Below are 57,671 nucleotides of genomic sequence, written 5' to 3'. Positions count from 1 at the left end.
TGCCTAAAGAAGTTGTGAAAGAAGCGGATGGCACGCTGACTCTACACCTAGAGAACGGCAACACTCAAAACGTTGACCACCTAATCTGGGCTATCGGTCGCCACCCAGCGACTGACGCGATCAACCTAGCATCAACTGGTGTTGAGACTAACGATCGTGGCTACATCAAGGTAGACGAGTTCCAAGCAACTAATGTTCCTGGTATCTACTGTGTTGGTGACATCATGGAAGGCGGTATCGAGCTAACTCCTGTAGCGGTTAAAGCAGGTCGTCAGCTTTCTGAGCGTCTATTCAACGGTCAAACCAACGCGAAGATGAACTACAACCTAGTTCCTACTGTTGTATTCAGCCACCCACCTATCGGCACGATCGGTCTAACGACTCAAGAAGCTGAAGAGAAGTACGGCAAAGACAACATCAAGGTTTACACATCTGGCTTCACTGCGATGTACACAGCGGTAACCAAGCACCGTCAACCTTGTAAGATGAAGCTAGTATGTGCTGGCGAAGAAGAGACAGTAGTCGGCCTACACGGCATAGGCTTCACTGTTGATGAAATGATTCAAGGCTTCGGCGTTGCAATGAAAATGGGCGCAACTAAAGCAGACTTCGACTCTGTTGTGGCGATTCACCCTACGGGCTCAGAAGAGTTTGTTACGATGCGTTAATCGCAGGTCATAAGATCAAAGATAGAAGCAGGCTTAGGCCTGCTTTTTATTAACCAGCTTGAACAAAAAAAGAACGCACAAAGCACTGATATATAAAAAATTATAAAAGATTGTCAAATCTCAGCAAAATCTATAGCTCATACTTATAGAATCCCGTTCATAATAATTCTTGAACAAGCGACAATGTCAGTAGCCAACACCCGTATAACCGATCTTTTTTATCAATTATTGGATCTATCAGAGGCAGAAAAAACAAAATACCTAAAAGAATTAAAATCACACCAAGTCGAACTGTATAACAAAATTTATCCCCTTCTCTACACATCAGATCTAGAGCCTCTTACACACATATTTGGTGTAAGCGCTCTTCAAGCTACCGACAAAAAAGTTAACTTCTCTGATACATACATAGATAAATACCACCTATCTTACGAAATAGGTCGTGGCGGCATTGGTATTGTCTATGCTGCTACTCGAGTGGATAAGACATTCCATCAAGATCTTGCAATAAAACTCATTCAACCAGCTTTATCCCACATCATAGACAAAAAGTATCTGTTTCAAGAGGCACAAGCACTTGCGACGTTGAATCACCCGTATATAACCAAGGTGATCGATGGAGGGACACATGAAGGGTCTGTCTACATCGTTATGGAACATATTAAAGGTTGCACGTTGAACGAGTACCTTACGACCTGCCCCCTGAGTTACGCCAAAAAGCTTAATCTATTTTTAAAGATATGCGCGGCTATATCACACGCACACAAACACCAAGTGCTGCATACCGACTTAAAGCCAGAGAATATCTTAATCGATTGTGAGGGAAACCCAAAGATACTCGACTTTAATTTAATGAGAGGAATCAGTGACCAGTTGTCAGCTCACCCACTCACTATCAATGCCTACAGTCATGATTACGCGAGTCCAGAGCAAATCAGCGGAAATCCCCCCGCTGTTCAATGCGATATTTACGCTCTAGGAAAGATCTTAAACTTCATGTTTCCTAAACTACCGATAAGCCAGGGGGATCTAAACTGCATCATTCAAAAAGCGACACGAAGCCACGCCTTATTGCGCTATTCGAGTACCACTGAACTCTATAACGACATTACGCAGCTGATCGCTTGTCGTCCAATCTCCGCATATCAAGACCAACCATTTTATTCCGCTCTGAAGTTATGCCAACGCCGTCCAATTCAATGTGCTTTATCTACTGTGCTCATTTGGTGTGGTGTAGGTTTCTACACGCCTTTGATCAAAAAAAACCAACAACTTCAAATAGAAAAGCGCGCTTCAGAAAGAGTCACAAGGCAATTTGTCCGAACGCTTTCTCAAATAAAAGAGAGCCCTAAGTCGAAAGCATCGATCAATACAGTACTAAAACATACCCATAAAGCAGTTTTAGGCGATCCTGGTATACCAACAAAAACAAAGATGAAACTGTTACGAATAATTGCCCCACAAACAACTAAGACAGAATCAACAAAAGGAAACTGCTAACCATGAATAACCAACTTACTGATATAGAGTCGATCATAAGGGGTTGGAAAGCGGGGCATAAATGGGCAGAACAGAAACTCTATCGTTTCGCTTACGCCCACCTCTACGCTCTCGCTCAAAAAGAGAGAAAAAGGAGCACGACCAAGCATGAGCAAAGCTGTTGGGTATCTTGGAATAGTATCCACAACACAACGGCGTTAGTTCACGATGCTTACCTAAAGCTCTCTTCGGCCGAGGCTCAATCAATAGAAGACACTCGTGATTTCCTGTTGATGGCAGCAAAAATCATGCGACAAATACTCATCGATAACGCTCGACGTCAACAAGCACAGAAACGCCAACTGCCCACAAAAGTCCCCCCTCAAGAAGAAAGGCATTTCGAGCAACTGATCATTATGGATAAGGCTGTTGACCGCTTTACTTTGAATTACCCAAGGCAATCACAAGCATTCAAACTGAAATATCTTATGGGGCTTCAAACTCAAGAAATCAGCCAGCTACTAACCTGTAGCGACAGCCTAATTGAAAAGGATTTAAAGTTTTCTCGCTCTTGGTTAACGAGGAAAATAAACATGCAGCATAACCCCATTTATTGAAAAATAATTTACGGTATTTCACTCAAATTTCGTGTCTTGTGAAATCCACTCTAGAAAGGTAAAAACGCCGCAGATCTTAATTAACCTAAAAATAATTACTCTTCAGAGTAAGGACAAAAAATGAAAAAGGTAACGTTATTAGCGGCTGCGGTGGCACTAGGCTTAACAGGTTGTGGGAGCGATATCTCCCATACAAGTAATAGCCCTGACAATGATAGAACTCCCCCTAGCGGCGGTTCTGGTGATAAATCAAGTAGCATTGTCGTAAAAGGTTTTGATGGCTACTTCCATAACGCCGTAGTGTTCGCTGATGTGGACGACAACGGGAAACTGAATCTAGATATCGATACTGTGTTCGGTCTAACAAATGAAACCGGTGAATTAACACTACCCAAAAATACAGAGGTCAAACACAGCCTAGGTTTACAAACACTCCGTCCTGGCGATGTAACCCCAGAGCTAGCTCAGAAGCTGAGTACTCTTCCTGACAATACAAAATCACTGGATAAACTGTTAGATCTATATACAACAGATATGGATCTTCCAGAGCAACCTATGTCTAACGCTGTCGTGCTACGCACACCAAAAGTTGATGACAGTGAAGGTGTCGTTATATCTCCAATTACCGATCTAGTCGCTATCGAGATGCGCAAAAATAACAGCACACTTGAAGCTGCCATATCAGCAGTAAATAGCAACCTTGGTGGCACAGAAGAAACACCTCTTGATCTTTTCTCTGACTTTGTAGAAGACTCTAAGAGCAATCTACAAAGTGCTCGACTTCATAAAACTGCACAGATCCTTACGGAGTCAAAAGCGAAAAACCCTTCAGAATACGAAAAACAAATTGAGATAATCACGGACACGGCTACTGAAAAGTCAGAAGAAATCGTTACAGAAGACAATATGGGCGATGATAACTTGGTCAACGACAGGCCAGTCATTGATCCAACCGAGCCTGAGACCGCTATTCGCAACTTCAAGCTGTTAGTTAACCCATCAGCAAAATCAGCGATACAGCAACAGGTCCACACTCTCAAAATTAGCGAAACTGATACTGTTTTAGAAACGATTGAGGTACCAAACAGTCTTTTTGAAGATAAATATTCAGTAGACGGTGCTCTAACTCCGGTAAGGCCTAGCGTTAAGATTGATGGAAAAGGAGAGATCAGTGCTGAGCTTGATGAAAGTGGTACTACGTTAACATTATCAAGCTCAGGCTCGTTGGAGAACCCGCAACGCAGCTACACAATTACGTTTGAAGCAGAAGACAAAGATACACAAGATGAAGATGCGAAAGTAACCAGCACACTGCGTACTACTTTTTCATTCGATGTAGATCTACTCAACACACCTCCAAGTGTTGTGGATACGGAAGAAACACGAATCCAGACTGAAATTGTATCTACATGGAACTTAATCCAAGGTGCCCTGTTTACCGGAGAGATCCCAGTAGATACGTTGTTTGAAGATCGTGAAGATTCTCACCTAACGTACACAACAAATATCGACAGTGCGGCTCCTGGCCTTCAATCTAAGTACGATTCAGTGTCTAGCGTGATTCGCATAACGGGTTACCCACAAAAGGTTAATAGCAACAAGGTAAACTTCACCATTCATGCTGATGATGGTCACACTTCAACCTTCTTAGCGTCTGCACCAGCGAACTTTACAGTGCCTCCCGTGCAAGCTGGCAGCATCAGTATTGACGAAGAATTAAAAGCAGATTTGCAAGCACAAATTACGACACAATGGTCACTGACCGTTGGTAAAGACTTTGAAGAAGCTTTCAGTGTTGCAAACCTGTTTAGTTCAAAGGTTTCGGGCGATATTGAATACTACGCTCACTATGCGCCACATGATAATGAAGCGCCAAGCAACCCTATCCCGGGAGTATCGGTAAGTGTTGATAGTTCGGGCTTCGTAACATTAAATGGACGCCCAACTTCAGAGACCAATAATGTTGTTCTGTATATCGCACAGGGGATCAACTTTTCGGGTGGTGAGGAAAATGATATTGAATCAGAAATGGTAACGTTTAGGTTACCTAACGTTCAGCCAGGAGAAGTTACACCTCCAGCAATAACTATCGAAGACCAATATTTATATCAGTCAGAAGTAGAAAGCTATAACGATCAAGGTACAGGTCTAGCTTGTGAAGTTCGTTATTTCGATTCAGCAACACAAACACTCTACGCATACAATCGAACTAAAGATAGTTTTGCTTCTTGTCCTGAAATTAATGCTTCGTCTTCTCCGGTTGATAACAATAATTTCGAGGCACTTGGTTCATACACTATCGATGCGAACGGAGGATATGTGCTTAATGTCGACGATGATGATGAGTCATTCACCATTCGCTACAGCGCTCAAAAATACCAAGACTACTTCGTATTCCAAAATACTGAGACCTTCCATAATTCAGTAGACTACAAAGCACAAAGTATGACTTTTGAAGACATTTACCCTGCTTACACTGATCCAAAACAAGTGAGCGCTTTAATCTCTCAACGAATCACAGATGGCGTTGTTGATGATCTTTGGGTTGAAGGCACTCTTCATTATATTGACCAGAATGGCAACATTAATGGTATGGATGTTGACGCTGCTATGAATGATGTAGATGGTAATTGCACTGATGCTAACATGTGTGAGAGTGGTGTTTCGGATGCAGACATTTACCTTAAAATGAGCTGTGAAGAAGTAAAAGAAAATTACACATTCGACGTGTACTCAATGTCGGGAACACCGTTTTCCTGGGAAGTGCAGTACTTTGATTCTGCGGAAAATAACACTTGTAGCGTCGATTTTACTTCTACCACACCAATCACTAGCGGCATTAGAACTCTATATGGTGAAGTAAAAGAAGAGCAACGTGGTAAGTTCACTGACATTCTGTTTAGTTTTACAAGATAAATAGAATACGTTGGAAACACAACCTAGCTAATACGAAAGCCTTGTCGTTCTCGACAGGGCTTTTTTATATGTAACATATGAACCTTCATCCGAAGCCCTGCGTAGAAAGGTCAAACTAACATAGACAGCGCGGAGCTCATTATGAATCTACTAATTGAATCATTTGAAGGCGGGATTTACTTAGCTTACCAAGTAGTTGGCGAGCAAAAGCAGTTAATTAAGGACGACCACCAGCACCCAATGAAGTTTTTGAGTGTCAATCAAGCACGCGACCACTTCAGTGACCAAGGTGTAGCCTCAGCAACCCTCATTCATAACAGTGCTTATGACGAAATGTGTGGTGAACACTGTGGTAGCACACAACCGTTCGAGATTGATTTGAAGTGGAGTTAAATCAACTGCAAATCAATCGTGATAAAAATGGAAAGGCTTGCACTAACGCAAGCCTTTTTCATTTGGGTCATATTTCTTATCGTGCTGTGCGTTTTTGTCTGCGTTTGATGTTTTGCTCTTTCACGACAAAGTCGAACAATGGGGCGAACAGGTTAGCAAACAAGATAGCGAGCATAATACCCTCTGGATAAGCAGGGTTGAGCACTCGAATACCGACCGTCATGACACCAATCAAGATCCCGTAAGCCCACTTGCTCTGATTAGTGAACGCCGCGGAAACCGGGTCCGTTGCCATAAAGAAAGTACCAAATGCCACACCACCCAACACGAAGTGCCAGTAGAACGGCATCGAAAACATTGAGTTAGTCTCTGACCCAATCCAGTTCATCAAGCTCGACGTCACCACCAGACCAACAATCACACCCGCGACAATGCGCCAAGAGGCAATCTTCATCACAATCAAAATTACACCGGTCAACATAATCAGCAGTGAAGACACTTCGCCCATTGAGCCCGGGATATTACCGATGAAGGCATCCATCCAAGTGATCGCCTCACCTGTCATGTTATTGATGAGTGACGAGCTACCGCCTTCATACCATTGACTCAGCGGAGTCGCTCCTGAATAGCCGTCAGCGGCAACCCATACTAAGCCGCCCGACATGTTGGCGGGATAAGCGAAGTAAAGGAATGCCCGACCTGCCAGTGCAGGGTTCAGGAAGTTTCGTCCCGTACCACCAAACAACTCCTTGGCAACCACAATACCAAAGGTGATACCTAGAGCTGCCTGCCATAGCGGAATGGTTGGTGGAAGAATTAAGGCAAAGAGAACCGAGCTAACAAAGAAACCCTCGTTAACTTCATGTTTTCGAACAACCGCAAATAATACTTCCCAAAAACCACCAACCACAAACACTGTGGCATAAACAGGAAGAAAGTAGAGAGCACCAAGAAACATCTGGCTTCCCCAGCCACTAGAGACTAAAGCTTCAGCACTACCAAACGCCCATGATAAGCGCCAACTGCTGTCGATGATGGAGACTAGCTCAGCACCAGAATAGGTAGCAGTCAAACCCATCACGGCTTGCTGACCGACGTTGTACATACCCCAGAACATTGCGGGAAAAGTGGCTAGCCACACCAGAATCATGATCCGTTTAAGGTCTATGCTGTCTCGAACATGGGTTATGCCGCGGTTTACGTTGCCGGGCGTATAAAAGATGGTCGCAAAAGCCTCATACACAGGGTAGAGCTTTTCGTACTTACCACCCGCTTCGAAGCGTGGAGCCACGTCTTCTAATCGTTTTTTCAAACTCATAATCTCAATCACCTTATTGCTTGAGTTATGGTTTTCTACGCATCAACGGCGCTATTTGAACAATTTCTAACGATATTTAATCAAATTCGTTTTGAAGAATTGAACATCAATAACTTAGACCAACATTGAAAAAGAAAGATGTAAAAACAACAAAGCCCCAGCGATGGCTGAGGCTTGTTTGGTATTACTGCATGTCGGAGTTACTTCACACACATTACGTTAAGCAGTGAAGACCCTTTTAGTTGATTCACGTTACCGTTGGTAAACAGACCTTTCTTGTCTGCACCCCAATAAGGTAGGTGCATTGGCCAGTTCTGTTTCTCCATCACCTTTGAACCTAAGATGCTCTGCCATTGCTTTTCAGTCATCAGTTTCATGTTGACCTGCTTACACACTAACTCAGCGCTAGCGTAATCTAGGCGACTCCAAGGCTTGCCTTGTTCCATATAAAACTGCTGTTGGTGATCAAGAAGGTAAGGTATCGCATATTGAGAGCCCGCAACATTGGCCGTCACACGAATTTCGATATCAAGGTCGTTGTTTGAACTTGTACCACTACTTGGGAAAGCTTGAATTGCAGCAGCGCTAGTTGCCGCTTGAGCTGCAACAACAGGCTTCGGTGCTGGCTTAGCGACTGGTTTTGGCTTTGCCGGAGCTTTAGGAGGCTTAACCGCTTTGGATTCGACGGCTTTAGGTGCTGCTGCTTTTGCAACGATAGGTTGTGACGAAGTCTTCGACTTATCCACCATACGAATAAAGGCTTCACCATAACCCGGAACTTTACGTACTTGAGCTAGGTCTTTTCTTGCATCAGAGAAGGTCGAGTAAGGGCCGATTAAGCAACGGTAATCACCACCTTCAGGCTTCATCCAAACGTTAGTCGAGATCTTTTCATATAGAGGTTTTGCACGGCTCAGTGACAAAGGCTTGTTCAGCAGGCCACATTGAACCCAGAACAGTTCGTTATCTGAATGACGTTTAGGAGCCTTACTGCCCCAAACACCTTTACCAATCGGACATGATTGCTCTAGCTGTGGTAATTGATTGGTGCTTGCCTGAGTGGCATCACATAGAACCGATTCTGCACTAACTTGGCTCGATACCAAAAGGGATGCAGCGATAAGCCCCATACGATAATTTCTCATCACAGCACGACATACAGCATTCATTGTCAATTTCATAACCACCACTTAAACCCTTGCGGGTTAATTATTACCGAATCAATGTCGATAAAACATGAATTCCATTTTAAGTATTATTGACAGTATCAATGATACTAAGTTCCAGATCCATTAAGCAAAAAAAGAGCCGTAATTGCTTACGGCTCTTAGTTTAATGACTTTTTTTTCTAAAAATCAAACCGCGCTATCACCCTTTATAAATTTTAGGGTTAAACACGTCACGTAACCAGTCGCCTAGTAGGTTAATAACTAGAACTAATGTTACCAAAAGCACACCTGGGAATGCTGTGATCCACCATGCTCCTGAGAAAATGTAGTTAAAGCCAGTACTGATCAGGGCACCCAGTGACGGTTGGTCTACCGGAAGACCTAATCCTAGGAAAGAAAGTGCCGCCTCTGACATGATGGCATTTGCCACCTGTACTGTAGAGATAACCAAAATCGGTGATAAACAGTTAGGCAGAATATGACGGAACATGATGCGAGGTGCTCTGAAACCCATCACACGTGCCGCTTCTACGTACTCTTTCTTCTTCTCTGCCAATACCGATGCACGAATAGTACGAGCATACTGCGGCCATTCGGCAATACCGATGATCACCACCAGCATAACAACGGCATATTGCGCGTAGAAGTCACTGCCGAAACTTGCCTTAAAGATAGCCGAGACAATGATCGCAACCATCATGGTTGAGAACGAAAGCTGAACATCGGCAAAACGCATCAAGAAGCTATCGATACGGCCACCGAAGTAACCCGCAGACAGACCAATGATGATACCTAGAGTCAGCTGAAGACCAACCGCTAAGAAACCAATCGTCAATGAAAGACGAGAGCCGTAAAGCATGGTCGATAGGATGTCACGACCTTGCTCATCAGTACCCAGTAAGAAACGCTCTTCGCCGTCTTCCATCCAAGATGGTGGCAGCTCTGAATCCATGATGTCGATAGACGTCACGTCATACGGGTCTGTTGGCGCTAAAATCGGTGCCGCGAGTGCCATCACTAGGAAGGCCGCAAAGATGGCAAAGCTGACCATTGCCACTTTGTCGCGTAAGAAGTAGTACAGAATGTCTGACTGCTTGAATCGCTCCCAACGAGATGGAGCTGTTGTTGTTTGTTCCATGATTATGCTCCTTTCCCTGTAATGTTCACTGTTGGGTTAATGATGCCGTATAGCAGGTCAACAATGGTGTTCGTTACTACGAAGATAAGACCTACGAAGATAACGTATGCGGTAATCAGTGGTGTATCCACTCGGTTAATCGCTTCAAGGAATAGGAAGCCGGTACCCGGCCACTGGAACACTGTTTCGGTAAGAATGGTGTAAGCCACCATAGTACCGATTTGAACACCACCTACCGTTAGTACAGGTAGCATTGTGTTCTTCAAGGCGTGTTGGTAGTAAATCTTGTTCAGGGCTAAGCCTTTTGCTTTACCAAACTTGATGTACTCAGAGCTAAGAACCTCTAGCATTTCAGAGCGAACTAGACGAATGAACAGAGGCAGCATGATAGATGCTAGAGCAATACTCGGCAGCACTAAGTGCGCAAGGCCATCTATCGTTAAGAAGCCAGATTCCCAACCAAACCAGTTTGCGGTCTCACCACGTCCAAACGACGGTAGCCAACCTAACTCAATAGAGAATACATACATCAACATGATTGCGGTTAAGAAAACAGGCACAGAAATGCCAATACTACTGCCCGCCATCACCAGTTTAGTGAAGAAGCTTTTTGGGTGTATTGCAGAATAAACGCCAAGTGGAATCGACAGACAAACAATGATCAGAGAAGCGCCGAACACAAGTTCAAGCGTTGCTACGAGTTTATCTAAGATTACGTCCACAGCTGGGCGTTTAAAGAAATATGAAGTACCAAGATCACCTTGTAGAGCTGCGCCCACAAAGCGAGTGTATTTTGTAATGAAGGGATCATTTAAGCCGAGTTCATCACGCAGCGCTTGACGCTCCGATTCTGAAACAGATTGACCGACTAACTCACGCAACGGGTCGCCCAGGTTATCCTGAATGGCAAACGCCACCAAACTGATCACAAACATCACTATCAGTGCCTGAAACAGGCGCTTGACCAGAAACGTAACCATTCCTTGCCCCTTATCTATCCATGACTACCTAGTCGAAATCCGCGACTAGATAACAAAATTCAGTCTTAAAAAAGGTATTTAGCCAGACTGAAGGAAGACCAAATACCGAAACTTAAATCTATTTCTTAATAATTTGAGAGCCTGAAAAGCTTCAGGCTCTCGATTCTAGCAAGCTAGATTATTTTACAACTAGGTCGCCGAAGTAAGGCATAACCATTGGGTTTACTACGTCTGCTGCACCTACGTTAGACTTCGCGCCCCACGCTTCACTTTGCCAGTGTAGCGGTACGAATGCTGCGTCATTGTAAAGTGTTGCTTCAACGCCTTTCAGCATTTCAGAACGCTTAACTGGGTCCGTTTCAGTGTTAGAAGCTTCTACAATCGCATCCATTTCTGGGTTTGAGTAACCAGAACAGTTGTATTGACCACGGCCAGTCTCTTCGTTACGAGTCATAGTTAGGAACTCGTTGAAGTTAGCTGAATCTTCTGTATCTGAGTGCCAGCCGATCATCATCATGTCTGCTGAACATAGGTCAAACTCAGGCCAGTACTGTGCTTTAGGCATAGTCTTAAGATCAACTTTGATACCAATCTTAGACAGCATTGCCGCAGACGCTTGCGCTACTTTCGCATCGTTCACGTAACGGTTGTTTGGAGCCATCATAGTTAGCGTAAAGCCATCTTCGTAGCCCGCTTCTTTCATCAGCTCTTTCGCTTTTTTCAGATCGTAACGAGGAACTAGGTCTTCGTTGTGACCCGCGTAGCCTGTTGGGCTTTGCTGACCAGCAGCTGTTGCGAAGCCTTTCATGATCTTCTTAACGATACCTTCGTTGTTGATTGCGTGAACAATCGCCTGACGAACGCGAACATCTTTAAGAGCTTCGTTGCTGTTTTGGTTCATTTGGAACGTGATGATACGAGTACCAGGTAGCGTTACTAGATCGATGTTCTTAGCGTTTTTAACACGCTTGTGATCGTTTGGTGCTACTGGGTGAATCATATCAACGTCGCCAGAAAGAAGTGCTGCAACACGTGTCGCGTCTTCTTTGATTGGCACAAGTGTTAGCTTGTCTACGTTCCCTTCAGTTTCTGTATCCCAGTAATCGTTGAAACGTTCGAACGTTACTTTAACGCCTTGCTCACGCTGCGTTACGATGAAAGGACCAGTACCTGAAACGTTAGTCGAAGCAAACGAGTTACCGTGCTTAACTAGCTCAGACTTGTCTTTACCTTCCGCTGTTTGGCCAGAGTAGAACTTGCTGTCCATAGGGAAGATGTAAGTTGCTGTTTGTAGCACTAGTGGGTAAGCCGCTTTTGATACTAGCTCAACTGTGTAGTCATCCACTTTTACCATTTTTTCGTATGGCGTGAAGATAGACTTAAAGTCTGGAGAAGCTTGTAGACGTTCGAAAGTCCACACAACATCATCAGCAGTCAGTTCGTTACCAGAGTGGAATTTCACACCTTTACGTAGGTTGAAGCGGAAAGTCGTTTCATCAACACGCTCCCAGCTAGATGCTAGGCGGCCTTCAAAATCCATCTCTTGAGTGAAACGTACTAGAGGGTCAAACACCATGTGAGACATTTGCAGTGTGCCACCAGACAGCTGCTCGTGCGGGTCAAGTGATACTGGGTCAGCTGCGTAGCCAACGGTAATATCTGCTGCTGCTGCACTAAAGCTTAGGCCAGCTGCCATTAAAGCTACTGCTAATTTGCTTTTCATGGTTTTCATTGCATAACTCCTTCATGCGGGAATCCAGATCCCTAGTTGTTGTATTTGCGTCTGTTTATTGTTGTTAGCAAGCTAAACTCCAGCCTGCTGATTTTTATACCGCGGCTTGTGCCACTGCTTTTTCTTCTCTTAAACCTGTAAATTCAGGCATTAAAGAAATCAGATGTTTGCTGTATTCATGCTGAGGCGATTGGAACAGCTGCTCAGTTGGCGCTACTTCCAATAGTTCTCCCATTTGCATCACACCAACACGGTCACACATTTGGCGAATAACCGGTAAATCGTGACTGATGAACAGCATGGTTAGGTTTAGCTCGTCTTGTAAGTCTTTTAGTAGGTTAAGGATCTGAGCCTGTACCGACACATCCAGTGCCGATGTTGGTTCATCACAAATCAAAAGACGCGGGCGAGTTGCCAAAGCGCGAGCGATAGAAATACGCTGACGTTGACCACCTGAGAATTCGTGCGGGTACTTCACCCCAGCCATCTTGCCTAAACCAACGTGCTCTAGCAGGTCGTTCACGATCTGACGAGTTTCATTTTCGTTGCGAGTAAGCTTATGGAATCGGATAGGTTCAGCAATGATGTCGAATATCTTCATTCGAGGGTTCATTGATGTGTAAGGGTTTTGGAAAACCATCTGCATTTGACGACGCATCGGGCGACGCTCTTTTTCAGATTTAAGACCAGTAAGGTCAACGCCTTCAAACGTTACCTTGCCTGAGTTTGGTGCGTACAAGCCAGCAATCACACGTGCGATCGTTGATTTACCCGAACCTGATTCACCTACTAGACCAAACGTTTCGCCTTCATGTACTTCAAAGCTCACGTTGTTTGACGCCTGAACGTACTCACGACGGCTCTCAAAGAAAGAATCTTTGGTGGTAAAGCGCAAGTTTACGTTTTCAACGTTCAACAGTGGACCAGTGTAATCACGGTGATCTTGGCTTTGACCTAACCAGTGGTTTTTCACATCCAGAGGTTCCATCTCTTGTGCTTCTTCGATGTAACTAACAAGAGGGAAACGATCGAGTTTGCGGTCAGAACGAGGAACCGCAGAGATAAGGCTGTGTGTGTATGGGTGTTCAGGAGTACCCAGAACTTTCGCTGTTGGGCCAAACTCAACTAAGTCACCACGATACATAACGGCTACGCGGTCGGTAACGTTAGAGACCACGCCCATGTCGTGCGTTACCAACATGCAACCTACGTTTTTCTTAATACATAGATCGCGAATCAAACCTAAGATTTGGTCTTGAATAGATACATCGAGTGCCGTTGTCGGTTCATCTGCGATGATAAGGTCAGGTTCACCTGCCAATGCGATCGCGATAACTACACGCTGACGCATACCGCCAGAGAATTGGTGTGGGTACTGCTTTAAACGGTTTTCTGGTTGTGGGATACCCACTTGGTTCATCAAGTCTAATGAACGCTGGTAGGCTTCTTGATCCGAAACCTTCATGTTGGCATGAATCGTCTCTTTTAACTGCTGTTCTACTGTGAATAGAGGGTTAAGAGACGTCATTGGATCTTGGAAGATAAAACCAATCTTTGAGCCGCGAACAGAACGCATCTGTTCAGGAGATAAGCCAGAGACTTTTTCGCCATCCAGAAATACCTCGCCGCTAGCAATGCGACCGGGAGGGCTCAGCAAATCGATCACAGCATTACCTACTGTTGATTTACCTGCACCAGACTCGCCTACAACACCAACGATCTCACCACGTTCAATATTGAACGAAAGCGATTTAACTGCGGCGTGAACTCCATGACGAGATGGGTATTCGATACGAAGATTTTTTACTTCTAAAAGTGACATTACCAGACCTCTACTGCTTTGGCAGCTTTCTGCCCTGTCTGCAAAATTGAATCCATTCTTACCAGAATATTGTTCTGATATTTTATACGGTTGACAATTTGGCAAATAATTCACAGAAAAGCAACAAAAATAGGATAAAAAGTCGACATTAAACGCTTAGCAAGCAAAAGTGACACATAACTATTCACTCAAAGAGCATATAGTAAGAAAAATCAACATTATATTAGCGGTAATAAATACTCACAAACCCCTTACCACTACTTACTTGTAGACCTAAACCTGTGGTTCAAAGCAGATCTCACTACCATTCAATAAAAACAAATAATTATTCCAAAAAACAATTAACACTATAGAAACAAACGCTAACTTTGTTAATTTAAACAAACAAAACAACTAGATAGGATTATATTTACCACACATTTAACCATTTTCATTGCTTATCTAAATAGAAGACAAGCAACCCAAAGGCTTAGTAAATTAGATGATCTTTTGAAGTGCTTGATAGAAAGAAAGCTGTCAAATACGTGCCTTAGTGGGCAAATTAAGAACCAAATTCAACTTTTCACCAAAATCTCTAGACCAGACCTATTAATTTGTCGAATTATTGAGCGGTTATTTTATATAAAATTAGATATAGATCTTTTCATTTGATAAATGGAGTGCTTCTATAAAGACGCAATAATCGAGGAGATCGAAGATGAGTTTCTTGAGTGATGGGTGAAGAGACATTCTTTGAACATCAAGCGAACCCCACTTGGGTTCCACTCTGTGATCTACAGATGAAAAAAAAGCTCATCATTTCTGATGAGCTTTCTCAAGGTGGTCGGTGAAGAGGGATTCGAACCCCCGACCCTCTGGTCCCAAACCAGATGCGCTACCAAGCTGCGCTATTCACCGAGACGTTTCGTTTGATTTCTCAAACTGGGAACTTCAAAGAAGCTACCAAAATTAATGGGGTGGCTAACGAGATTCGAACTCGCGACCACCGGAATCACAATCCAGGGCTCTACCAACTGAGCTATAGCCACCACTAATTTTTTATATAACCGCTTAACAAGCGATTATTGAAATAGTGGTCGGTGAAGAGGGATTCGAACCCCCGACCCTCTGGTCCCAAACCAGATGCGCTACCAAGCTGCGCTATTCACCGACTAGTTTTGTATCGATTCTTGGGATAGTGAATCAACACTGGAAGCCGAAGCTACCGATATTTTGTAAAGAAAGAATGGGGTGGCTAACGAGATTCGAACTCGCGACCACCGGAATCACAATCCAGGGCTCTACCAACTGAGCTATAGCCACCATTATTTCTTTTCTGCCAATTTCTCACTTACCGAAATAAGAGACCGGATGGCGCGCCTGAAAGGATTCGAACCTTCGGCCTTTGGCTCCGGAGGCCAACGCTCTATCCAGCTGAGCTACAGGCGCATGCCCTGTCGGCGGAGTGGAATAATACGTATATCACCCAATGCCGTCTAGTACTTTTTTAACTTTTTTTTCTGTTTGGTCTCTTTTTCGACAGTTAATATGTGATAAACCCCTTATTTGAGTACTACAACCCGCCACAGCTTATAAGTTGTTGTTTATTGCAACAACTTATCGGGATATAATCACCCATTATTTACATTGGTTTAACAGTTACTCTTTACTGCTTAAAGCCAAAACACCCTTCCAACACTATAAATTGGTAAGCATGTACTTACCTTGGGAATGTAAAGTGAGTTTAATGGATATGTCTCGTCGAATTTTAAGCGTTGTCATCGCAGTTTTAACCTTTTCAACTGGTGCAATGGCTTCAGGCCTAAGCGAAGCAGAGCAAGATGCAATTGCTGAGCGCATCAAACCAGTTGGCCAAGTATACCTAGTCGGCAGTGAGCCAGTAGCCGCAGAACCAACAGGCCCTCGTGATGGCGCAGCAGTTTACGGTACCTTTTGTATTGCTTGTCACGCATCTGGCGTAAGTGGCGCACCTAAAACAGGTGATGCTGGTGATTGGGGTCCTCGTATTGCTCAGGGTCGCGATATCCTAGCTGACCACGCAATCAACGGCTTCAACGCAATGCCAGCGAAAGGTTCATGTATGGACTGTTCAGACGATGAAATCAAAGATGCTATCGAGCACATGATTGCTGGTCTGTAATTCACCGTTCTGTAATTAAAAAAGCCAAATTCAAAAAAGGTGACCATCAGGTCACCTTTTTTATTGTCTTCTATATAGTGCTAATCAAGCAGAACATTATTTCTTATTGAACATCGCACGAATGTTAGCAATGTGCGCTTGCCCTTTCTCCATTCGCTCTTCAGCGGACTGTGGCTTCTTCACGCTTTCCCACTCCACATCATCATGGGGTAACTCATCTAAGAAGCGGCTTTGTGTTGGCTTAATCAACTCACCATACTGGCGACGTTCACGACACTTAGTAAAGGTCAGCTCTTTCTGTGCTCGGGTAATACCCACATACATAAGACGACGTTCTTCTTCTACGTTACCTTCATCAACACTGGTTTGGTGCGGCAAGATGCCCTCTTCAGTGCCCATCAAGAATACATAAGGGAACTCTAGACCCTTCGATGCGTGCAGCGTCATTAGTTGAACTTGGTCTGCATCGTCATCATCTTCACCACGCTCCATCATGTCACGCAGCGTTAAGCGTTGAACAACCTCACGAAGTGTTTTCTCTTCTTTATCGTAGTTGTCACCCTCTAGATCAGCCACAATCCAGCTGTAGAGATCAGAGACGTTCTTCATTCGCATCTCTGCGGCTTTTGGGCTTGCTGAGGTTTCGTATAGCCAATCTTCGTAGTTTATGTCACGAACTAACGCACGAACCGCATCCACAGTGTTACCACGTTCAGCGTTATCCGAGATACGAACAATCCAATCAGTGAATCGACGCAAGTTTTCTAAGCCGCGGCCAGTCAGCGTTTGTTCCAAGCCCATTTCAAAACTGGCTTCAAAAAGGCTCTTACCACGCATGTTGGCGTAGCTGCCTAATTTCTCAAGCGTAACCGGGCCAATCTCACGGCGCGGCGTGTTTACAATACGTAGAAAAGCGTTGTCATCATCTGGGTTCACCAACACACGCAGGTAGGCCATGATGTCTTTTATCTCTGCTCTAGCAAAGAAAGAGGTGCCGCCAGAGATCTTGTAAGGCACACGGTTCTGCATCAGCGCTTTTTCAATTAGGCGAGATTGGTGGTTACCACGGTAAAGCACTGCGTAATCTTTATATTCAGTACGGTTCAAAAACTTGTGCGCGATGATCTCACCGGTAATACGTTCGGCTTCGTGCTCTTCGTTTTTGGCATTCAAGACCTTAAGCTTTTCACCGTCAGGGATCTCTGAGAATAGAGACTTCTCATAAACGTGCGGGTTATTGGCGATCAAGATGTTCGCGGCACGCAAGATTCGACTGGTCGAGCGATAGTTCTGCTCTAGCTTGATAAGGCGAAGGTTCGGGTAATCCTCACCCAGCAACACCAAGTTTTGCGGTTTTGCGCCACGCCATGAATAGATAGATTGGTCATCATCACCTACCACCGTCAAACGACCGCGCTCTCCGACAAGCAAGCGAACCAGTTCGTATTGGCTGGTATTGGTATCTTGGTATTCATCCACCAATAGGTAGCGAATTCGCGACTGCCAACGTTCGCGCACTTCTTGATTGGTTTTGAGCAACAATACAGGCATCGCAATCAGATCATCAAAGTCGAGTGCGTTATAGGCCTTCATCTGTTTTTGGTACATCTCAAAGCAGAAAGCAAACAACTGCTCTTGTTCGCCTTGAGCACGCGCTTTCGCCTGATCTGGCGTCAGCATGTCATTTTTCCAATTCGAAATGGTACTCATCAATGCACGCAGCAGATCCTTATCACCATCGATCTGCTTTTCTGTTAGCTCTTTTAATAAGGCCAACTGGTCTTGGTCATCAAATAGAGAGAATCCAGCCTTAAGACCCAGCGCTTTGTACTCACGGCGAATAATCGTTAAGCCCATGGTATGGAACGTCGAAACGATTAATCCTTTCGACTCACCTTTACCTAAGGTTTGACCAACACGCTCTTTCATCTCGCGCGCAGCCTTGTTGGTAAAGGTCACCGCAGCAATGTTACGTGCCTTGTAGCCACATTCCTGAACCAGATAAGCAATTTTATTGGTGATAACACGTGTTTTGCCTGATCCAGCGCCCGCTAATACTAAGCAGGGGCCAGAAACATACTTCACGGCTTCATCTTGTCTTGGGTTCAGTTTCATTTGATTCTCTATTTGTTCTTACAAGGTCGAATTGGTTGCGCGCCTATAATAATGCTGCAACTCCACGAAAGCTATGTTCTCTTCTACAAGAATTTTACGTCATTTATGTAAAACTTTGTTGCACATGTGTATGGTTCTTAGGCTATAATGAATGAACGTTCATTCACTGATGATGTAAATATGACAACTCATGCACCTCAGGATAAACGCCAACAAATACTTTCTGCAGCAGAGAAGCTAATTTCAGAGGTCGGTTTTCAAGGCCTCTCAATGCAAAAACTAGCAAAAGAGGCGGGAGTGGCTGCAGGCACTATCTATCGCTACTTTGAAGATAAGGATCACTTGATCGATGACGTTCGAGTGCTCGTAACTCAACGAGTAGCAGATGCTGTTCAAGAAGGAGTTAATGATTCGGACCCAATAAAGCAACGCTACAGAACCATGTGGTTAAATATATGGGACTTGGCGGGAACGAATTTAGCTGCGATTAAAAATCGGGTTCAGTATGACTCTTTACCCATCACAAATAGCCTAAACTTCAGGGAACTAGAACGCGAAATGTTTGCCCAAGTTGAGCTGCTATTTAATGAGGGCAAAGAGCAAGGACTGTTTAAACCGCTTCATAATGAAGTATTAAGCGGCTTGAGCTTAGCGGCTAGTGTATCTCTAGCGCGAAAGCATTCTTTAGGATTTTACCAACTAGACGAGGCAGCATTAGAAGCCGCCATTGAAGCCAGTTGGGATGCAATAATTAAACACTAGATCGGAGTTTTGACCATAATGAAAAAGTGGACTTTCTTCATGTTACTCATCGCTGTAATTCTTTTCGGCAGCGTTATTGGGTTCAACATGTTCAAACAACAAAAAATTGCTGAGTATATGGCCAACCGCCCTGAACCAGAATTTCCAGTAACGGTAACTGAAGTTCAGCCGATCGATTGGGTTCCGGTAATTGAAGCTATCGGCTTCATTGAACCAAACCAAGGTGTAACTCTAGCGAATGAAACGAGTGGCGTTATCGACCAGATCTCTTTTGAGTCAGGTACTGACGTTAAGAGTGGTCAACAATTAGTTCGCCTAGATTCTGACGTAGAAAAAGCGAACCTTAAGAGTTCTCAAGCTCGCTTGCCTGCAGCTAAAGCTAAGTACAAGCGTTACCAAGGTCTATTCAAGAAAGGCTCTATCTCTAAAGAAGCATACGATGAAGCAGAAGCGAATTACTTCTCTCTATCTGCTGATATTGAAAGCCTGAAAGCCTCTATCGAGCGTCGTGAAATTCGCGCACCATTCGATGGCACGGTAGGTATTCGTAACGTTTACCTAGGTCAATACCTGCAATCAGGTACTGATATAGTTCGTTTAGAAGACACAAGTGTTATGCGCCTGCGCTTCACGGTTTCTCAAACTGATATCTCTCGTATCAATGTTGGCCAAGCGATCGACATCTTTGTTGATGCTTACCCAGAAAAACCGTTTGAAGGCTCTATCAGTGCAATTGAACCAGCAGTAAGCATCCAAAGTGGTCTTATCCAAGTTCAAGCAGACATTCCAAACAATGATGGCAAGCTTCGTAGCGGTATGTTCGCTCGCGCTAACATCATTCTGCCTAAACTAGAGAACCAAGTAACTCTGCCTCAAACAGCGATTACTTTCACTCTATACGGTGACAATGTTTACATCCTAACTGAAGAAGACGGCGTTCAACGTGTTGCTCAACATGTTGTAAAAGTAGGTGAGCGTACAGCTGATATTGCACACATCCTTGAAGGCGTGAAAGCAGGCGATACGGTTGTAACTTCTGGCCAAGTACGTCTAAGTAACGGTGCCAAAGTTAAGGTTGTTGAAAGTGATGCAATCACTCCACCTGCTGAAACACCTAAGCTGTAACCGGAGGCACAATGCGCTTTACTGATGTTTTTATTAAACGTCCAGTTCTAGCGGTATCCATCAGCTTTTTGATTGCACTGCTTGGCTTACAAGCAATCTTCAAAATGCAGGTGCGTGAATACCCTGAAATGACGAATACCGTAGTAACCGTAACAACGAGTTACTACGGTGCAAGTGCCGATCTTATCCAAGGCTTTATCACCCAGCCCCTCGAACAGGCAGTGGCCCAAGCGGATAACATCGACTATATGACTTCTTCTTCTGTACTTGGTAGTTCTACGATTACCGTGAACATGAAGTTGAACACCGACCCGAATGCCGCACTGTCCGACATACTAGCTAAGACAAACTCGGTTCGCTCTCAGCTTCCAAAAGAAGCAGAAGATCCGACCGTAACTATGTCTACTGGTTCAACGACGGCGGTACTCTACATTGGCTTTACCAGTGATGAGTTGGTGTCGAGCCAAATTACCGACTATCTAGAGCGTGTAATCAACCCGCAGCTATTTACGGTAAACGGTGTATCAAAAGTTGACCTATACGGTGGTATGAAATACGCACTACGCGTATGGCTAGATCCATCAAAAATGGCGGCAGTAAACCTAACGGCAACTGACGTGATGGCGGTATTGGATGCCAACAACTACCAATCTGCGACAGGTCAAGCTACCGGTGAATTCGTTCTTTATAACGGCAGTGCTGATACGCAAGTATCGAACACTGAAGAACTAGAGAATCTTGTTGTACGAAGCGGCGAAGGCGAAATCATTCGTCTATCTGACATTGCTAAGGTTTCTCTAGAGAAGAGCCACGATGTTTACCGAGCAAGTGCAAACGGCCAGGAGGCAGTTGTTGCTGCGATTAACGCGGCACCAAGTGCAAACCCAATCAACATTGCTGCTGATGTTCTTGAGCTTCTTCCTCAGCTAGAGAAGAACCTTCCAAGCAACATCTCAATGAACGTGATGTATGACTCGACCATTGCGATTAACGAATCAATTCAAGAGGTTATCAAGACTATCCTTGAGGCGGCATTAATCGTACTGATCGTTATTACCTTGTTCCTTGGTTCGTTCCGTGCGGTTCTTATCCCTATCGTTACTATCCCGCTATCACTAATTGGTGTAGCAATGGTAATGCAGGCGATGGGCTTCTCGTGGAACCTGATGACGCTACTAGCAATGGTACTCGCCATCGGTCTGGTGGTAGATGATGCGATCGTTGTACTCGAAAACGTCGACCGACATATCAAGCTCGGGGAATCCCCTTTCCGAGCAGCGATCATCGGTACTCGTGAAATCGCAGTTCCAGTTATCGCAATGACATTAACGCTAGGTGCGGTATACGCTCCGATCGCAATGATGGGTGGTATCACAGGCTCACTATTTAAAGAGTTTGCGTTAACCCTAGCAGGTTCAGTATTTGTATCAGGTATCGTGGCATTAACCTTGTCGCCAATGATGTGTTCAAAAATGCTGAAAGCTCACGCTGAGCCAAGCAAATTTGAGCAAAAAGTACATAGCGTACTGGATGGCATGACGAACCGATACGAGCGTATGCTTGGTGCGGTAATGAATCATCGCCCAGTATTCATTGGCTTTGCGGTTATCGTATTTGCAAGTCTACCAATGCTGTTTAAGTTCATCCCGAGTGAGTTAGCACCTTCAGAAGATAAAGGTGTAATCATGCTTATGGGTACAGCGCCATCAAACGCGAACTTAGACTACATGCAAAATACCATGAACGACGTAAACGCAATTCTGTCTGATCAGCCAGAAGTTGCTTACGCACAGGTATTTACTGGTGTGCCTAACGCAAACCAAGCGTTTGGTATTGCATCGATGGTTCCTTGGAGCGAACGTGAAACAAGCCAGTCAGAAGTAGCAAACCGCGTAGGTGAGCTAGTGAAAGACGTACCAGGCATGGCGGTAACGGCGTTCCAAATGCCAGAACTACCAGGTGCCGGTTCAGGTCTTCCAATTCAGTTTGTTATTACAACGCCAAACAGTTTTGAGAGCTTGTTCCAGATCACGACTGACATCTTAACTGATGTAGCAACCAACCCACTGTTCGTCTATTCGGATCTCGATCTGAACTACGACTCAGCAACGATGAAAGTACACATCGAAAAAGATAAAGCAGGCGCATACGGTGTGACCATGCAAGATATCGGTATCACGCTAGGTACTATGATGTCTGATGGCTACGTAAACCGTATCGACTTAAATGGTCGTTCTTACGAGGTTATCCCTCAGGTCGAACGTAAGTTCCGTTTAAACCCAGAGTCGATGAATAACTACTACGTACGTGCTGCGGATGGTAAAGCTGTACCACTAGGCAGTTTGATTACGATTGATGTTGTGGCAGAGCCTCGCTCTCTTCCTCACTTCAACCAATTGAACTCAGCAACAATCGGTGCAGTACCAGCTCCAGGTGCGGCAATGGGTGATGCAATTGCATGGTTTGAAGAGACAGCAGCAAACAAACTACCAAGTGGCTACAACCACGATTACATGGGTGAAGCTCGCCAATACGTAACGGAAGGTAGCGCACTTTACGCGACCTTTGGTCTAGCACTGGCAATCATCTTCTTGGTACTGGCGATTCAATTCGAATCTCTGAAAGATCCATTAGTTATCATGGTATCTGTACCACTGGCGATCTGTGGTGCCCTAATCGCTCTAGCCTGGGGTGCGGCAACGATGAACATCTACTCGCAAGTAGGTTTGATCACGCTGGTCGGTCTGATTACCAAGCACGGTATCTTGATCTGTGAGGTAGCAAAAGAAGAACAGCTACATCACCACAAGACACGTATTGAGGCAGTAATGGAAGCAGCGAAGGTTCGTCTTCGTCCAATCCTAATGACAACTGCGGCGATGATTGCAGGTCTAATCCCGCTAATGTACGCAACAGGCGCGGGGGCTGCTCAGCGTTTCAGTATCGGTATTGTTATTGTTGCTGGTCTTGCGATTGGTACTATCTTTACGCTGTTCGTACTGCCTGTGATTTACAGCTACCTGGCTGAAAAACACAAACCTCTTCCTGTATTTGTTGAAGACAAAGACCTAGAAAAACTAGCTCGCGTCGATGAAGCAAAAGCAGCGCACAGAGAATTAGCAGACAACAAGTAATCGCTAAGTCGTAAAACAATTAAAAAGGCTACTTCGGTGGCCTTTTTTTATACGCGATAGGCGACATCTCAGGTGTGATTAAATAGAATAGTGATAAATAGTCAGGAGTTTTAATCGATATGTTTGATCCAAAAAAACTAGAGCAAATTGCTAAGCAGATCCACGACTCTATGCCTCAGCCAGTGAAAGAACTGGGTTCAGACGTAGACCAAAAGGTTCGCCAAGTTATCCAAGGCCAACTGAATAAGCTAGACGTTGTAAGCCGTGAAGAGTTTGATGTTCAAACTCAAGTACTGCTACGTACACGCCAAAAGCTAACTGAAATGGAACAGAAGCTAGCAGATCTAGAAGCTAAGCTTGCTGACAAGTAAGCTATCAGCGAAAAACATAGAAGGGTTGACGTGAAAACGTTAGCCCTTTTTTATGCTCGGGAATAACAAGGAGATATTCCCGAGCACGCTCCTTCGCATTTTTAAAAGAATGACTTAGCTTTAAAGCCATCATCCTCAGGTACGCGAGGCATGCTCGCTTCCCACCTATGAAAAACAAAAAAGGCTTGGTCAACGGCGACCAAGCCTTTTCATTAGATGTTGTGTTGCTTATTCATAACTCCAACCTGTTAGGAGTTATTGATACTGCTTTGCTTTTTCTACAAATTCGCAATATCTAAGCGACGAATTAACCGCCTACAGCGATACGTTTCATGTCGCTCATGTAGCTACGTAGCTCTTCACCAATGTACTCTACAGGGTGGTTACGGATAGCTTCGTTAACTTCGATTAGTTTAGCGTTATCTACTTGGTTAGATGTTTCACCTAGACCACGACCGATTACGTCTGTTGCAACTGAAGGTATGAACTTTTCACGTAGTAGCGGTGTTGCTACGTTAGCGAATAAGTAGTTACCGTACTCCGCTGTATCAGAGATTACTACGTTCATTTCGTAAAGACGCTTACGAGCAACTGTGTTTGCGATTAGTGGAAGCTCATGTAGAGATTCGTAGTAAGCAGACTCATCGATGATACCTGATGCAGTCATTGCTTCGAATGCTAGCTCAACACCGGCACGAACCATAGCAACCATAAGAATACCGTTATCGAAGTACTCCTGCTCTGAGATTTCTACGTCAGAAGCTGGGTAGTTTTCGAATGCAGTTTCGCCAGTCTCTTCACGCCAGCCTAGTAGGTTCACATCATCGTTCGCCCAGTCAGCCATCATAGTGCTAGAGAAGTGACCAGAGATGATGTCATCCATGTGCTTGTTGTAAAGCGGACGCATTAGGTCTTTAAGCTCTTCAGAAAGCTCAAACGCTTTAACTTTAGCTGGATTAGATAGACGGTCCATCATGTGAGTTACGCCACCGAACTTAAGTGCTTCAGTGATCGTTTCCCAACCGTATTGTAGAAGCTTGCCTGCATAACCTGGTTCAATGCCGTCAGCAATCATCTTCTCGTAAGATACGATAGAACCAGCTTGTAGCATGCCACAAAGGATAGTTTGCTCACCCATAAGGTCAGATTTAACTTCTGCTACGAAAGAAGACTCTAGGCAACCTGCGCGGTGACCACCGGTACCAGCAGCCCAAGCTTTAGCGATATCCCAACCTTCACCTTTAGGGTCATTTTCTGGGTGAACAGCGATCAGTGTTGGTACACCGAAGCCACGCTTGTACTCTTCGCGTACTTCAGAACCAGGACACTTAGGAGCAACCATTACAACCGTAAGGTCAGAACGTAACTGCATGCCTTCTTCAACAACGTTAAAGCCGTGAGAGTAACCAAGAGCAGCGCCTTCTTTCATTAGAGGCATTACAGTTTCAACAACGTTTGTGTGTTGCTTGTCTGGAGTCAGGTTGATTACTAGGTCTGCTTGTGGGATTAGCGTTTCGTAGCTACCAACAACAAAGCCGTTCTCGTCAGCGTTTTTGAATGATTGACGCTTCTCGTCAATTGCTGCTTGGCGTAGAGCGTAAGATACGTCTAGACCAGAATCACGCATGTTTAGACCTTGGTTTAGGCCTTGAGCACCACAACCAACAATTACGATTTTCTTACCTTCAAGATATTCAGCTTCTGTCGCAAATTCTTCACGATCCATGAAGCGGCAACGACCTAGTTGGTCTAGTTGTTCACGAAGGTTTAATGTATTGAAATAGTTAGCCATTCTAGGGCACTCCTTTAAAAATAAGTCCGTAAGGTCGATATCTCTCTATCGAATGACTTCATACTAAAACAGACACTCCGTTGCTGAAAGTGATATATTCACAATTAGTTATTGCAATAAATGCAACATGGAAACGATCGCAGAACATGAACATAAAATCTCTACAACTATTTATACATTTATGTGATAGCAAGAGTTTCAGCAAAACCGCTGCTGCTATGCACGTCAGCCCTTCAGCGCTTAGCCGTCAGGTACAAAAGCTTGAAGAGGAGACAGGGCAAGAACTGCTTATCAGGGACAACCGGAGTGTTGACCTTACACCAGCGGGGAAGCACCTATTGCCTGTGGCATTAAGCATTGTTGGAGAGTGGCAGCAATATAACCTTCACTTGAAAGGTGGAGAACAGGAGTTGAAAGGTGAAATCCGTATATTTTGCTCCGTGACCGCTAGCTACAGCCACTTACCAGAACTGATTACTGAATTCAGGGCCATTCATCCTTACATCGAATTCAAGCTTTCTACGGGCGATCCGGCTCAATCTATCGACAAGATCTTAAACGATGAAGCGGACATCGCGATCTCAGCGAAGCCGGACATCCTACCTTCAAGATTAGAATTCGAAACAATTAGCGATATACCACTATCCGTCATCATTCCATCAGGCGTCAGTAGCTTTAGTCAGCAAATTCAGTCCGACAAGCCAAACTGGAATGAAGTGCCCTTTATCATCCCTGAAGCTGGTACAGCGCGTGAACGTGCCAATGCATGGTTCAAAAAAATGAAGATAAAGCCCAACATATATGCGCAAGTTTCTGGCCACGAGGCGATTGTAAGTATGGTAGCGCTAGGTTGTGGGGTGGGTATTGCGCCAGATGTTGTGATTAACAACAGCCCTGTAAGAGATAAGGTCGACCGTTTAAAGATAGAACCCATCAAACCGTTTGAATTGGGTGTTTGCTGCAAGCGAGCACAGTTAGATAACCCTCTAATTCGAGCGTTCTGGCAAGTTGCAGAAGGGAAGTATTTAACTGACTAATAGTCGTTGGTTTCAATACGAAAAAAGGGAAGAACACGTCAGTGTTCTTCCCTTTTTCATTTATGTATATCGCAGATAAGAAAAAAGCCCGCTGATTTCTCAGCGAGCTTTCTAATGGTGGTGGAGGGATAGGGATTTGAACCCTAGAACCGCTATTAACGGTTGCCGGTTTTCAAGACCGGTGCTTTCGACCACTCAGCCATCCCTCCAACAAATTGTCATCAACAGATTAGTACACTGTTGAGGTTGTTACTTGCAATGCAAATAACGAAATTAAAGCCTGGCGATGTCCTACTCTCACATGGGGAAGCCCCACACTACCATCGGCGCTATTGTGTTTCACTTCTGAGTTCGGCATGGAATCAGGTGGGTCCACAATGCTATGGTCGCCAAGCAAATTTTGCTTTTACTTTCAGTTTTTTAAAACTGAAGGCAAAATAATCTGGAAAACTGTATTTAAAAGTGTCTCTTCAAACTCATTCAAGGTCTGTCTTTGAGTCCACAAAACCCCTTGGGTGTTGTATGGTTAAGCCTCACGGGCAATTAGTACAGGTTAGCTCAATGCCTCGCAGCACTTACACACCCTGCCTATCAACGTTCTAGTCTTGAACAACCCTTAAGGACGCTTATAGCGTCAGGGAAAACTCATCTCAGGGCTCGCTTCCCGCTTAGATGCTTTCAGCGGTTATCGATTCCGAACTTAGCTACCGGGCAATGCCATTGGCATGACAACCCGAACACCAGAGGTTCGTCCACTCCGGTCCTCTCGTACTAGGAGCAGCCCCCTTCAATTTTCCAACGCCCACGGCAGATAGGGACCGAACTGTCTCACGACGTTCTAAACCCAGCTCGCGTACCACTTTAAATGGCGAACAGCCATACCCTTGGGACCGACTTCAGCCCCAGGATGTGATGAGCCGACATCGAGGTGCCAAACACCGCCGTCGATATGAACTCTTGGGCGGTATCAGCCTGTTATCCCCGGAGTACCTTTTATCCGTTGAGCGATGGCCCTTCCATTCAGAACCACCGGATCACTATGACCTGCTTTCGCACCTGCTCGAATTGTCATTCTCGCAGTCAAGCGGGCTTATGCCATTGCACTAACCACACGATGTCCAACCGTGTTTAGCCCACCTTCGTGCTCCTCCGTTACTCTTTGGGAGGAGACCGCCCCAGTCAAACTACCCACCAGGCACTGTCCGTAATCCCGATTCAGGGACCAACGTTAGAACATCAAAACTACAAGGGTGGTATTTCAAGGACGACTCCACCACATCTAGCGACGCGGTTTCATAGTCTCCCACCTATCCTACACATGTAGGTTCAATGTTCAGTGCCAAGCTGTAGTAAAGGTTCACGGGGTCTTTCCGTCTAGCCGCGGGTACACTGCATCTTCACAGCGATTTCAATTTCACTGAGTCTCGGGTGGAGACAGCGTGGCCATCATTACGCCATTCGTGCAGGTCGGAACTTACCCGACAAGGAATTTCGCTACCTTAGGACCGTTATAGTTACGGCCGCCGTTTACCGGGGCTTCGATCAAGAGCTTCGACCGAAGTCTAACCCCATCAATTAACCTTCCGGCACCGGGCAGGCGTCACACCGTATACGTCATCTTACGATTTTGCACAGTGCTGTGTTTTTAATAAACAGTTGCAGCCACCTGGTATCTGCGACTCTCGTCTGCTCCATCCGCAAGGGACTTCACTGATAAGAGCGTACCTTCTCCCGAAGTTACGGTACCATTTTGCCTAGTTCCTTCACCCGAGTTCTCTCAAGCGCCTTGGTATTCTCTACCCGACCACCTGTGTCGGTTTGGGGTACGATTCCTTACAATCTGAAGCTTAGAGGCTTTTCCTGGAAGCATGGCATCAATGACTTCACTACCGTAGTAGCTCGACATCGTATCTCAGCGTTAAGAAAGTCCGGATTTACCTAAACTTTCCGCCTACATACTTGAACCTGGACAACCGTCGCCAGGCCCACCTAGCCTTCTCCGTCCCCCCATCGCAATTGTAAGAAGTACGGGAATATTAACCCGTTTCCCATCGACTACGCCTTTCGGCCTCGCCTTAGGAGTCGACTTACCCTGCCCCGATTAACGTTGGACAGGAACCCTTGGTCTTCCGGCGAGGGAGTTTTTCACTCCCTTTATCGTTACTCATGTCAGCATTCGCACTTCTGATACCTCCAGCAGCCCTTACAGACCACCTTCAACGGCTTACAGAACGCTCCCCTACCCCACGCACCCTAAGGTACGTAGCCGCAGCTTCGGTGTATAGCTTAGCCCCGTTACATCTTCCGCGCAGGCCGACTCGACCAGTGAGCTATTACGCTTTCTTTAAATGATGGCTGCTTCTAAGCCAACATCCTGGCTGTCTGAGCCTTCCCACATCGTTTCCCACTTAGCTATACTTTGGGACCTTAGCTGGCGGTCTGGGTTGTTTCCCTCTCCACGACGGACGTTAGCACCCGCCGTGTGTCTCCCGGATAGTACTTACTGGTATTCGGAGTTTGCAAAGGGTTGGTAAGTCGGGATGACCCCCTAGCCTTAACAGTGCTCTACCCCCAGTAGTATTCGTCCGAGGCGCTACCTAAATAGCTTTCGGGGAGAACCAGCTATCTCCAGGTTTGATTGGCCTTTCACCCCTAGCCACAAGTCATCCGCTAATTTTTCAACATTAGTCGGTTCGGTCCTCCAGTTGATGTTACTCAACCTTCAACCTGCCCATGGCTAGATCACCTGGTTTCGGGTCTAATCCTAGCAACTGTACGCCCAGTTAAGACTCGGTTTCCCTACGGCTCCCCTAAACGGTTAACCTTGCTACTAAAATTAAGTCGCTGACCCATTATACAAAAGGTACGCAGTCACACCACGAAGGTGCTCCTACTGCTTGTACGTACACGGTTTCAGGTTCTATTTCACTCCCCTCACAGGGGTTCTTTTCGCCTTTCCCTCACGGTACTGGTTCACTATCGGTCAGTCAGTAGTATTTAGCCTTGGAGGATGGTCCCCCCATATTCAGACAGGATATCACGTGTCCCGCCCTACTCGTTTTCACTGATGATGAGATGTCGATTACGGGGCTATCACCCTTTATTGCGGCACTTTCCAGAGCCTTCATCTGTCTCATTAAAAGCTTAAGGGCTAATCCAATTTCGCTCGCCGCTACTTTCGGAATCTCGGTTGATTTCTCTTCCTCGGGGTACTTAGATGTTTCAGTTCCCCCGGTTTGCCTCCTGTTGCTATGTATTCACAACAGGATACTTACTTATGTAAGTGGGTTTCCCCATTCAGGAATCCCAGACTTAAAGGTTATTACTACCTAATCTGGGCTTATCGCAAGTTATTACGCCTTTCATCGCCTCTGACTGCCAAGGCATCCACCGTGTACGCTTAGTCACTTAACCATACAACCCGAAAGGGTCTTAGCGTATGGCAACTAACCAAGGTTTTTGGTTGTCATTAAGAAGGGTTAATTCTCAATGACTGTTTGCCGGACTCAATTGTGATTCAAACAAGTTTGAATCGAATACAAGACACTTGAATGTGTTTGTTGTGTTTACCTAAAAGGTAAACATTGAGAACTTTTAAATTTGATTGAATTACTCGTAAGTAATCAATCAGTCAGCTTTCCAAATTGTTAAAGAGCATGAGACTTTAAGAACCAGTGTTCTAAAATTCACATTTTCTAAAGACTCTCACAGTCGAAAAATCCAACCAGCGACATAAGAAGTGGTTTGGAGTTTTAACTTCCAAGAATATTTAGAGAATGGTGGGCGATACCGGGCTCGAACCAGTGACCCCCTGCTTGTAAGGCAGGTGCTCTCCCAACTGAGCTAATCGCCCACGATAGTTTTAATTCCTTCGCGGAGAAAGAATGGTGGGTCGTGCAGGATTCGAACCTGCGACCAATTGATTAAAAGTCAACTGCTCTACCAACTGAGCTAACGACCCAATGGTATCCCGTAGGGGAGTCGAACCCCTGTTACCGCCGTGAAAGGGCGGTGTCCTAGGCCTCTAGACGAACGGGACACTGGATTGAAGAACTTGGGAGTTCTTCGTCTCTTTTACTTTCTAAACCTAATCAATCTGTGTGGACACTTATCGTGAGTATCTTCGTATAAGGAGGTGATCCAGCCCCAGGTTCCCCTAGGGCTACCTTGTTACGACTTCACCCCAGTCATGAACCACAAAGTGGTGAGCGTCCTCCCCGAAAGGTTAAACTACCCACTTCTTTTGCAGCCCACTCCCATGGTGTGACGGGCGGTGTGTACAAGGCCCGGGAACGTATTCACCGTAGCATTCTGATCTACGATTACTAGCGATTCCGACTTCATGGAGTCGAGTTGCAGACTCCAATCCGGACTACGACGCACTTTTTGGGATTCGCTTACTATCGCTAGCTTGCTGCCCTCTGTATGCGCCATTGTAGCACGTGTGTAGCCCTACTCGTAAGGGCCATGATGACTTGACGTCGTCCCCACCTTCCTCCGGTTTATCACCGGCAGTCTCCCTGGAGTTCCCGACATTACTCGCTGGCAAACAAGGATAAGGGTTGCGCTCGTTGCGGGACTTAACCCAACATTTCACAACACGAGCTGACGACAGCCATGCAGCACCTGTCTCAGAGCTCCCGAAGGCACACCTGCGTCTCCGCTGGCTTCTCTGGATGTCAAGAGTAGGTAAGGTTCTTCGCGTTGCATCGAATTAAACCACATGCTCCACCGCTTGTGCGGGCCCCCGTCAATTCATTTGAGTTTTAATCTTGCGACCGTACTCCCCAGGCGGTCTACTTAACGCGTTAGCTCCGAAAGCCACGGCTCAAGGCCACAACCTCCAAGTAGACATCGTTTACGGCGTGGACTACCAGGGTATCTAATCCTGTTTGCTCCCCACGCTTTCGCATCTGAGTGTCAGTATCTGTCCAGGGGGCCGCCTTCGCCACTGGTATTCCTTCAGATCTCTACGCATTTCACCGCTACACCTGAAATTCTACCCCCCTCTACAGTACTCTAGTTCACCAGTTTCAAATGCAGTTCCGAGGTTGAGCCCCGGGCTTTCACATCTGACTTAATGAACCACCTGCATGCGCTTTACGCCCAGTAATTCCGATTAACGCTCGCACCCTCCGTATTACCGCGGCTGCTGGCACGGAGTTAGCCGGTGCTTCTTCTGTTGCTAACGTCAAGAGATGCAGCTATTAACTACACCCCCTTCCTCACAACTGAAAGTACTTTACAACCCGAAGGCCTTCTTCATACACGCGGCATGGCTGCATCAGGCTTTCGCCCATTGTGCAATATTCCCCACTGCTGCCTCCCGTAGGAGTCTGGACCGTGTCTCAGTTCCAGTGTGGCTGATCATCCTCTCAGACCAGCTAGGGATCGTCGCCTTGGTGAGCCATTACCTCACCAACTAGCTAATCCCACCTAGGCATATCTTGACGCGAGAGGCCCGAAGGTCCCCCTCTTTGGCCCGTAGGCATTATGCGGTATTAGCCATCGTTTCCAATGGTTATCCCCCACATCAAGGCAATTTCCTAGGCATTACTCACCCGTCCGCCGCTCGACGCCCATTAACGCACCCGAAGGATTGTTAGTGTCGTTTCCGCTCGACTTGCATGTGTTAGGCCTGCCGCCAGCGTTCAATCTGAGCCATGATCAAACTCTTCAATTTAAGATTTTGTGACTCAACGAATACTGACTTCAAAACTAATATTCATTCGAAAATGAACATGTAATTCTAAAGCTATTACCATTCCAACAGAATGATAATGAATTGACTGTGCCAAATAACCGAGGTTATTTGTATTGGTCACTCAGTTCATTGAAATCATTTTGATTCCGAAAAATCTGTTCTATCTAACGATAAAACGTTTTGATATTCATCAACGAGTGCCCACACAGATTGATAGGTTTAAATTGTTAAAGAGCTTTCCTTTTTGAGCTTCGCTCAAATCGGACGGCCATTTTAGCGATTTAAGTTTTAGTGTCAACCACTATTTTCAAAACTTTTTTCAAGCGCTTAGCTTGGCTAATTTGGCTTGCTGATTCGTTTTGGTTTCCTAAGAAGCCATCCCGTGTCAGCGAGGTGGCATTATAGAGATTTCGATCACACTGGCAAGCCCTTTTTTAAGATTTTCTCGTTTTTTTATTCGTTCGATTAAAAAGAACTCAAAACGCCTCAAAAGTAGGCTTTTCTCTTACATATTCTTTAGTTTTTCAGTGAACAAAGAGACTTTTTCCCAGTTTGTGAACTCAACTTCCTTGGTTGTATCCGTTTCGCCACCTGTCATATTCATAATGAAGCGAATCATGGTTTTATCGAACCAGTTGTAACGTGGGTAATAGAGGGCACCGGCAAATACACCGATTAACGTCGGCTGCCACGGAGACTTTATTAGAAACTTCTTAATGTAAGCACTTCCTTCTGGCGTATCTTTACCTTGGTCTTCTTTACGCGCAGTTAAGTTCACGCAGAAGAAAGCTACCTTGTTTGATTGCAGCTGAGAAAGGTTGGCATCAATGAATTGATATAGCTTCTTATTATGGTGACCGTAACGAATCGATGCACCAATCAATACTCGATCATATTGAGCAAAGTCGACATTACCAATTGTGTGCAGATCTTGAAGCTCACATTCGAACTCATTCATTTCTTCTTTTATATAGTTCAAGATTTTCTTGGTCTGGCCTTCACGGCTTGAATACAAAAATAGAGCTTTTGCCACAATGTTGTCCTTAGCTACGCCAAAACGTAGGGGTCAATAAGATTAATAAGGTGAAAATTTCTAATCGGCCAAACAGCATGGATACGATAAGTACCCATTTTGCTTTGTCATTCACATCACCAAAGTGCACCGCGACTTCGCCAAGGCCCGGGCCAAGGTTATTCAATGTTGCGGCTACGGCAGAGAAAGCACTCAACTCATCCATGCCGGTTGCAATAAGAGCCAGCATACAAACCACAAAAACCAATGCGTATGCAGAGAAGAAGCCCCAAACCGCATCCACGACACGTTGTGGTAGTGCAGAACCACCAACCTTGATGGTATAGACAGCGCGCGGGTGAACAAGACGCTTCATTTCACGAGCACCTTGCAGAGTAAGTAGTAAGATTCGAATCACTTTCATACCACCACCCGTAGAACCTGCACATCCCCCTATGAAAGAAGAGAATAGAAGTAACACAGGTAAGAACAGTGGCCACTCCGAAAAACCAGTCGTGGTGAAGCCAGCAGTTGTAGATATAGACACGGTTTGGAACAAGGCTTGATCGAAAGCGTCGTAATACGAGTCATAAGAGTGGTGATTCAGTAGTAATAAGAAGCAAACCAAGAACAGCACTGCTTGAATAAAGATAAAAGCGCGGAATTCAGGATCTTTCCAGTAATACTTAGGATGCACACCACCTGAAGCAAAAGCTGCGAAGTGAAGTGAGTAATTACACGCAGATATAAGAAGAAACACAACCGTAATCATGTTGATAGCGGGACTGTTGAAATAGCCCATGCTTGCATCATGCGTTGAGAAGCCACCAATAGCGATAGTCGAGAAGCTATGGCTGATCGCATCGAAGAAGCTCATACCCGCCAACCAAAACGCTACCGCACAAGCAATTGTTAGGCTGAGATAGATGTACCACAGCGCTTTTGCCGTTTCAGCGATACGCGGGGTCATCTTACTGTCTTTTACAGGGCCAGGGATTTCAGCACGGTACAACTGCATGCCACCGATGCCCAGAACAGGAAGAATGGCTACCGCCAATACGATGATACCCATACCACCAAACCACTGCAGGAATTGGCGATAAAACAAAATAGCCTTAGGCAGATCATCAAGGCCGACGATAACGGTCGCACCTGTTGTAGTTAATGCAGAAAAGGATTCGAAGAAAGCATCGGTTACCGAAACGCTCGGATTATCAGCGATCAAAAACGGTAAAGCACCCGCACTGCCGATTACCGTCCAGAACAAAACCACAATCAAAAAACCATCACGCGCTTTCAATTCATGTTTATAGCGACGGTTCGGAAACCAGCAAGTTGCTCCGCAAAACAATAGAACGAAAAAAGTCGTCACAAATGGCACACCCGCACCATCTCGATAGATAAGTGCGACGAGCGCTGGTGCGAGCATTGATACACTAAAAAGTGCTAATAATAATCCGACGATTCGAATAATTGAGCGAAATTGCATGAGCTATTGAACGAAGCGAAATGCTTCACACTTCCTAGTTGTCTTTGACTTTCGTTACCAGTGCCTTAGCACCGCTTTTATTGATCATGGTTTGGGTAAACGAATCTACCTGCAGGAGCTCTATTTCAATAATAAGCTCAACTTGAACACCATAATCCGCTTGGACCTCAACAGCTTGATGCTGAGCCATGATGGATTGCGCAATTGGCACAAAGCCATAGTCTAACTCTAGCCGTAATTTTGTGGTTATTTTTTTCTCGATTGTTTGAAGCAGCTTGAGAGCTTGTTGCACTCCTCCACCATAAGCCTTAACCAAACCACCCGTCCCAAGCTTAATTCCACCTGAATAACGAGTCACCACAGCCGTTAACTCACCAACACCAGAACCAGACAGTTGCGCCAAGATCGGCTTACCCGCTGTACCTGAGGGTTCACCATCATCGCTAAAACCCCAAAGCATTGAATCTTCAGGTCGACCCGCCACAAAACCCCAACAATTATGTCGCGCTGAAGAATGCTCTTTCTTTACCTGCTCTACGAACTGTTTGGCAGCTTCTACACTTGGAGTATGAGCAAGATGAGTAATAAAGACGCTCTTTTTTATCTCTTCCTCAAACAGAGCCGACGCAGACGGTATTAAATAGGGCTGTTCATTCATATCGTTAACTTAATTAATAAGAGCGGCGAAGTGTATCACGCGTGAATAATAAGGGTTAGAGGATCTGTGCTATCGCACAATGTTAAACAATTGTTTAAAAAATGTATTGAAATTCACCAAGTAGAGGTACAGACTAAGATAACTGGTCTTACCAGGTATTCTACAATAATAGAAAGATAACAAGATTCTCTCAAACAATCGTGGATTGTATGTCATGGAGATAGACAATGATTTACCAAGCTAACACCCTACAGGTAAAGGAATTACAAGATGGTATTGCGGAATTAAGCTTTTGCGCTCCGGCCTCTGTAAACAAACTCGACCTTGCTACTTTAGAATCACTAGACAAAGCGTTAGACGCTCTTAATGCTCACGCAGGATTACGTGGTTTAATCTTAACTTCAAACAAAGACGCGTTCATTGTAGGCGCAGACATCACTGAATTTCTTGGCCTATTCGCTAAGCCAGAAGCAGAGCTTGATGAATGGTTAAGATTCGCGAATTCAATCTTCAGCAAGCTCGAAGACCTTCCTGTCCCAACTCTTTCAATGATGCGTGGCCACGCCCTTGGAGGCGGCTGTGAATGTGTACTGGCTACCGATTTCCGTATCGGTGACAAGACCACCAGCATTGGCCTACCTGAAACCAAACTTGGCATCATGCCTGGCTTTGGTGGTTGTGTGCGCCTGCCTCGTGTTATCGGTGCTGACAGCGCAATGGAAATTATCACTCAAGGCAAAGCGTGCCGTGCTGATGAAGCGCTAAAGGTTGGCTTGCTAGATGCCATTGTAGATACAGACCAGTTATTAGAATCAGCGATCAACACCGTTTCTCTGGCAGCTAATGAAAAACTCGATTGGCAGCTACGCCGTAAACAAAAAACATCAGCGCTTTCACTAAGCAAACTAGAAGCGATGATGAGCTTTACCATGGCTAAAGGCCTAGTCGCTCAAAAAGCAGGACCTCATTACCCAGCACCAATCACTTCTGTGATTGCGATTGAGGAAGCAGCACGTAGCGATCGCGATGCAGCACTCGACATCGAACGTAAGCACTTCGTTAAGCTAGCGAAATCGGAAGAAGCAAAAGCATTAGTTGGCTTATTCCTGAATGACCAGTACATCAAAGGCCTAGCGAAACAAGCAGGTAAGTCAGCAAACAAAGTAACTGAGCGTGCAGCCGTACTTGGCGCAGGCATCATGGGCGGCGGCATTGCTTACCAGTCAGCGTTGAAAGGCGTGCCTGTGATGATGAAAGACATCGCACAAGCATCGCTTGATCTGGGTATGAACGAAGCATCTAAGCTGTTGAATAAACGCTTATCACGCGGTCGCCTAGATGGATTCAAGATGGCAGGTATTCTGTCTTCTATTACTCCAAGTCTGCATTACGCAGGTGTTGAACAGTCAGATGTGATTGTTGAAGCGGTAGTAGAAAACCCGAAAGTAAAAGCAGCCGTACTGAGCGAAGTGGAAGGTTTGGTTGGTGAAGACACCGTTCTAACATCAAATACCTCTACGATTCCTATCAACCTGCTAGCGAAATCTCTGAAACGCCCAGAAAACTTCTGTGGCATGCACTTCTTTAACCCTGTGCATCGCATGCCTTTGGTTGAGATCATCCGTGGTGAACATACTTCAGAAGAGACAATCAATCGCGTTGTCGCTTACGCAGCGAAGATGGGTAAATCTCCAATCGTTGTTAACGACTGCCCAGGTTTTTTCGTTAACCGTGTACTTTTCCCTTACTTTGGCGGTTTCAGCATGTTGCTACGTGACGGTGCTGACTTCACTAAGATCGATAAAGTCATGGAGCGTAAATTCGGTTGGCCAATGGGCCCTGCATACTTACTAGACGTTGTAGGCCTAGACACAGCACATCACGCACAAGCTGTAATGGCACAAGGTTTCCCTGAGCGTATGGGTAAAGAAGGCCGTGATGCGATTGATGCGCTTTACGTTGCTGAAAAATACGGTCAGAAAAACGGTAGCGGCTTCTACACATACAGCGTAGACAAACGCGGTCGCCCGAAGAAGACCTTCTCTGAAGACATTCTTCCAATCTTGGCTGACGTATGCGAACAGCCACAAGATTTTGATGACCAGACAATTATCCAACGTGTGATGATTCCTATGATCAACGAAGTGGTGCTTTGTTTAGAAGAAGGCATCATCGCGACACCGCAAGAAGCGGATATGGCACTGGTTTACGGTTTAGGCTTCCCTCCATTCCGAGGCGGCGTATTCCGCTACTTAGACAGTGTGGGTATTGGTAACTTCGTAGAAATGGCGAAAGGCTACCAAGACTTAGGTGCAATGTACCAAGTTCCTCAACTATTGCTTGATATGGCAGATAAAGGCGAAAGCTTTTACGACGCTCAACAAGCCAGTTCTCTGTAACCCACATTTGGAAAAGGAATAGCAAAATGAATAATGTAGTTGTTGTTGATTGCCTTCGCACCCCAATGGGACGTTCCAAAGGTGGAGCTTACCGTCACACTCGTGCTGAAGATCTGTCTGCACATTTGATGAAAGGCATTTTAGAACGTAACCCAGAAGTTAACCCTTCAGAGATTGAAGATATCTACTGGGGTTGTGTACAACAAACCCTAGAGCAAGGCTTCAACGTCGCACGTAACGCTGCTCTACTGGCTGGTCTACCGATTGAAATTGGTGCTGTCACAGTTAACCGTTTATGTGGTTCATCTATGCAAGCTCTGCATGATGCAACACGCTCAATCATGGTTGGTGATGCGGAAATCTGCCTAATTGGTGGTGTGGAACACATGGGTCATGTACCAATGACACACGGCGTTGATTTCCACCCTGGGATGTCAAAGAACGTGGCAAAAGCGGCAGGTATGATGGGCCTAACAGCAGAAATGCTTGGCAAACTGCATGGTATTAGCCGTGAAGACCAAGATGCATTCGCTGCACGTTCACATGCTCGTGCACAAGCTGCAACGGTTGAAGGTCGTTTCAAAAACGAAATTCTACCGACAGAAGGTCACGCTGCCGACGGTTCACTGTTTACTCTGGATTACGATGAAGTGATTCGCCCAGAAACCACGGTTGAAGGCCTATCTCAGTTGCGCCCTGTATTTGACCCTGCCAACGGCACGGTAACAGCAGGCACGTCATCAGCTCTGTCTGATGGTGCATCAGCAATGTTGATCATGAGTGAAGAGAAAGCCAACGCGCTTGGCCTTAAGATTCGTGCTCGCGTTAAGTCTATGGCTATCGCAGGCTGCGATCCTTCAATCATGGGTTACGGCCCAGTGCCAGCAACCAAGAAAGCACTTAAGCGTGCTGGTTTAACGATTGAAGACATGGGTGTGGTTGAGCTAAACGAAGCATTCGCTGCTCAATCTCTACCATGTGCTAAAGACCTAGGTCTACTGGATGTGGTTGACGAGAAAGTAAACCTTAATGGCGGTGCAATTGCATTGGGCCACCCACTAGGTTGTTCTGGTTCTCGTATCTCTACAACCCTCATCAACCTAATGGAAGCACAAGACGTGAAATACGGCTTAGCAACCATGTGTATTGGTTTAGGCCAAGGTATTGCAACGGTATTTGAACGCCCTTAGCGCTCTTTAGTTGTAAAACTTGTCGGGTAATCTTATGTGCAGCTATCTTTATATAGCTGCACTTTTTATATCTGGCTATCAAGTAACATACAGATTAGTTCAGCAAGCCTCATCAGAGAAAAGCACCCAACGATATGTATGCATAAAACGCATAGATTCAATGTTGATGTTTCATTATTTTTTCTCGGATGATTCAACTAAAGTTACTTCAGTTTCCTAATATTCCTCCTACGGAGCAGATCATGTTTAAAGCACTTGTACTAAACCAAGAAGACAAAAAAACTATCGCATCAGTTTCTCAAATTGAAGAGTCTCAACTACCAGAAGGTAACGTGAAGATCGATGTGAGCTACTCTTCTTTGAACTACAAAGATGGTTTGGCGATTACAGGTAAAGGCCGCATTGTTCGCAACTTCCCTATGGTTCCTGGTATCGACCTTTCTGGTGTGGTTTCACAATCTGATGACCCACGATACAAAGCGGGCGACGAAGTTGTTCTAACGGGCTGGGGTGTTGGTGAAGGTCATTGGGGTGGCATGGCTGAGAAAGCAAGCCTAAACGGTGACTGGTTAGTGCCTATGCCTGCAGGTCTAGACGCTAAAAAAGTAATGGCGATTGGTACAGCTGGTTTCACAGCAATGCTTTGTGTGCAAGCTATCGTAGATGCTGGTATCAAACCTGAAGACGGTGAAATCCTTGTAACAGGTGCAAGTGGCGGTGTAGGTAGCGTATCTATCACTCTATTGAACCAACTGGGTTACAAAGTAGCAGCGGTTACTGGCCGAGCTTCTTCAAACGGTGAATTACTTAAATCACTAGGCGCGACACGCATTGTTGAACGTGCAGAACTAGAAGAACCAGCAAAACCACTTGAGAAACAACTGTGGGCTGGTGCTATCGATACGGTAGGCAGCAAAGTACTTGCGAAAGTATTGGCGCAAATTGATTACAACGGTGCGGTAGCAATATGTGGCCTAGCTGGCGGCTTTGATTTACCAACAACGGTAATGCCATTCATTCTGCGTAACGTTCGCCTGCAAGGTGTGGACTCAGTAATGTGCCCTCGTGAAAAACGCATTAAAGCGTGGGAACAACTGGCTGAGCTACTACCAGAATCTTTCTACGCTCAAGCAACCAAAGAAGTATCTCTAGATGGCGCGATTCAAGCAGCAGAAGACATCACTAACGGTCAAATCACTGGTCGCGTAGTTATCAAGCTGTAATCGCTAGCACTCTAAAAGCTACATGCAAAAAACAAAAGGGCTGATCATTATCAGCCCTTTTTGCTATTTGCTATTCAATACAAACCTTAGCCCAAACCTACGTCCGCAATTCGCTTTTGAATTAATTCACCACACTCTTCTTTGACCACTCTTCTTAACCACTGTTGCGAAGCAGAAGAGTCGCAGCGTGAGTGCCAGATCAGCGAGTAATCAAACGGCATAAACTCAAATGGCAGCGGTTTAACGACCAAGTCATATCGCTCTGCAACCAAGTAAGCAAGATCTGCAGGCACAGTAATCACGAGCGGCATTCTATCGACGATCGCCAATGCGGCTTCAAGGTGGTACGCGCGCAGTACCATTTTACGAGGTTGTTGATTGGCTAAGGCGTTATCCAATAGAGCCTTAACACCATCACTGATCGCGATCATCGCGTGAGGCAAAGAGACATAATCCTCGAGGCTCAACGAACTGTCAGCCAAAGGGTGATTCTTAGATAGCAAGCACGACACACCCACCGGCCCTAGAACCTCTTGATGAAGTGGTGCGACGCTACCACTTGGGCGGCAAATCGCCATATCAACACGTTCGGTGCTGAGCTGCTTAAACAAATGCTCATGCTGCAGCGGTGCAAACTCCAGAGATATGTTCGGAGCTTGCTCATAAATCTTCGGCAGTGCATAAGGTAAGATGGTTTGCATCGCGTAGTCAGTGGTCGCAATCAAAAAGCGCTCACTGCAATAGTAAGGATCGAAATCACTCGGGCTAAGTAACTGACGGAATGATTCTAAAGGCTGATCAATACGCTGGCTGATCTCAAGTGCTTTTTTGGTGGGGATAAGGTGCTGACCTTGACGTGTAAACAAGGGATCGTTGAGTAACTCTCTTAAGCGCCCTAACACTCGGCTGGTTGCCGACTGGCTTAAATTAAGACGAATCGCAGCCTGGCTAACGCTGCCCTCTTCAATCAATACCTTTAAAGCGACCAATAAATTCAGGTCTCTACGATAGATGTCTTCTAATTCCACGCCACTTACCTAGCTGTATACAATTATCATTGGTCACTAAGTTGTTTATAGCATGCTTTAGATAAAAAAAATCCCGCAATTACGCGGGGAAGCCCAAGAAAATCTGGGGATAGTGTCGGAATGTTGTCGTATCGGAATTTGCTTGTTGTATCCGGGTTAGTGCTCTTGCTCCTCGGCTATACCTTGCCAACGGCGCATCTCTACCCAAATACCAATAATCGTTGCTACTATGCCAAAGATTGGCATCAGTGAGGTCTCTGTCGATGAGCGTAGTACTAACGCACAAAAAGAAATAAAACAGAGAACCGAATAAATTGTTAATCTATCTAATCCTGTCAACATCGCCACTCCTTAGCTAGTTGCCTTTGTTTTAATTTGTTATCAACTTGTTAACTAAGTTATAGGAAATGATTCTGTTTGCCAAGCACTTATTGCATATTTTTTCTGCAGACGTATTATTCACTCGTTAGATAGATATAGAGATACAAACCATGACATTCAAACCTGAACTGGCAACCCATACTTTAGAAGCTGAAGGCCTGCGTTGCCCAGAGCCAGTAATGATGGTCAGGAAGACAATTAGAAACATGCAGGATGGCGATGTGTTACTGGTAAAAGCTGACGACCCTTCGACAACTCGAGATATTCCGAGCTTTTGTCGATTCATGGATCACCAGTTGGTAGGCCAAGCAACAGAAACGTTGCCTTACCAGTATTTGATCAGAAAGGGATTGGAGGCGTAGCGCCCCACCGACTATCAAGTATCAAAAAAGCCGCTGGTACCTTATGTTCTTAAACAGAACTCAGAGTACCAGCGGCTTTTTGTTTATTCGCTTCTAGACTTGTTTTGCAGATGCTCCAGCTGATGCTGAATTTCTCGGATATCTTTGCGCATCGGAATAATATGCGCGACCCGAATCCAAGCCTCTACCGCAAGCGCAGTCATGATGATGGCACCCGCGACCATTGGCAGCCACATGTCCGTCAACACCATGCCTAATAATGTAAGTGCAAGACCAAAGGTAAATAGATAACTTTGGCTTTGTGGAGTAATACCCATATAACGCGTCAACATAATCATGCCCTCGTGTTCTTAACTCACAAGATTAAAATATCATGACAAGTATGACAGTTATATGTCCGTTCGCTCGATAAACCCCACAATACTGTAAGAGTATGACCTACAACACATTACTCTACTGATTGAGTATAATAAGACTCAATACCACCTATCAATAGAAAGCCGCAGCGATAGCTAAACCCACGAATAACAAGGCTGTGATCTTACGAATCAGATCAAGAGGCATCTTATCAGCAGACAGCTTACCGATGATCACCACTGGCACATTTGCCAGCAACATACCAATGGTTGTACCCAGAATCACCCACGCTAATGCATCCGCATATTGAGCCCCTAGGATAGAGGTCGCAATTTGGGTTTTATCGCCGATCTCAGCAATAAAGAAAGCGATAAAACTGGCGACAAACGGTCCTCGGTTTGAGATCTGTTCATCGTCATCTAACTTATCGGGAATCAAAATCCAGCCAGCCATCGCAATGAAACTGACCACCAGCACCCACTTTAATACTTCAGGTGAAAGATAATCAGCAACCACGACCCCGAGCCATGCTGCAAGGGCATGATTGGCAATGGTGGCAAAGAAGATAGCTGCGATGATAGGTATCGGCTTGCGATATCGACTGGCTAATAAAAGAGATAGCAACTGAGTCTTATCACCGATCTCGGCTAAGGCGACAGTTGTAATTGAAATTGCTAAAACGCTCACGACATGCTCATTTGGGACGGAGATTATTATATTTAACCAAAGACAAACCTCGCGCCCCATCCCGGTTCACGATGCTTGTCTAAGGTCTTGCTAAGCGCCACCAAGGTGGTGGTTGCCTCGAACGCCATGATGATTTTGCATCAATTATGTTGACGGACGAACTCATTCAATAGGATATGAATAAGTAAGCTACTCCCCAAAGACCGCGAGATTTTAATCACCCACGCTTTCAAACACAAGTGTCAAAGTTATCAAAATATCCACTTGTGCCGAAAAACAAACATTAAAGGCAAAAAAATCCACTAAACGACATTTTAGACCACTAATTAAACAAGATTACCCCTACTCGCTTTACCAATATCTCGGTATACTCAGAGGTTATTTTTCTCATTCATTTAAAAGAATCGCGCGAACCTGACTATGCAAAAATACGATATCAAAACCTTCCAGGGAATGATCCTCGCGCTGCAGGATTACTGGGCTCAAAACGGTTGTACCATTGTTCAACCTCTAGATATGGAAGTTGGTGCAGGCACCTCTCACCCAATGACATGTCTACGAGCACTTGGCCCAGAGCCAATGTCTACAGCTTACGTACAACCTTCACGTCGTCCTACTGATGGCCGTTACGGTGAAAACCCTAACCGTCTGCAGCACTACTACCAATTCCAAGTAGCGCTAAAACCATCGCCAGACAATATCCAAGAGTTGTACCTAGGCTCACTAGAGGTTCTTGGTGTTGACCCACTTGTTCACGACATTCGCTTCGTTGAAGATAACTGGGAAAACCCAACACTAGGCGCATGGGGCCTTGGTTGGGAAGTATGGCTAAACGGCATGGAAGTAACTCAGTTTACTTACTTCCAACAGGTTGGCGGCCTTGAGTGTAAGCCAGTAACTGGCGAGATCACTTACGGTATCGAGCGTCTAGCAATGTACATCCAGGAAGTAGATTCTGTTTACGACCTAGTATGGAACGTAGCACCAGACGGTTCTAACGTGACTTACGGTGACATCTTCCACCAAAACGAAGTTGAACAATCAACGTACAACTTCGAGCACGCAGACGTAGATTTCCTATTCACTTTCTTCGATCAGTGCGAAAAAGAGTGTAAAGAGCTACTTGAGCTTGAGAAGCCACTTCCGCTTCCAGCTTACGAGCGCATTCTAAAAGCAGGTCACGCATTCAACATCCTTGATGCGCGCAAAGCTATCTCTGTAACAGAGCGTCAACGTTACATCCTTCGTATCCGCAACCTGACTAAATCAGTTGCTGAGGCGTACTACGCGTCACGTGAAGCGCTTGGCTTCCCAATGTGCCGATCTGTAGCAAAGAACGAGGACAAATAATCATGGCGAAGAATTTTCTAATTGAACTGGGTACGGAAGAGCTTCCACCAACAGCACTTCGTTCTCTAGCAGAAGCATTTGCTTCTAACTTTGAAGCAGGCCTTAAAACAGCTGAGCTTTCTCACGAAGGCATCAAGTGGTACGCAGCACCTCGTCGTCTAGCACTTAAAGTGACAGCACTGGCTGAAGGCCAAGCGGACAAAGTTGTTGAAAAACGTGGTCCTGCAATTTCTGTCGCATTCGATGCAGAAGGCAACGCGACTAAAGCAGCACAAGGTTGGGCTCGTGGTAACGGTATCACTGTTGAGCAAGCTGACCGTCTGAAAACAGACAAAGGCGAGTGGCTTCTTTTCAAACAAGAAGTGGCTGGCAAACCTGTTCAAGAATTGGTGATGGACATCGCTGCGAAAGCACTAGCTGGTCTACCAATTCCTAAAGCAATGCGCTGGGGTAACTCAGATATTCAATTTATCCGTCCAGTGAAAACACTGACAGTACTACTAGGTAATGAGCTTGTTGAAGGCGAAATCCTAGGCGTAGCATCTGCTCGTACTATCCGTGGCCACCGTTTCATGGGCGAGCAAGAGTTCACAATCGATTCTGCTGACCAATACCCTGCGATCCTAGAAGAGCGCGGTAAAGTAATGGCGGATTACGAAGCGCGTAAAGCGATCATCCTTGCTGACTCTCAAAAAGCGGCAGCAGCAGTTGGCGGTAAAGCTGACCTAGAAGATGACCTTGTTGAAGAAGTAACGTCTCTGGTTGAATGGCCAGTAGTACTTACAGCGAAGTTTGAAGAAGAGTTCCTAAAAGTACCTTCTGAAGCTTTGGTTTACACCATGAAAGGTGACCAAAAATACTTCCCCGTCTATTCATATGGAGAAGGCGACGAAAACAAGAAGCTACTTCCTAACTTTATCTTCGTATCAAACATCGAGTCTAAAGAGCCTCGTCACGTTATCGAAGGTAACGAGAAAGTTGTACGTCCACGTCTTGCTGATGCTGAGTTCTTCTTCAACACAGACCGTAAGCGTCCTCTGATCGACCGTCTTCCTGAGCTAGACCAAGCTATCTTCCAGAAGCAGCTTGGTACTATCAAAGACAAAACAGACCGCATCACAGAACTTGCTGGCTACATCGCTGAGCAAATCGATGCTGACGTTGAAAAATCTAAGCGCGCAGGCCTACTGGCTAAGTGTGACCTAATGACATCTATGGTATTCGAATTCACGGATACACAAGGTGTAATGGGCATGCACTACGCAACTCACGATGGTGAAGACGAGCAAGTTGCACTAGCACTTTACGAGCAGTACATGCCTCGTTTCGCTGGTGACGACCTACCAAGCACGGGTATCTCTTCTGCAGTTGCAATGGCAGACAAGCTAGACACTATCGTAGGTATCTTCGGTATTGGCCAAGCACCAAAAGGTTCTGACCCATTCGCGCTACGTCGTGCATCACTAGGTGTGCTACGTATCATCGTTGAAAACGGCTACAACCTAGACCTAACGGATCTGATCGGTAAAGCGAAAGAGCTACTAGGCGACAAGCTGACTAACGACAACGTAGAAGCTGACGTTATCGACTTCATGCTAGGTCGTTTCCGCGCATGGTACCAAGATGCTGGTTTCAGCGTTGATATCATCCAAGCGGTACTAGCACGTCGTCCAACTAAGCCAGCTGACTTTGACCAACGTGTTAAAGCGGTTTCTCACTTCCGTGAACTGGAAGCAGCAGAAGCACTAGCAGCAGCGAACAAGCGTGTAGGTAATATCCTTGCGAAATTCGATGGCGAGCTACCAGCTGAAATCGACCTAACGCTTCTTCAAGAAGATGCAGAGAAAGCACTGGCTGAAAACGTTGAAGTAATGACTGAAGCACTAGAACCAGCATTCGCGACAGGCAACTACCAAGAAGCCCTAAGCAAGCTTGCTGACCTACGTGAACCGGTTGATGCATTCTTCGATAACGTAATGGTTATGGCTGATGACGAAGCGCTTAAGAAGAACCGTCTAACGCTGCTGAACAACCTACGTAACCTGTTCCTACAGATTGCTGACATCTCTCTACTGCAAAAATAAGCACGAGTGAGACAGTTGCTCTAAGTCCAACTCAGAGTAACCAAAGGTAAACACCCAAAGGGAAGCGAAAGCTTCCCTTTTTGTTTTTGTGAACCAAGCATTTGTTTGTAGAGGTGTTATTGATTATCTGAATGAATCAGCGCTCAGACTGTAGAGGGTATTGTTTGCTATAACTGACCTGTTTATTCAGGGGAAGGGAACAATGAAAAAAACAGTACTCGCACTTTCAATACTCGCACTCAGCGCATGCAGCCAAACCAGTGATGACAGCTTATTGCTGACGATTGATGACAACACTGTCGTATTTGAATCGACAGGAAAAGGCACTGTTATTGCTGAACAGGAACTCGCTAAAGGTAGCTATACTTTCTCTATCAGCGATACTCAAAATACCTGTGGCCCCAACTATGCGCTGGCTGAAGAAAACCGTATCAAATTCAATAAACCCCTTCGCCTAGATGACTGCGCCGAGAAGTCTGAATTAGATATCAAGGTCTTTCGCGCTAACACCTATCAGTTTACGCTCAACCCACAAACCAATGAGCTGACGGTTCAGATAAAGCCGAAGCAACAACAAGTACAAAGCTTTGCTTGTCCGGTTCCTAGTGACGAGCCAACCACCATCGACGTTGCTCAAACCTTTGATGATGGCACCGTGGTTAGAGACGCTCTTTCAGGCAAACAAGTCACAGTAACTAATGGCAGCGTCACCATGCAGCCAGCAGAAAATAGCCAAGGTGTCTTGTTGCTAGAAAAGGTTGAGCCCGAAACCAAAGCTGAATTTAGTTGGGATAACGCCACGGTTTACTTCGTGATGACCGACCGCTTCCATAACGGTAACCCTGACAACGACAACAGTTACGGTCGCAGCCAAGACGGACAAGATGAAATAGGCACCTTCCACGGCGGTGACCTAGCAGGCTTAACCGAGAAGCTCGATTACATTGAGTCACTCGGTGCTAACGCCATCTGGATAACATCTCCCTTAGAACAGATCCACGGCTGGGTTGGCGGTGGTGACAGAGGTGATTTCAAGCATTATGGCTACCATGGTTACTACCACCAAGATTGGACCAAGCTTGATGACAACATGGGTACCGAAGACGAGCTGAGAACCTTCATCGATACCGCGCATAGCAAAGGCATTCGTGTGGTGTGGGATGTGGTAATGAACCACACTGGCTACGCTACCCTTGCCGACATGCAAGAGTTCGACTTTGGTAAGCTCAACCTCACTGATGAAGAAGCAACAAGAACACTTGGCGACAACTGGACAGACTGGCAACCCGCTAAAGGGCAGAACTGGCACTACTTCAATAACTACATTTCATATAGCGATAAAGAAGCGTGGGAGAAATGGTGGGGTAAAGCTTGGCTACGCAGCGATATCGGCGCTTATGACTCTCCGGGTTACAACAACCTGACCATGTCTTTAGCGCATCTGCCTGATTTCAAAACAGAATCGACAGAAACCACTGGGCTTCCGAACTTTTATCGCAACAAGTCCACCAGCGCGACCGATGAACTTAAAACGCCTCGTGAACATCTGATCACTTGGTTGTCTGACTGGGTGCGCGAATACGGCGTTGATGGCTTTAGGGTGGATACCGCTAAGCACGTTGAACTGGACGCTTGGGCTGAATTGAAGGAGAGCACCAATCAAGCGCTTGCAGAATGGAAGCAAAATAACCCAGATAAAGCCTTGGATGACCTGCCATTTTGGATGACAGGTGAAGTATGGGCACACAGCGTGGTTAAATCCGATTACTTCACTAACGGCTTTGATTCGATCATCAACTTTGAATTCCAGAGCGACATCGCCCCTAAAGCGCTAAAATGCCTATCCGATCTCGATGCTGATTACCTCCGCTACGCAGAGAAGATCAACACTGACAGCGAGTTCAACGTGTTGAGTTACCTATCGTCTCACGATACCTCGCTATTCTGGACACAACACGGCAGTGACTTTGCTAAACAAACCAAAGCCGCGAATGCATTAATGCTTGCTCCGGGCGCGGTACAGATCTATTACGGCGATGAAATCGCCCGTGACTTTGGCCCAACCGGATCCGATCCAATGCAAGGCACTCGCTCGGATATGCCATGGGATCAAATCACCGGTGAACGTGCAGAGTTGTTAGAACACTGGCAAGCGCTTAGCCAATTCCGCCAACGCCACCCTGCCATCGCGCAAGGTAAGCACATCATCCGCAACAGCAAGGGCTACTACGCCTTCGAACGCCAATACCAAGATGACAAGGTGTTGGTTGTGTATACCGGTTCGAAGTAAACACGCACGGTTCTCAAACGAATTAATCAAAGGGGAAGCTTCGGCTTCCTTTTTTTGATCACCCAAAGCGCGTTCAATAAGCAAGCTGTTACTCATTAGCCAAACTTTATAGAAGTTTTTTCCGTGTTAGAGCATTTGGCGCTATGCGTCACAAAAACATTGCGGTATGTTCAAGGAATACACTGATGGCAGGCATAAGGTCTGCCTTACTGACACATAACAAGCAATCACAATGAATTAGGTAAAATAAGTAATGCAGTTCTCTAAGTTTGGTGAAAAGTTTAATCGATACTCTGGAATCACTCGTTTAATGGATGATTTGAATGATGGTCTGCGCACTCCAGGCGCTATCATGCTCGGTGGTGGCAACCCAGCCGCTATCCCAGCCATGCTCGATTACTTTAACCAAGCCAGTGCCGACATGCTCGCCAGTGGAGAACTCATCGCCGCCCTCGCCAACTACGACGGTCCTCAGGGTAAAGACAGCTTCATTAAGTCATTAGCTGCGATGCTAAAAGAGACTTATGGTTGGGACATCAGCGAGAAGAACATCAGCCTAACTAACGGCAGTCAAAGCGGCTTCTTCTACCTATTCAACCTACTAGCTGGCCAGCAGCCTGATGGTTCACATAAGAAAATCTTGCTGCCGATAGCACCTGAATACATCGGCTATGGTGACGCAGGGATTGATGACGACATCTTTATCTCTTACCACCCGGAGATCGAGCTGCTAGAAAACCGCCAGTTCAAATACCATGTCGATTTCGAACAGCTAAAAGTGGATGACTCAGTCGCTGCTATCTGTGCGTCTCGCCCAACCAACCCTACGGGTAATGTACTGACCGATGAAGAAGTGCGTAAGTTGGACAAACTCGCGCGTGAAAACAACATCCCGCTACTGATCGATAACGCTTACGGCTTACCATTTCCAAACATCATCTTTGAAGATGTGGAACCGTTCTGGAATGAAAACACGATTCTGTGTATGAGCCTGTCTAAGCTTGGTTTACCGGGTGTGCGTTGCGGCATCGTAATTGCGAGCGAAGAGGTAACTCAAGCGCTAACCAACATGAATGGCATCATCAGCTTAGCGCCAAGCAGTGTTGGGCCTGCTATTGCCAACCACATGATTGAGAACGGTGACTTACTGCGCTTAAGCAGCGAAGTGATTAAACCTTTCTACAAAGAGAAGTCTTTGCGCGCCGTTGAACTGCTACAAGACGCTATCGACGACCCACGTTTTCGTATCCACAAACCTGAAGGCGCTATCTTCTTGTGGTTATGGTTTGATGAATTGCCTATCACGACAATGGAACTGTATGACCGCTTAAAAGCTCGCGGCGTACTGATTGTTCCAGGTGAATACTTCTTTATAGGTCAAGAAGACGAGTGGGATCATGCTCACCAGTGCCTACGTATGAACTACGTACAAGACGATGAAGCGATGCAAAAAGGTATTGCAATCATTGCTGAAGAAGTGAAAAAGGCTTACTCAGAGCAGTAATCAGAGCTTTTAGCTTACCGTAGACCAAATACAAAAAGAGCACCTCATGAGGTGCTCTTCCACTTTTACTTCCCGATAATTCTTAGCTCTAAGGAGCTAACAGTAATTAACCTTCTAGTAGGCTATTACCGTTGATAGCAATCTTACGTGGTTGCATCGCTTCTGGGATTTCGCGTTCTAGGTCGATGTGGAGAAGACCATTTTCCATGCTTGCGCCTACCACTTTTACGTAGTCTGCCAATTGGAATTTACGTTCGAAATCACGCTCTGCGATACCTTGGTATACGAAGGTTTTCTCTGCTTCTGCCTTACGCTCACCTTTAACAATTAGCATGTTCTCTTTCTGAGTAAGATCTAATTGGTCATCAGCAAAACCAGCAACGGCCATAGTAATACGGTAGTTGTTCTCGTCTTTTTGCTCGATGTTGTATGGAGGGTAACCGCCAGAAGAGTTCTTCGATGTGTTCGCTTCCATCATGTTGAATAGACGATCGAAGCCGATTGCGTTGCGGTAAAGTGGAGTGAAATCTACAGTTCTCATAATGCTATCCTTTTAGTAAGCAATAGTCTTAGCCGTGAATTTTACTTAGATCGAACCTGTGTGTGATCCAGTAAACAGCTAAGAGATTCAATTCGCATTCCTCGGGTTTCACCTCTATTGGCGACAACACTGGGACATGACATTGAATCAATTTTTAAGTTGTGTGCTGCGAAAGTTATCCTCTGTTGAGCGATACTTCGTCAGCGGTAATGAAGGTTCTGTTTCTTCTCTTGTAGAGCAAGACAGTCATCCTCTTCATAAATAGATATGTGGATTGAGCAAAACAGTTTCAAGGGATTATTTTTAAATATTTTTCTATTCCATTATTTTTCAATCACTTAAAAACAAAAAAGACCGCCATTTCGGGCAGTCTTTTCAATAAGATATTTAGTTTTTTGAGACGAAGCTATTTCGTTTTAGTTCAAGGAAGAGGCGCGGAGCATACGAATGTATGTGAGCACCTCTGACACAGAAATTAAGCGAAAGAGCGAAGTATCAAAGATACTAAACGTCTAGGTTTGCTACTTTAAGTGCATTCTCTTCGATGAAGTTACGACGAGGCTCAACTTGGTCACCCATTAGCGTCGTGAACAGTTGGTCAGCGCCAACCGCATCTTCGATCGTTACTTGCATCATACGACGAGTTTCAGGATCCATTGTGGTTTCCCAAAGCTGATCTGGGTTCATCTCACCTAGACCTTTGTATCGCTGTAGGCTTAGACCACGACGAGACTCTTTAACCAACCAGTTCAGAGCTTCAACGAAGTTCGTTACCGCTTGAGTACGCTCACCACGTTTGATGTAAGCGCCTTCTTCGATAAGACCGTCTAGTGCTTCTGATAGGCTTGCTAGCTTGCCGTATTCTTTCGAGTTGAATAGCTCAATGCTTAGCGCATGTTCGTGTGTCACACCGTGAGTACGAACCACAATCTTAGGTAGGCTTAGACCTAGCTCTTCATGTTTTTCAACTTCTAGAGAGTACTGGCTTGCACCAACCTCTTTCGCGTTTAGTTGCTCAACCAGCTGCTTACCCCAAGTTTCTACTGCTGACTCATCGTGACACTGCTCTGCAGTTAGACGAGGCATGTAGATCATTTCATGCATAAGTGCATGTGGGTAACGACGGCTCATGCGCTCAACCAGTTTGATACCAGAGTTGTATTGCTGAACAAGCTTCTCTAGCGCTTCACCTGCCAATGCTGGTGCATCAGGGTTAACGTGTAGAGCAGCGTTGTCTAGTGCCAATGATACTTGGTACTGGTTCATTGCATCTTCATCTTTGATGTACTGCTCTTGCTTACCTTTCTTCACTTTGTAAAGTGGTGGCTGAGCGATGTAGATGTAACCACGTTCGATTAGCTCTGGCATTTGACGGTAGAAGAAGGTCAGCAGTAGCGTACGAATGTGCGAACCATCGACATCGGCATCGGTCATGATGATGATGTTGTGGTAACGCAGTTTGTCTGGGTTGTATTCGTCGCGGCCGATACCACAACCAAGAGCTGTGATTAACGTTGCAACTTCTTGTGAAGAAAGCATCTTGTCGAAACGTGCTTTCTCTACGTTTAGGATCTTACCTTTAAGTGGAAGAATCGCTTGGTTCTTACGGTTACGCCCCTGCTTAGCTGATCCGCCAGCAGAGTCCCCTTCCACAATGTATAATTCAGACAGTGCAGGATCTTTTTCCTGACAGTCAGCAAGCTTACCTGGAAGGCCAGCTAGGTCTAAAGCGCCTTTACGACGAGTCATTTCACGCGCTTTACGAGCTGCATCACGAGCACGTGCTGCATCGATAATCTTAGAACAAACAATCTTAGCTTCGCCCGGGTTCTCAATTAGGAACTCAGACAGTTTCTCACCCATCGCTTGCTCAACCGCAGACTTCACTTCAGAAGAAACCAGTTTGTCTTTAGTTTGGCTTGAGAACTTAGGATCCGGCACTTTCACTGAGATTACAGCGGTTAGACCTTCACGAGCATCATCACCTGAAGTCGCTGTCTTCGCTTTCTTAGAGAAGCCTTCCTTGTCCATGAAGCTGTTCAGAGTACGCGTAAGCGCAGCACGGAAACCAGCAAGGTGAGTACCACCATCACGTTGAGGAATGTTGTTTGTGAAACAGTAGATGTTTTCTTGGTAACCATCATTCCACTGCATCGCGACTTCTACAGTGATGCCATCTTCACGTTCGTGGTCGAAGTGGAAGATTTTTTGGATGATAGGAGTCTTGTTGGTGTTTAGGTGATCAACGAACGCCTGAATACCACCTTCAAACATGAAGTGATCCGATTTATCTTCTTCACGCTCATCAATTAGCTTGATAGATACGCCAGAGTTTAGGAACGACAGTTCACGTAGACGCTTAGCAAGAATATCGTAGTGGAAAAGTACATTTGAGAATGTATCTTCACTTGGCCAGAAACGAATCTCTGTACCTGTTTTGTCTGTATCGCCGATAGCAGCAAGAGGAGCTTGCGGCTCACCGTGGTGATACGTTTGAGTATGGATTTTACCACCGCGGTGGATAGTAAGAGTAACCTGCTTAGACAGTGCATTTACTACTGAAACACCAACACCGTGCAAGCCACCTGATACCTTGTATGAGTTATCATCGAACTTACCACCAGCGTGAAGAACCGTCATGATTACTTCAGCAGCAGACACTTGCTCTTCTGGGTGTAGTTCAGTTGGAATACCACGGCCGTCATCGCGTACCGATACTGAATTGTCTTCATGGATAGTAACAATGATGTCATTACAGTGACCAGCAAGTGCTTCATCAATAGAGTTATCTACTACCTCGAAGACCATGTGGTGCAGACCGGTACCATCATCCGTGTCGCCAATGTACATTCCAGGACGCTTACGAACCGCATCCAGACCCTTCAGTACTTTAATACTCGATGAATCGTAATTATCTGACATAGTTACTCTCTGACTAATTATCCTTGCTCTATTTTGCCATGTTCCACATGAAACATCCTGCTATTTTCGTCATGCATATCTGCAATCTGATCAGCGGTAATAGAGCTTACAAAAACTTGAGCCTCGGTCGCCTTTAAGCACTCAGCAAGACGTGCGCGGCGTTGGCTATCTAATTCGGAAGCGAAGTCATCTATTAAATAGATACACTGCTTTCCTGTCATTTGAGTGAGGTGTTGCCCTTGCGCTACTCGCAATGCACACACCATCAACTTCAATTGACCTCGTGACAAGACATCTTCCACAGGAGTGCCGTTCACTTTTATCTTTAGATCCGCTTTGTTTGGCCCACTAAAGGTGTAACCAAGCTGCTGATCCCTTTCAAAATTCTTTTCTAATATCTCGGCGTATGGGGTGTCTTTATCCCAGCCACGATAGTAGTTAATCTTTATCTCAAACTCAGGTAGGAAGGTCGCGCAGATTTCTTCGGCGACTTCTTTAAGCTGATCAACGTAGGTGGCACGCCACTGACTGATGCTTTCTGCCAAACGGGCCAGTTCTTGATCCCAATAGCTCAGCTCTCGATAGTGGGTTGCCGTTTTCAATAATGCGTTTCGCTGTTTATTGAGGCGCTTAACCCTACCCCAAGCATCATAAAAACCCGACTCACTGTGGAAGACTCCCCAATCAATGAATGCTCGGCGATGCTTAGGTCCATCTGTCAGTAAATCAAACCCTTCGGGGTGAATCAACTGCAAAGGTAAGACTTGAGCTAACTGAGCCAACTTTTGCCCAGTTTGACCGCTTATTTTAACCTCTGTCGTGCCATCACGCTGCTTATTAATGCCAATTGGCAGCTCAAATTGATCCGAGGTCATAAAACGGCCATGTACAAACAGCTCACTACACTCGTTTTGTATGATACGACCGGTTAGTGAACTCTTGAATGAGCGACCGTGTCCGAGCAGATACACCGCTTCAAGGACACTGGTTTTGCCGCTTCCGTTAGCCCCTATAAGGAAGTTAAAGCCTGATGACGGTTGAATGTCACAGGCTTCAATATTTCTAAACTGCTTAACGATTAAGCGCGATAAAGGCATAACGTCTTCATATTAATCTTCAATCACGACTCGGTAGGTAAACGTTGTTGATCAGTAAACATGGTTGATTCACAAACAACGCTTATAAGCGAATTGGCATAACAACGTACATTGCGCTGTCATCTTGTGCATTTTCAATCAAAGCACTCGCATTCGCGTCTGACATTGAGATACGAACCTGTTCGCAACGCAGAGTGTTCAGAACATCCAATACGTAGCTTACGTTGAAACCAATCTCTAGCGCATCACCGTCGAAGGTAACGTCTAGCATCTCTTCCGCTTCTTCTTGCTCTGGGTTGTTCGCAGTAATACGCATCTCGCTATCAGCAAGGTTAACGCGAACACCACGGAATTTTTCATTCGAAAGAATCGCAGCACGAGAGAATGCAGAACGTAATTCATCACAACCCGCTTCTAGCGTTTTAGTGGTATTTTGCGGCATTACGCGGCGATAATCTGGGAAACGACCATCAACTAACTTAGAAGTAAAGACATAGTTGTTCACTTCAGCACGTACGTTTGAGTTACCAATTTGCAGCGTTACCGGTTGTTCAGGTGCATCTAATAGCTTCACTAGCTCTTGAACACCCTTACGAGGAACAATGATCTGCTTTTGAGAAAAATCGGCACCTAGCTGTGCTTGAGATACCGCCATACGGTGACCATCGGTCGCTACGCTGCGCAGAATAGAACCTTCAATCTCAAATAACATACCGTTGAGGTAGTAACGAACGTCTTGGTTCGCCATTGAGAATTGAGTTTTTTCAATAAGACCGCGTAGCTCAGCTTGTGTCACAGACACTTCAACTTCACTGCTCCAATCTTCAATATTTGGGAAATCAGCCGCAGGCAAGGTTGCCAATGAGAAACGGCTACGACCAGAGCGTACTTGAACACGGTCGCCATCCAATACCACAGTGATGACTGAGCTATCAGGTAAACCACGACAGATATCTAGGAATTTACGAGAAGGCACCGTGATGCTGCCCGCTTCGAAATCACCTTCAAGCGTTACACGGCTGATCAGTTCAACTTCTAGATCCGTTGCTGTCATCGACAACACGTTATCTTCTACTTTAATCAGTAGGTTTCCTAGAATTGGAAGCGTTGGCCTGCCACCTAGCGCGCCAGACACTTGTTGTAATGGCTTAATCAGATGACTACGTTCAATGGTAAATTTCATATCTTGCTCTTACGGTCTAAATGGCACGCATCATAGTGCGTGGCCAAGATTCTGCTTATTAAGGTTAAGAATACTGTGTATTAAGAAGAAAGGGTACGAATCAAGTTCGAATAATCTTCTTTAATGTCGTGGCTCTCTTCACGCAACTGAGCAATCTTACGACAAGCGTGCAGTACGGTCGTGTGGTCACGGCCACCAAATGCATCACCAATCTCAGGCAAGCTGTGGTTAGTCAGTTCTTTCGCCAGTGCCATCGCCAATTGACGTGGACGAGCAACAGAACGAGAACGACGTTTAGACAGGAGATCGGCTACTTTGATTTTGTAGTACTCAGCCACTGTCTTTTGAATGTTATCAATGGTGACTAGCTTTTCTTGCAGTGCAAGAAGGTCACGCAGTGCTTCACGTACGAAATCGATCGTGATCGGGCGACCTGTGAAGTTGGCATTCGCAATCACACGGTTCAATGCGCCTTCAAGCTCACGAACGTTTGAGCGTAGACGCTTAGCAATAAAGAACGCCACTTCATCCGCAAGGTGAATTTGGTGGTCTTCTGCTTTCTTCATTAAGATCGCAACACGCGTCTCAAGCTCTGGTGGCTCAATCGCTACCGTCAAACCCCAACCGAAGCGAGATTTAAGACGATCTTCTACGCCGTTGATCTCTTTTGGATAACGGTCAGAAGTTAAGATGATCTGTTGATTGCCTTCAAGCAGCGCATTAAAGGTATGGAAGAACTCTTCTTGCGAACGCTCTTTATTAGCAAAGAATTGGATGTCATCGATAAGCAATGCATCAACACTACGGTAGTAGCGTTTGAATTCTTCGATCGCGTTGTTTTGCAGTGCTTTTACCATGTCCTGAACAAAACGCTCAGAGTGCATGTACACCACTTTCGCATTTGGCTTGCCATCGACAATGGCGTTACCTACGGCGTGCAACAAGTGAGTTTTACCTAGACCGGTGCCACCGTATAGAAATAGAGGATTGTACGCCGCGCCTGGGTTATCCGCCACCTGACGTGCTGCTGCCAAACCCAGTTGGTTCGACTTACCCTCAACAAAGTTATTGAACTTATGCTTAGGGTTCACGTTTGAACGGTGGTTAATGTCCACAGCTACAGGCTCTTCATCACGCCACGTGTTGTGAACAGGCTTACGAGCTTGCAATTGTGCAGGAGCAGATGACTCAGCGGCCACATCGGCTGCCGTACGTGTACGAATCGGTGCTGGTGTCGCTGGCTTTGGTGCAACCACACGCTTGCTTCCCACTTCAAAATGCAGATGTGGGATATCGTTACCGCAATATTCTTGCAGCAAGCGGTTGATGCTATTTAAGTACTTATCACGAACCCAATCGAGTACGAATCGGTTCGGAGCAAATAGAGTTAGAGTATTGTCATTGAGCTCCGCTTGTAACGGACGAACCCACATACTGAATTCTGTAGCTGGTAACTCTTCTTGAAGCTGTTGCAAACACTGCAACCAAAGCGAAGATGACAC

At 45.5% G+C, this 57,671-nt stretch carries 39 protein-coding genes, 9 tRNA genes and 3 rRNA genes (1 of these 51 running past the window's edge); 19 read left to right on the top strand and 32 right to left on the bottom strand.

Translation table 11 applies throughout. From position 1 onward, the window contains the following. The 5 genes from gorA to L0992_00235 all read left to right on the top strand — a co-directional run. On the top strand, positions 1 to 668 hold the 3' end of the coding sequence (gorA, locus tag L0992_00255) for a glutathione-disulfide reductase (protein ID XGB67202.1). It extends 688 nt beyond the left edge of the window; 668 of the gene's 1,356 nt are visible here — the last part of the coding sequence; its start codon lies beyond the left edge, outside the window; it ends in the stop codon at positions 666 to 668. 183 nt (positions 669 to 851) lie between these two features. Continuing rightward, positions 852 to 2,168 (top strand): serine/threonine protein kinase, encoded by a 1,317-nt coding sequence (locus L0992_00250; protein ID XGB67201.1) that lies wholly within the window; start codon positions 852 to 854, stop codon positions 2,166 to 2,168. 2 nt (positions 2,169 to 2,170) lie between these two features. After that, on the top strand, positions 2,171 to 2,764 hold the full coding sequence (locus L0992_00245; GenBank protein XGB67200.1) for an ECF-type sigma factor: 594 nt from the start codon (positions 2,171 to 2,173) through the stop codon (positions 2,762 to 2,764). Between the two features lie 120 nt (positions 2,765 to 2,884). Next, complete coding sequence (locus L0992_00240) at positions 2,885 to 5,680, top strand: hypothetical protein (GenBank protein XGB67199.1); 2,796 nt, start codon at positions 2,885 to 2,887, stop codon at positions 5,678 to 5,680. A gap of 141 nt (positions 5,681 to 5,821) precedes the next feature. After that, positions 5,822 to 6,073, top strand: coding sequence for a DUF6482 family protein (locus L0992_00235; protein ID XGB67198.1), 252 nt, complete (start codon positions 5,822 to 5,824; stop codon positions 6,071 to 6,073). Positions 6,074 to 6,149: 76 nt separating this feature from the next. On the opposite strand, the gene L0992_00230 is transcribed toward L0992_00235, so the two are convergent. The 11 genes from L0992_00230 to L0992_00180 all read right to left on the bottom strand — a co-directional run bounded on the left by L0992_00230 (position 6,150) and on the right by L0992_00180 (position 15,660). Continuing rightward, the gene (locus tag L0992_00230; protein ID XGB67197.1) at positions 6,150 to 7,391 is read right to left on the bottom strand and encodes an NADH:ubiquinone reductase (Na(+)-transporting) subunit B; all 1,242 of its coding nucleotides are present in this window, start codon (positions 7,389 to 7,391) and stop codon (positions 6,150 to 6,152) included. 200 nt (positions 7,392 to 7,591) lie between these two features. Continuing rightward, positions 7,592 to 8,572 (bottom strand): SPOR domain-containing protein, encoded by a 981-nt coding sequence (locus L0992_00225; protein XGB67196.1) that lies wholly within the window; start codon positions 8,570 to 8,572, stop codon positions 7,592 to 7,594. Positions 8,573 to 8,759: 187 nt separating this feature from the next. Next, complete coding sequence (locus L0992_00220) at positions 8,760 to 9,698, bottom strand: ABC transporter permease (GenBank protein ID XGB67195.1); 939 nt, start codon at positions 9,696 to 9,698, stop codon at positions 8,760 to 8,762. Between the two features lie 2 nt (positions 9,699 to 9,700). Further along, on the bottom strand, positions 9,701 to 10,678 hold the full coding sequence (locus tag L0992_00215; GenBank protein ID XGB67194.1) for an ABC transporter permease: 978 nt from the start codon (positions 10,676 to 10,678) through the stop codon (positions 9,701 to 9,703). 178 nt (positions 10,679 to 10,856) lie between these two features. Next, entirely contained in the window at positions 10,857 to 12,410 is a 1,554-nt protein-coding gene (locus L0992_00210) for an ABC transporter substrate-binding protein (protein ID XGB67193.1), read from the bottom strand. Positions 12,411 to 12,504: 94 nt separating this feature from the next. Further along, positions 12,505 to 14,232, bottom strand: a complete 1,728-nt coding sequence (locus L0992_00205) for an ABC transporter ATP-binding protein (GenBank protein XGB67192.1) — start codon at positions 14,230 to 14,232, stop codon at positions 12,505 to 12,507. Between the two features lie 820 nt (positions 14,233 to 15,052). After that, a tRNA-Pro gene (locus tag L0992_00200) sits at positions 15,053 to 15,129 on the bottom strand. 55 nt (positions 15,130 to 15,184) lie between these two features. Then, a tRNA-His gene (locus L0992_00195) sits at positions 15,185 to 15,260 on the bottom strand. 45 nt (positions 15,261 to 15,305) lie between these two features. Continuing rightward, positions 15,306 to 15,382: transfer RNA gene (locus tag L0992_00190), tRNA-Pro, on the bottom strand. 76 nt (positions 15,383 to 15,458) lie between these two features. Continuing rightward, positions 15,459 to 15,534: transfer RNA gene (locus tag L0992_00185), tRNA-His, on the bottom strand. 49 nt (positions 15,535 to 15,583) lie between these two features. After that, positions 15,584 to 15,660 (bottom strand) — tRNA-Arg (locus L0992_00180). Positions 15,661 to 15,958: 298 nt separating this feature from the next. Between L0992_00180 and L0992_00175 the strand changes: the two genes are divergently transcribed. Continuing rightward, positions 15,959 to 16,372, top strand: coding sequence for a cytochrome c5 family protein (locus tag L0992_00175; GenBank protein ID XGB67191.1), 414 nt, complete (start codon positions 15,959 to 15,961; stop codon positions 16,370 to 16,372). Between the two features lie 96 nt (positions 16,373 to 16,468). On the opposite strand, the gene rep is transcribed toward L0992_00175, so the two are convergent. Beyond that, entirely contained in the window at positions 16,469 to 18,487 is a 2,019-nt protein-coding gene (gene rep, locus L0992_00170) for a DNA helicase Rep (protein XGB67190.1), read from the bottom strand. Positions 18,488 to 18,667: 180 nt separating this feature from the next. On the opposite strand from rep, the gene L0992_00165 reads away from it, so the two are divergent. The 4 genes from L0992_00165 (at position 18,668) to L0992_00150 (ending at position 23,879) form a co-directional block, all read left to right on the top strand. After that, the gene (locus L0992_00165; GenBank protein XGB68654.1) at positions 18,668 to 19,249 is read left to right on the top strand and encodes a TetR/AcrR family transcriptional regulator; all 582 of its coding nucleotides are present in this window, start codon (positions 18,668 to 18,670) and stop codon (positions 19,247 to 19,249) included. Positions 19,250 to 19,267: 18 nt separating this feature from the next. Next, the gene (locus L0992_00160) at positions 19,268 to 20,374 is read left to right on the top strand and encodes an efflux RND transporter periplasmic adaptor subunit (GenBank protein XGB67189.1); all 1,107 of its coding nucleotides are present in this window, start codon (positions 19,268 to 19,270) and stop codon (positions 20,372 to 20,374) included. An 11-nt stretch (positions 20,375 to 20,385) separates the two neighbouring features. Then, positions 20,386 to 23,508 carry a multidrug efflux RND transporter permease subunit gene (locus tag L0992_00155; GenBank protein ID XGB67188.1) on the top strand — a complete coding sequence of 1,041 codons (3,123 nt, stop codon included), beginning with the start codon at positions 20,386 to 20,388 and terminating at the stop codon, positions 23,506 to 23,508. A 119-nt stretch (positions 23,509 to 23,627) separates the two neighbouring features. After that, positions 23,628 to 23,879 carry an accessory factor UbiK family protein gene (locus tag L0992_00150; GenBank protein ID XGB67187.1) on the top strand — a complete coding sequence of 84 codons (252 nt, stop codon included), beginning with the start codon at positions 23,628 to 23,630 and terminating at the stop codon, positions 23,877 to 23,879. Between the two features lie 307 nt (positions 23,880 to 24,186). Here the strand turns inward: L0992_00150 and ilvC are convergent, their stop codons facing one another. Then, the gene (gene ilvC / locus L0992_00145; GenBank protein ID XGB67186.1) at positions 24,187 to 25,671 is read right to left on the bottom strand and encodes a ketol-acid reductoisomerase; all 1,485 of its coding nucleotides are present in this window, start codon (positions 25,669 to 25,671) and stop codon (positions 24,187 to 24,189) included. Positions 25,672 to 25,817: 146 nt separating this feature from the next. Here ilvC and ilvY point away from each other — a divergent pair, with 146 nt between their 5' ends. Beyond that, positions 25,818 to 26,708 (top strand): HTH-type transcriptional activator IlvY, encoded by an 891-nt coding sequence (gene ilvY / locus L0992_00140; GenBank protein ID XGB67185.1) that lies wholly within the window; start codon positions 25,818 to 25,820, stop codon positions 26,706 to 26,708. Positions 26,709 to 26,826: 118 nt separating this feature from the next. Here ilvY and L0992_00135 read toward each other — a convergent pair. The 10 genes from L0992_00135 to L0992_00090 form a co-directional block, all read right to left on the bottom strand. Then, positions 26,827 to 26,917, bottom strand: a tRNA-Ser gene (locus tag L0992_00135). Between the two features lie 69 nt (positions 26,918 to 26,986). Next, positions 26,987 to 27,102: ribosomal RNA gene (rrf, locus tag L0992_00130) — 5S ribosomal RNA — on the bottom strand. A gap of 128 nt (positions 27,103 to 27,230) precedes the next feature. Next, positions 27,231 to 30,122: ribosomal RNA gene (locus L0992_00125) — 23S ribosomal RNA — on the bottom strand. 363 nt (positions 30,123 to 30,485) lie between these two features. After that, a tRNA-Val gene (locus L0992_00120) sits at positions 30,486 to 30,561 on the bottom strand. 32 nt (positions 30,562 to 30,593) lie between these two features. Further along, positions 30,594 to 30,669, bottom strand: a tRNA-Lys gene (locus tag L0992_00115). 2 nt (positions 30,670 to 30,671) lie between these two features. Then, positions 30,672 to 30,747, bottom strand: a tRNA-Glu gene (locus L0992_00110). An 89-nt stretch (positions 30,748 to 30,836) separates the two neighbouring features. Beyond that, a 16S ribosomal RNA gene (locus L0992_00105) occupies positions 30,837 to 32,391 on the bottom strand. Together the 16S, 23S and 5S rRNA genes with 4 tRNA genes alongside form the textbook arrangement of a ribosomal RNA operon. Before the next feature lie 526 nt (positions 32,392 to 32,917). After that, positions 32,918 to 33,445, bottom strand: a complete 528-nt coding sequence (gene hemG, locus L0992_00100; GenBank protein XGB67184.1) for a menaquinone-dependent protoporphyrinogen IX dehydrogenase — start codon at positions 33,443 to 33,445, stop codon at positions 32,918 to 32,920. Between the two features lie 10 nt (positions 33,446 to 33,455). Then, positions 33,456 to 34,913, bottom strand: a complete 1,458-nt coding sequence (locus L0992_00095) for a TrkH family potassium uptake protein (GenBank protein XGB67183.1) — start codon at positions 34,911 to 34,913, stop codon at positions 33,456 to 33,458. Positions 34,914 to 34,947: 34 nt separating this feature from the next. Beyond that, the gene (locus L0992_00090) at positions 34,948 to 35,571 is read right to left on the bottom strand and encodes a YigZ family protein (protein XGB67182.1); all 624 of its coding nucleotides are present in this window, start codon (positions 35,569 to 35,571) and stop codon (positions 34,948 to 34,950) included. A gap of 227 nt (positions 35,572 to 35,798) precedes the next feature. Between L0992_00090 and fadB the strand changes: the two genes are divergently transcribed. From fadB to L0992_00075, 3 genes are all read left to right on the top strand, one after another. Further along, a complete protein-coding gene (gene fadB / locus L0992_00085; protein XGB67181.1) occupies positions 35,799 to 37,970 on the top strand; it encodes a fatty acid oxidation complex subunit alpha FadB in 2,172 nt (723 codons plus the stop codon). A gap of 26 nt (positions 37,971 to 37,996) precedes the next feature. Further along, positions 37,997 to 39,160 (top strand): acetyl-CoA C-acyltransferase FadA, encoded by a 1,164-nt coding sequence (fadA, locus tag L0992_00080; protein ID XGB67180.1) that lies wholly within the window; start codon positions 37,997 to 37,999, stop codon positions 39,158 to 39,160. 242 nt (positions 39,161 to 39,402) lie between these two features. Beyond that, positions 39,403 to 40,383, top strand: coding sequence for an oxidoreductase (locus tag L0992_00075; protein ID XGB67179.1), 981 nt, complete (start codon positions 39,403 to 39,405; stop codon positions 40,381 to 40,383). Positions 40,384 to 40,469: 86 nt separating this feature from the next. Here L0992_00075 and L0992_00070 read toward each other — a convergent pair whose 3' ends face one another. Then, on the bottom strand, positions 40,470 to 41,411 hold the full coding sequence (locus L0992_00070) for a LysR family transcriptional regulator (protein ID XGB67178.1): 942 nt from the start codon (positions 41,409 to 41,411) through the stop codon (positions 40,470 to 40,472). Between the two features lie 156 nt (positions 41,412 to 41,567). Then, positions 41,568 to 41,753 carry a hypothetical protein gene (locus L0992_00065; protein ID XGB67177.1) on the bottom strand — a complete coding sequence of 62 codons (186 nt, stop codon included), beginning with the start codon at positions 41,751 to 41,753 and terminating at the stop codon, positions 41,568 to 41,570. A 149-nt stretch (positions 41,754 to 41,902) separates the two neighbouring features. Here L0992_00065 and tusA point away from each other — a divergent pair, with 149 nt between their 5' ends. Continuing rightward, complete coding sequence (tusA, locus tag L0992_00060) at positions 41,903 to 42,154, top strand: sulfurtransferase TusA (protein XGB67176.1); 252 nt, start codon at positions 41,903 to 41,905, stop codon at positions 42,152 to 42,154. Between the two features lie 83 nt (positions 42,155 to 42,237). Here tusA and L0992_00055 read toward each other — a convergent pair whose 3' ends face one another. Together L0992_00055 and L0992_00050 are read right to left on the bottom strand one after the other, a co-directional pair. Further along, positions 42,238 to 42,492: a hypothetical protein gene (locus L0992_00055; protein ID XGB67175.1), complete on the bottom strand. Its 255-nt coding sequence runs from the start codon at positions 42,490 to 42,492 to the stop codon at positions 42,238 to 42,240. Positions 42,493 to 42,643: 151 nt separating this feature from the next. Next, positions 42,644 to 43,198, bottom strand: a complete 555-nt coding sequence (locus L0992_00050; protein ID XGB67174.1) for a TMEM165/GDT1 family protein — start codon at positions 43,196 to 43,198, stop codon at positions 42,644 to 42,646. 420 nt (positions 43,199 to 43,618) lie between these two features. On the opposite strand from L0992_00050, the gene glyQ reads away from it, so the two are divergent. The 4 genes from glyQ (at position 43,619) to L0992_00030 (ending at position 50,426) form a co-directional block, all read left to right on the top strand. Further along, complete coding sequence (gene glyQ / locus L0992_00045; GenBank protein XGB67173.1) at positions 43,619 to 44,548, top strand: glycine--tRNA ligase subunit alpha; 930 nt, start codon at positions 43,619 to 43,621, stop codon at positions 44,546 to 44,548. Between the two features lie 2 nt (positions 44,549 to 44,550). Continuing rightward, the gene (gene glyS / locus L0992_00040; protein ID XGB67172.1) at positions 44,551 to 46,632 is read left to right on the top strand and encodes a glycine--tRNA ligase subunit beta; all 2,082 of its coding nucleotides are present in this window, start codon (positions 44,551 to 44,553) and stop codon (positions 46,630 to 46,632) included. A 202-nt stretch (positions 46,633 to 46,834) separates the two neighbouring features. Next, a complete protein-coding gene (locus tag L0992_00035; protein XGB67171.1) occupies positions 46,835 to 48,922 on the top strand; it encodes an alpha-amylase in 2,088 nt (695 codons plus the stop codon). Positions 48,923 to 49,175: 253 nt separating this feature from the next. Beyond that, entirely contained in the window at positions 49,176 to 50,426 is a 1,251-nt protein-coding gene (locus L0992_00030) for a valine--pyruvate transaminase (GenBank protein XGB67170.1), read from the top strand. 106 nt (positions 50,427 to 50,532) lie between these two features. Here the strand turns inward: L0992_00030 and L0992_00025 are convergent, their stop codons facing one another. The 5 genes from L0992_00025 to dnaA all read right to left on the bottom strand — a co-directional run bounded on the left by L0992_00025 (position 50,533) and on the right by dnaA (position 57,671). Further along, positions 50,533 to 50,967, bottom strand: coding sequence for an Hsp20 family protein (locus L0992_00025; GenBank protein XGB67169.1), 435 nt, complete (start codon positions 50,965 to 50,967; stop codon positions 50,533 to 50,535). 504 nt (positions 50,968 to 51,471) lie between these two features. Next, the gene (gene gyrB / locus L0992_00020; protein XGB67168.1) at positions 51,472 to 53,889 is read right to left on the bottom strand and encodes a DNA topoisomerase (ATP-hydrolyzing) subunit B; all 2,418 of its coding nucleotides are present in this window, start codon (positions 53,887 to 53,889) and stop codon (positions 51,472 to 51,474) included. A gap of 17 nt (positions 53,890 to 53,906) precedes the next feature. Continuing rightward, positions 53,907 to 54,986, bottom strand: coding sequence for a DNA replication/repair protein RecF (recF, locus tag L0992_00015; GenBank protein ID XGB67167.1), 1,080 nt, complete (start codon positions 54,984 to 54,986; stop codon positions 53,907 to 53,909). An 82-nt stretch (positions 54,987 to 55,068) separates the two neighbouring features. Next, positions 55,069 to 56,169, bottom strand: coding sequence for a DNA polymerase III subunit beta (dnaN, locus tag L0992_00010; GenBank protein ID XGB67166.1), 1,101 nt, complete (start codon positions 56,167 to 56,169; stop codon positions 55,069 to 55,071). An 80-nt stretch (positions 56,170 to 56,249) separates the two neighbouring features. Next, a complete protein-coding gene (gene dnaA, locus L0992_00005; protein ID XGB67165.1) occupies positions 56,250 to 57,671 on the bottom strand; it encodes a chromosomal replication initiator protein DnaA in 1,422 nt (473 codons plus the stop codon).

This window comes from Vibrio pomeroyi, assembly GCA_041879425.1.
GTDB classification, from domain to species: domain Bacteria; phylum Pseudomonadota; class Gammaproteobacteria; order Enterobacterales; family Vibrionaceae; genus Vibrio; species Vibrio pomeroyi_A.
Note: the sequence above shows the minus strand (reverse complement) of the source record. Positions and strands in the feature narration are given on the sequence as shown.

Excerpts from the sequence above, each read along its gene's own strand:
- L0992_00030 (XGB67170.1), top strand. The coding sequence starts at position 49,176 with ATGCAGTTCTCTAAGTTTGGTGAAAAGTTTAATCGATACTCTGGAATC.
- L0992_00230 (XGB67197.1), bottom strand. The coding sequence starts at position 7,391 with ATGAGTTTGAAAAAACGATTAGAAGACGTGGCTCCACGCTTCGAAGCG.
- L0992_00250 (XGB67201.1), top strand. The coding sequence starts at position 852 with ATGTCAGTAGCCAACACCCGTATAACCGATCTTTTTTATCAATTATTG.
- L0992_00165 (XGB68654.1), top strand. The coding sequence starts at position 18,668 with ATGACAACTCATGCACCTCAGGATAAACGCCAACAAATACTTTCTGCA.
- L0992_00065 (XGB67177.1), bottom strand. The coding sequence starts at position 41,753 with ATGTTGACAGGATTAGATAGATTAACAATTTATTCGGTTCTCTGTTTT.
- recF (XGB67167.1), bottom strand. The coding sequence starts at position 54,986 with ATGCCTTTATCGCGCTTAATCGTTAAGCAGTTTAGAAATATTGAAGCC.
- L0992_00240 (XGB67199.1), top strand. The coding sequence starts at position 2,885 with ATGAAAAAGGTAACGTTATTAGCGGCTGCGGTGGCACTAGGCTTAACA.
- ilvY (XGB67185.1), top strand. The coding sequence starts at position 25,818 with ATGAACATAAAATCTCTACAACTATTTATACATTTATGTGATAGCAAG.
- L0992_00205 (XGB67192.1), bottom strand. The coding sequence starts at position 14,232 with ATGTCACTTTTAGAAGTAAAAAATCTTCGTATCGAATACCCATCTCGT.
- L0992_00160 (XGB67189.1), top strand. The coding sequence starts at position 19,268 with ATGAAAAAGTGGACTTTCTTCATGTTACTCATCGCTGTAATTCTTTTC.
- L0992_00245 (XGB67200.1), top strand. The coding sequence starts at position 2,171 with ATGAATAACCAACTTACTGATATAGAGTCGATCATAAGGGGTTGGAAA.
- L0992_00215 (XGB67194.1), bottom strand. The coding sequence starts at position 10,678 with ATGGTTACGTTTCTGGTCAAGCGCCTGTTTCAGGCACTGATAGTGATG.
- L0992_00210 (XGB67193.1), bottom strand. The coding sequence starts at position 12,410 with ATGAAAACCATGAAAAGCAAATTAGCAGTAGCTTTAATGGCAGCTGGC.
- glyQ (XGB67173.1), top strand. The coding sequence starts at position 43,619 with ATGCAAAAATACGATATCAAAACCTTCCAGGGAATGATCCTCGCGCTG.
- L0992_00155 (XGB67188.1), top strand. The coding sequence starts at position 20,386 with ATGCGCTTTACTGATGTTTTTATTAAACGTCCAGTTCTAGCGGTATCC.
- L0992_00095 (XGB67183.1), bottom strand. The coding sequence starts at position 34,913 with ATGCAATTTCGCTCAATTATTCGAATCGTCGGATTATTATTAGCACTT.
- L0992_00075 (XGB67179.1), top strand. The coding sequence starts at position 39,403 with ATGTTTAAAGCACTTGTACTAAACCAAGAAGACAAAAAAACTATCGCA.
- fadA (XGB67180.1), top strand. The coding sequence starts at position 37,997 with ATGAATAATGTAGTTGTTGTTGATTGCCTTCGCACCCCAATGGGACGT.
- tusA (XGB67176.1), top strand. The coding sequence starts at position 41,903 with ATGACATTCAAACCTGAACTGGCAACCCATACTTTAGAAGCTGAAGGC.
- L0992_00025 (XGB67169.1), bottom strand. The coding sequence starts at position 50,967 with ATGAGAACTGTAGATTTCACTCCACTTTACCGCAACGCAATCGGCTTC.
- fadB (XGB67181.1), top strand. The coding sequence starts at position 35,799 with ATGATTTACCAAGCTAACACCCTACAGGTAAAGGAATTACAAGATGGT.
- L0992_00220 (XGB67195.1), bottom strand. The coding sequence starts at position 9,698 with ATGGAACAAACAACAACAGCTCCATCTCGTTGGGAGCGATTCAAGCAG.
- L0992_00225 (XGB67196.1), bottom strand. The coding sequence starts at position 8,572 with ATGAAATTGACAATGAATGCTGTATGTCGTGCTGTGATGAGAAATTAT.
- L0992_00055 (XGB67175.1), bottom strand. The coding sequence starts at position 42,492 with ATGATTATGTTGACGCGTTATATGGGTATTACTCCACAAAGCCAAAGT.
- ilvC (XGB67186.1), bottom strand. The coding sequence starts at position 25,671 with ATGGCTAACTATTTCAATACATTAAACCTTCGTGAACAACTAGACCAA.
- L0992_00235 (XGB67198.1), top strand. The coding sequence starts at position 5,822 with ATGAATCTACTAATTGAATCATTTGAAGGCGGGATTTACTTAGCTTAC.
- rep (XGB67190.1), bottom strand. The coding sequence starts at position 18,487 with ATGAAACTGAACCCAAGACAAGATGAAGCCGTGAAGTATGTTTCTGGC.
- gyrB (XGB67168.1), bottom strand. The coding sequence starts at position 53,889 with ATGTCAGATAATTACGATTCATCGAGTATTAAAGTACTGAAGGGTCTG.
- glyS (XGB67172.1), top strand. The coding sequence starts at position 44,551 with ATGGCGAAGAATTTTCTAATTGAACTGGGTACGGAAGAGCTTCCACCA.
- L0992_00035 (XGB67171.1), top strand. The coding sequence starts at position 46,835 with ATGAAAAAAACAGTACTCGCACTTTCAATACTCGCACTCAGCGCATGC.
- dnaN (XGB67166.1), bottom strand. The coding sequence starts at position 56,169 with ATGAAATTTACCATTGAACGTAGTCATCTGATTAAGCCATTACAACAA.
- L0992_00150 (XGB67187.1), top strand. The coding sequence starts at position 23,628 with ATGTTTGATCCAAAAAAACTAGAGCAAATTGCTAAGCAGATCCACGAC.
- L0992_00175 (XGB67191.1), top strand. The coding sequence starts at position 15,959 with ATGGATATGTCTCGTCGAATTTTAAGCGTTGTCATCGCAGTTTTAACC.
- L0992_00090 (XGB67182.1), bottom strand. The coding sequence starts at position 35,571 with ATGAATGAACAGCCCTATTTAATACCGTCTGCGTCGGCTCTGTTTGAG.